This is a genomic window from Endoryza foliicola (assembly GCF_050589245.1).
Classification (GTDB): Bacteria; Bacteroidota; Bacteroidia; order Chitinophagales; family Chitinophagaceae; genus Endoryza; species Endoryza foliicola.
In genome coordinates this window covers 230,687-288,357 of record NZ_JBOBEW010000002.1, presented here as the reverse complement: position 1 = coordinate 288,357, position 57,671 = coordinate 230,687, and the positions used below count along the sequence as shown (strand labels likewise).

Below are 57,671 nucleotides of genomic sequence, written 5' to 3'. Positions count from 1 at the left end.
TTCTCAACGAACGTGTTGCAATAGTTGCAGCTACGCTTGAGTTTTGTCTTATCTAATAAGTTGCGCGCCGATCGCTTTTCAATGTGATGAAGCCCTTCTGCTATTCCTGTACAATCCGGACTTTTGATCTCACACATCTTATTATCAGCAAGCATCTCCTTTACTAATTTGTTGTACTTAACTTGGAGCTTCTGCCTCTTTTCGGAAAACCTGGCTATTGGTTTTTTCTGTGCAGTGACAGCCTTAGAACGATCACTTTGTGAGCTAGAAGGTTCTGAAGCATAAATTCTATGAGATATGCAATAGCCATTTTTTTCAGGATGTCTTTTGCACAACGGGAACTCACATACTATGTCCATGATCAATGGTAGTTTGAAATTTTAAACTCTTCTTTTAATGCCGAAATGATTGTTCTCAGGGAATCAATCGAATGAACCAATGTCCTGCTGATTCTTTCGCTCAAGTCATACCAATAATGCTCTTGTTGACAAATTGTATTCACATAGTCTTTAATGAGCATTGGCGAAAAGTGCTTCTTGTTTTGAAATTCATCAGCAACTGATTCGTATGCAAGTTTCTTTCTTTGGTTAAGGCATCGCTTTGATCGAGCCATTTGTTCATTTACATAGGGGAGATAGTTACAAAGAATTCCTAACGTCTGAATGTACCAGTCAAGAGACTGCGTATGTATTAGATTTTCAGTACGTTCTTTTATGTCGTTATATACTTTCTCAAGCTGTTGAATGTCCCTTTCAATTTGCATTTGTGTTAGTATGGTAATAGTGATAGATCAAACTCAGTTCTTTTGGAAGCAACCTTCACAAGTTTTCCGGTCGCTTGCGTAGCCTTTTTAATGAACTGTTCTTCGTGGCTGTTGTTTTCACTCAAATGAATCAATACAATATTCATAACTTTTGAAAGATCATTAGCTTTTAAGAGTTCAACACAAGTCTGAATTGACATGTGACTTTGAATGATACGATCTCTCAAAAATTTGCGGTCCTCCTTTAGTTTACGATCAATTATTTCCTCACAGTAATTTGCTTCTACTACTATCTGTGTCAGTTCAGGAAACTTGTATTGTGTGTAAACAGTATCAGTTAAAAATAACAGTTTTCCAATGTCCTTGTGCCGAATGATATAGCCAAAAGGCTCTGCGGCATCATGTAATACATCAAATGGCTGAATCGAGAAACCACCAATATTGTAATGGCAAAATCTTTTAATTGGTTTTGATCTGTGTGATTTCTCTATATCAAGAGCAGCTAATGTACCCGGTGATGCATAAACATCAATACCATATGAAAGTAAATTGGCAACATACTTAGAATGATCGCCGTGTTCATGCGTTATTATAGCCCCAACAACTCTTTTCAAATCGAATTCTAACGCCACCTGCACATCATGGAACTTACAACCTGCCTCAATAATCAATGCCTCAGTTCCATTATCTAAAATGTAACAGTTACCACTTGAGTTGCTGCCAATTACTTTCAATTTCATTTTAATAACCAGGCCCGTCTGAGGGCATATTTTGATTATCGTTACTTTTATTCGTCTCTGCAGGTTTTGTACCTGTATTCGGAGATGGTTCAGAAGGCTTAGCTTCTTCTGGTACCGGCGCAGCTTCTGATTTTACATTTTGATCAGGAGTCTCAGGAATAACAGTACTATTAGCATTTGCAGATGCCTCCTTTTTAGTAAAGGTTTTGACATCAATCACCTCTGCATCTGTGATATCATGAAGCTCTTCAACCGTCGGCATCCCCATACTGATTTCAGGTGCAAAAGAATTGGTCCAAAAACTTGCAGCTCTATATCGGAGCATTACCATTGGCATAGTTTTCCACTTCGAACCATCTTTAGTGTACCAACCTTCCATAATCGCCATAGAAAGTGTTACCTCAATTGATTCTAATGGAGAATCAGACTTCAATGGAGTAGTAAAGGCGGTAACACCAACGTCTTCAATATCCTCGGTAAACTCTTTCTCTTTTGGAAGCTTCCTTTTCGCAACACCGTCCCACTCATACTCAATGTACTTGAGACCTTTAAGGCTCTTGCCTAGCTTTCTCTCTTTGAATTGAAGAGGCTTAAAGCGGCCACAAGTGTTTACTGTAGCAATAAGAAACTTGCTTGAGAATGAAGGCCGACCATATACGATGTACATATTCTGCATGATCATCAAAGGAGATGCCTTCGTTCTGATGGACATTTCGAGGGCAATCATGCAATTTGCGATCGCTTTCTCTTTTGAATTCTTTTCATTGATTCGGTACATATCTGGTACCAAATCAGAACTGGATAACATAACGCATACTTTTTGCATGCGCTCAAATTGTTGAGGATCGAGATAGTTGAACGAGTCAGGGACTACTGTTAGTTCCCTTATTGGCTCGCTCACTGTTTGATTTGTATTCATCTATTTTTTAGTTTAATTGATTGCAAATAGTTCTTTAGCCTTTGGAAGTTCAATTCTTAGCTTCTTGTCCGGCTCAGATACAACGAGACGAATGATCTGTGCTTCTGAATCGATCAATTCAGTTACCGACTCCGCGTTATCAATAAATACAGGGGCAACCACGCCATAGAATTTTGACAAAGAATTGATAATGTCAAGACCGGCATTGATCTTAGATGCATTGTTAGCATCGGGGAATGGAACACCATCAACGAGCGTGATACATGCAGGGAATTCGTTACCATCATTGGTAGTATCAAACATTCTAAACTTGACAAGCGAAAAGAATTGGTTAACATTCTTCTCAACGATATCCATTTCAAGTTTCTGAAACTGTTCGATGTGAAATTCCTGCTGTTCAAGCAAAGCAAGATCAGAAGACAATTGACGCTCTTTAGAGTTCAATTCGTTAATACGGTCCCTACTTTGTTGAATGATTTTTTCTTGACCTAACTTAGAATCAATCTCTTCCAATTGGCCTTGATAGATTTTCTTATCGGCAGAATAGTCTTTTGAAGGTGACTCTTTGCTATGCTGTAATGCTTCAATTTCAGACTCAATAACAGAAATATTAAGATTGTGAGACTTAATCTCTGAATCGTTTTCTACAAGCCTTAAATAATCCTGGTTCTCGGAATTCGAAAGACTTGTATGCTCAATTTCAAGCTGTTGTATTTTTTCATTCAATGCAGCTAAGTCTTGAATAGCTTCTTCGCGTTCTTTATTCGCTTGAATTAAAAATGCCTGTTGTTCGTCAAGACTTTGCTTTGTTAGCTTTCCTTGGCTTGTGTTTTCAGCAATTTGTTGAGCCTTGAGTTGATTGAATTGATTCAATCTTTGCTGCTCTTCCTGCTCAAATTCTTGTGCCCTTTGTGATTGAGTTTTTAAGATGATTTGTTCATCATAGCGACGTTTACAAACAGGACAAGCGCAATCCGCTTCATCAAAAACCAACTCTTTTCTCTGAAACTGTTGTGCATTGATCTTTGTCCAAGCGGCTCGAAGTTTTTGAAGCTCATCAGTGAGTCTTTTAATGCTGCTTTCGATTGAAAGAATTCTTGGACTTAAATTCGCTAATGCAGAATCAATAATGCGCTTTCGATTTTTCAATTCAGCAATCTTAGTTTCCCGATCGGTGCGATTGGCAAACATAGCCGTTTTGATTTCATTCTTACGCTTTTCAATTTCATGTTGAAGAGCATATACTTCACTCTGCTTTGATACAATTAGGTTGTTCAAGTCCTTAAATGCGTCACGGTCCTTGGAGATAATAGCATCTATCTTGATCAATTCCTGTTGAATTGATTCGCGTTGAATCCGGAGATTGGCAAAGTCGGGAATGTCACGAAGAACAAGGTTTGCTTCATCAATACGAGCGGGAATCAAATCCAACTCAGCTTTGATCTTATTTTTCGAAGCATTGATTGATTTACGAAACTCTTCAAGGGTTTTGTACTGCTTTAGTTCTTCAAGCAGCTTCAAGAAATTAGGATTGGTACCGGCAATTGATTCTTTCGTGATGGTGCCGGCCATTTCTGTTAGAATGGATCTTCTATCCTGCCACTTCTTTCCGTTGAAGTAAGAAGTATTGGTAAGAAGTTTAAACACACCTTCATCAATCAAAGAGGCTATTGATGCTTTAAACTCGCTAGCTTTTTTGGGAACACCGTTCCAAAAGTAAATTGTTTCGTTGCCAGAGAACTCTGAGTTCTCTTTTCCACGGGGCTTTCTCCATACTTCACGAAGGGTACGAACAATGTTGTACTCTTTGCCATCGGCTACGATGTCGGCTTCTACCGTGTGTTCAATCTTATCAATGACACGATCGCCTTCAATGGTTTTGATTTGGAAATTAGTGTCATCTCTATCAGTTGAATCTTTACCAAACAAGAGCCATAACCAGGCATCAAAGATGGTAGTTTTACCGGTCCCGTTATCGCCGTAAATGTTTGTTATTCTGCTATCAAAGTCAATTGTAAGATCTCTGATGCCTTTGAAGTTTGTCAACTTCAGTTTTTTCAAAACAATTTTCATAATTTTGAGTTATCTATTTTTTAGTTTAAAACTAAAATCAGGGGCTACTTTTCGAGGTGCGCCCCTCTTTTGTTTATAATAAGAGACTTTTGTTTTAAATTGAGCCCGAAGTAGAAACAACGGGCGTTTAACTAAACCGAATCACGTAACAGTGAATTCGCCAACTGGGCAGGATTCGAACCTGCATGAACACTCAAACCTTTACGCTGCCATTACTTTACGAGTATTTTCACGGCTCCCGCTACCGAGTTCATATTGTGTGCCTACCATTCAGCCACCAGTTGATTGAGCCCCATGAGTGGAAACAAACGGGGGTAGATTATGAATAACACTTTGCTTATGCCAACTAAAACCAACTCAATAAAAAAGCCCGGGAAGCGATCACTGAAGAACTTGAACACATTGCTTAAAGCGGGTTCCTTCCCGAGGCTATTGCCGTCTTTCCGGCTGTCCACATGCTTCATTCAGATTATCTACGGCCAAGCATGCTACGGCAAGGCTCTGAACTGCCTTTCTCTTTTTTCCATTTCCTTTCAAAGCGTTGCATCCTGTTTACTCATCTGCAATAACAAGTAAGAGGCACTTTCAAAGTCTGGGTGTGCGATCACCTCTTTTGATGCATCCATCCTGATTTAAAATAAAAATGCATGAAGCAGGGAGTGGATTCGAACCACTGACCATTGGCTTATGAGGCCAATAAGCTACCGCTGCTATACCCTGCTTTATAAACCCCTCTCCATAAAAATGGAATGGGGGAAACGTATAGGCTTGATGCGAGTGAAGGGGTAAAGATTCGAACTTCAAAGCCCCGGATCGGCTCCCCTTCATTTAGTCAAGATGTAGAAACACCTCGACTGCATTTCAACGATTGCTTGCTATGTCGTACTTTTTCAAAAGCACTCTACTAACCAGAAATATTATTGATGCTGCTGCTAATCGTATTACGATTTCCTGTGTTGACATAACTTCTCTTTTAACCAGATTATAGTTTTTCTTAGGTCCGTCCATATGAACCAAAGAAGTGAACACAGGGCAAACAGGATTAGAAAAACGATCTTGACTATCATAGGGATAAGATTAACTTCTGAACAATCGGCCTTCACTTGAAACACAAGTAAGAGCTTCAGCTTTTTTCAAACCGTGCAATGTGGTGCGGAGAAATGATTTCTCTTCTGTGGACTGAGCTTCACTCAATCTCTTCGTGTAATGCGCAATTTGAAACTGTCGGAAAAAGTCTTTATCAGACTGCTGCTCTAAGGGCAACGATTCCAGTGACATTGTATTCATAACCACCTGATTTGTTTTTTCGATATTGAACCAAATTGTTATTTCTTCTGTAGCGAAGCTGCTCTTTGGTCCAACCGGTGAGTTTTAAAATGTCACTGGCCGTCACATAGCGGCTCTGCTGCTGCTGAATTACTTGATCAAGTTTGCGGTGTAGTGCCTTGATTTCTAGTCTCAATTCCTTTAAATCGTTGTCCATACTACTAAGCGGGTATTGTTAGTAAATCAATTAGGCCGTAGGTTTACACCGCTGTTTTAATGATTTCTTGGCGGCGTTCTTGAACTTTAGCTCTGAAGTACGATAAGAGTTTCATAGCCATATCAAGATCACGGCCTCTGCCATTCAGGTAGATTGAGATAACCGGTGTAGAAGCTGGTGCTCCCTTTCTATCCTCGGCCGAAATGTTTGGTTTAATAGCTACCAAGGCCTCGTTCGCTAACTCCAAATCGGTCTTGTTTGGCGTGTTTGGTACTTGTTCCATATTTCGGTATGTTTGTTTGTGTATTGTGGAGTAAAGGTAATAAACAATTGGCTAATATTCCAAATTATTGTCAAAGTTTTTTTGAGTTATTTTTAAATTATTTTTGAAACATTGTTGCAGATTTGGTAAGCGAAAAAGACATAGAGCAGTTTTATAAGGACGTAGAAAGCCTCGGACTCAAGTTTCCAGTGGCTTCTATAGCCAGTGCCACGGGCTTTTCAATGCCAACGGTATCTCAAATGCTGTCAAAAAAGAAATCCCCAAGCGAAGGCTTATTGAAGAAGTTTTATGCCTATTTCGGGAATGAGCTAAAAGTTTCACATGAAACAATTGGTAAATATTCGTCTAATAAAGAGTCTGCAAAAGAAAATCCTCTCTCCGGACACATGATAACCATGAGCATCGAAGAAAGGATTTCTGAACTGTTGGATGACAAAAAGACCTTGAAAGAGTCTATTCAGCTCAGTTTAAATGCTCTGCTTGAAAGTCAGCAGATTTTACAGGCCAAGTTAAGCGCAACCCTTGAGCAAGTAATTCAGGTTTCATCCATGTTACAACAGAAGCCTGTTGAAGATTTGCGTGATAGTGTGGGCAAAGCAATTTCCGATCACGTTTTAGATCTTCGTACACCGGGCAAGATCTCCGGCAAGTAATACAGATACGGGACATAAGGTTAAGGATTTAGGTTATGAATAGCGCATAAAGCACAGTGTCAAAGATGTTCTAACTATAAATTTACACATTAATGAAAACTTTCTTTTTAAGTCTGATCTTTTTCGTTGTATCATACAACTCTTTCTCACAACAAAAGAAAAAAGCTAAGCCTGAATTTCAAGGCATCTCTATGGGGATTACAGCAAATGGCTACATATTCAAAGGAAACACATCAGCTTTTGGAGCAGGATTATCTTTTCTGACTGATAGTAGGAACAAAATGCAAGCGGGATTTCATTTTAATACTATCTTCTTCTCAGACAATACAGTTGGTATCCCATTAGGACTTGAGTTTCGAATAAAAACAACAAAAAAGTTAGTAACTCCTATGGCAACTGCCCAGATTGGAATGTTTGCCTATAAGAACAAGAAGACTTATACGAACGGTGTTTTCCACTTCAATACTGGATTTGGATTTCTTTTCGGTACAAATCAAAAAAGAAGCCCTTATGTAATGGCAAAATTCCAGGGGTTTGTTAACCGTATTACTTCTCAGGGATATAAAAGAGATTTCACTACCAATGCTTTCAATTTGGCAATTGGAATTAACTTCAATAACTACTAATATGTCAAGACTATATACAGTATTACTTTTTAGTATGTCATGTTTCGTTTGTATTGGGCAAACAAAAACTAATACCAAAAAGGAAAAGATCAATGTTTCTCTGATTGGTACTGCCTATTTATTTGAAAACAAAACATACGGGGGAGCTACTTTCTCAATGCTCACTACACACAAATCCCCTGCGCAAATTGGTATAGTCGGTGGTCTTGCAAAGATCTCCGACGATGGATTCAGCTATCCGGTTGGATTCAATTTTCGTCTGTCATCAAGCAAAAGCAACATAAGCCCAGTAATTGATGTTCAAGGAGGTGTACTGATCTACAATCAAAAGCTTGCGCCTTCAACTTATATCAAAGGGTTAAGTTTCTTCAATGCAGGGGCCGGAATCGTTTTCGGCAATACCAAAAAAGCTAGCTTCATGATTCTGGGCAAATACCAGGTTTTTACAACTACATTGTACTTGAATAATCGATCAAGCGGGAACTCAAAAGCTGAAGTATTTCAAGTTTCTTTAGGCATTAACTTTCACTAAAAAATAAATCAATGAAAACACTATCCTTAATTGTATCAATCTTAATTTGTACAAGTGTTTATTCTCAAAGCGATTCTTCTTTGATGTTCAGAGAAGTAGTTAAAATGGACTCATTATCTAAAAAAGAAATAGGCTTGCAGGTGCGTGAATGGTTCCATAATACTTTCAAAAACACCAAAAATGTGGTTGATGTCAACGATCTAGAAAATGGACAGTTCCTCGGAATGGGTTCGTTTTCTTATGTTGAATACATTAAAGTAATGGGCCTGAAAACTCCAATTTACGGGAGTGTTCGATATAAAATTAACATTGAAGTGAAAGATGGTAAGTATCGTTTCGAGATTGGTCCTTTTATGGTTGACGATGAAGAAAAGGGAACCAATTACGTATCAGATTATGTGTTAACTACAAGTAACGTGCACCCCTCAACTTTAAAAAGTAATTACGGAGGTAAGAAATTCAAAGAAAGCTTAAATGAATTATGGAATAATATGAAGAAGAGAGCCGAGAACGAAGCTTCGATTCTTTCTTCATCTCTCAAGGCTTCAGTAAAATCAACAAAGACTTCTAACGACTGGTAGTTCTAAGTAAAGAATGGGTGGCTTTTCAATCGATCAGCTACTTCATCTTCACTTTCCTTGTAGTATCGCTGCAGAGTTGTCATTTTTTTCAGGCCGGCTAGTTTCATAACTTCATTGTGATTCAAGCCGGCTTTCAGCAAATTCGTTATAAAGGATCTTCTAGCTGTGTGGTTTGACACCATTTCCCACTTCTGATAATACTCATCTCTCCTTATTCCTCCCTTTGTGACGCTGTACAAAAAAGGCTGATTGATTTCCGCTAGCTGAGCAACCTCCTTTATGTATTGATTCAATTTCTGATCGGAAATTTTGCGAGGGAAGCCTCCCCACTTTTCAAGTATCTGACGAACATATTTATGCACCGGTATGGCAACTACGATATCGGTTTTCTCATTGACTATTTTAATCGTATCTCCATTCAAATTTGAATTGCTGAGAAGTTTTATATCTGCAATTCGAAGGCCGGTAAAGCAGTCAATAATAAACCAATCCCTGGCTAAATCCAATCGATCATTCAGATCCTTGAGGTTGTAAATTCGGTCCAGTTCTTCAATGGTCAAATAAATGTCTGGTGTTTTCTCATCCGGAACTTTGAATTTACGATAACTCATGTTTGAGTGATACCCGGCTTCGTGGGCTGCATCCATAAATACGCGAAGGTTCTTGATCACTTTACCAATGGAATTGATCGAGTAGTTCTTTGAGTTAAAATATGAGATTAACTTGTCATAGAACTGCGGGGTTATGTCATTAAAGTTCAATTTAGGATTGTAGCGAAACAACAAGTCTCTCGAGTGTCTGTACCCCTTGATCGTCTCGGCTGAGAATATTTTCCCTTTTCCAGTTGTTGCGCGGCCAATCTCCCGATCATCAATTATTGAATCTATGGCACCAAAGAACCCCGAAGCTCTTGTTTTTCGATTCAATAGGGAGTCAAGTTCATCTTTGAGTTCTTTGGCTGAAATCGGCTTATTTAGCCTTTTATGGTCACTAATGAATTCTTCTACTGCTACTTCAATTCGATTAAGTATTGTGTTGACCGTACGATCTTTAGTTCGCTCGTTAATCCAGTCGCTAGGATGAACTTTTTCTTTAACCGGGTAAACAAATCGGCCTTCCGGAAGTGAGAGCTTCAGGAAAATTGCAGTAGGTTTGTCTTGTTTGGGCTTGTCTAAGTAGTACGGCATAGAAATTTCACTGACACAGTTACTGACAAATATAAAACAAATATTGACACTTTAAAACACCATACAACACACCGTACAAAATCACAGTTATTTGATTACTAGCTATTTGAGTATAAAATAATGATAATCAGAAGATATTGATTTAGGCCGGTTATGTTCCTGTTCTGGGCACTAAAGTGGACAAATCGAAAATTGACTCGGTTTGTCCATTTTCATTTTGGTTGAAACCTTTGTCCATACTGTATATCAGCGAAACAGCTTCATTCAATCGGGCGGTTCGATATTGAAATCCGTCAAAAACGAGTTTTTCGGGGAATATCGAACCAATGATTTCTCTTTTAGCTTTGTTATCAGCTTTTTCGTAGAGTTTATCTAATGATGTTAAAGTGGCTAAAGCCTTATTCAGCAAAGGTTCTATGCTTTTACCTTCTTGCGATAACTCTATCAATTTTGATTCAAGCCCGGTAATTTTCTTTTCATAATCGGATTTTATTGACCTGTATTCTGACGGCTCAATCTCGTTTGCCAAAAGTAATTTGCGGGCATTTGTAAGCTCTGTATTGGCTTTTTCCAAAGCATCCTTTACTTGCCTTAGGTCGTCCCGCTGTGACTTTGTTTGGGCTTTAAATTCTTCCTGTAAAACCACTTTATAAACTTCAGTCATACCGGCTTTAGGAACTAATTTTTTAAGCTCACTTGAAAATAATTGATTTGCATTTTCAGCCTTGAACCTGGCTCCACATGACGACACACAATGGTAATAATAGTAACGTCCATTTCTTCCCTTGGAAGCACTGCCTGTAAGTAACTTGCCGCACTTTGGACAAATGAGATAGCCCCTTAGTTGAAGTTCATCCATACTTCCAACTTTTGCCCTGTAAGTTCTTTTCTTGCCATTCAAATAATCCTGCACATCGTAAAAAAGTGCTTCTGAAATTATTGGCTGATGCAAACCTTGTACATGCCTTGATTCCTCTTCTTTATATCCTGAAAGATAAATGCGGCCGCAATAGACAGGGTTACGTAAAAGATTCCAGAAATTAGAGCGGCAGGTTTTTATCCCTTTTTGAAATGCTTGCTTCATTATTTGCTCAATATTCAACTGACCTTCGGCAAGAGTTTCAAAAACCCACTTCATAATACTTGCTTCTGGTTCTACAGGAGCAATGTATTTTTTACCATCCTCTGTTATTTTATTTGCATAGCCGACAGGTGCAACTCCCATCCATCTGCCTTCTTTCTTTGCCTTTCTCATTCCAAGTAAAACATTCAACGCCCTGCGGTCGTTCTCAACTTCCGGGGCTGCTAAATAAAATGCCAGCATCAATTTATTTTCGGGTACTGCTAAATCCAATGGCTGTTCAATTGCCTGGGGTTCTACACCCAGCTTGCGAAGAATATTTATCATCTGGTACGCATCACCTGCATTACGACTAAACCTGTCCCATTTAGAAAATAAAACAAAATCAACTACATTTTTCTTCTTCTTTAAGTCAAACAACAAACCATTCCACTTAGGACGGTTAAACGTCTTTGCAGAATGGTCTTCAAAAATTACCTGCCTAACTTTTATCTGGTTGTTTTCGCAATACTTCCTTAAACGTTCCTCCTGGTCCCGTTGTGAGTAACCTTTATCGGCCTGTTCATCTGTACTCACCCGGATGTATAAATCTGCTGTCATGTGCCTCTGTTTTGCGTTAATGATAACTTAGCAAATTTAAACATAAAGTCGAGTATCAGGACAGCCTGCTCCAATGAGATATGCACATTATGCCTCTTTAAAATTTCAATTACCTGTTCCGGTTTCACACTTGCCATATCACACCTCCTCTTATTGAAATTTGGTTTATTATTATGTTTTCATTTCTATATTTTTCAAGTGAATTACACTTGCTTCAAACTGATTGGAACAAGGTTCATAAATTATATAACCATATTCCTGTAGCTGATTTATACATTTGTTATAGGTCTGCCGGGCATTTATTTTGGCGGTCTTCATAATTAAAGCTCTCTCGATTTTCACTGGATTATTTCCACCAGTAATATTCCATTGCTGCAGTAGCGCCATGTAAATGCTGATATGCGAAGCGCCGATACGGGTATCGGAGGCTATAGCAGCATAAAAGCCTGTTAGTGGTGGAAAGATGTCCATACTTTTTAATCCTGGTTAACTCTGTTTCGTTTTCCTCTGCCTGCAATTCGCTTTTTCTTCAGTAGTCCACTACCTGATGTACCATTAGATTCTTCTGGAATTGATTCATCACCACTATCAGATTGCTTTCTTTTAAGCTGCAATTGTTTTTCCATGTATTTGTTTTGCAGAAAGCGGTAGGCCTCATCTGTTGTTATACCACTACCATCTTCAGAAATATAGAACCGCTGGTTAACATCTGCTTTATTCTTAACAAGTGGGATTGAGCCAACTATTTCCTGATGCAACGTACCTGCCCAAAACTTTTGTTTCAATGTAGATGCAATAACTTTTCCCAGTTCTGATTTTTCAAGTATGGAAAGGCTTTCAATTATACCTGAAATTCTCGATTCTGTTTCCCAGGTTGATTTGTCTTCGGAGTTCCATGACTTTTTATCATCAAGGCTGAATGCTTTTTTCCAGTCAATAGCCGCCATCTGTTTTTCTAATTCTGCAGGGTTTACGCCATCAACAGGCAAGGCTAAACCGCCATTTGCTTTTTGCAGCGTTACATCATAGTATTGCAGACGATAGTTATCAGTTTTTTGTAACAGTTCAAAATACAAACTGAAAAGCATTGTATCTTTTTCTTTAATCACTCTCTGAAGCAGATAAAACTTAGCAGGTTTAAAACAGATTCGTTTTAACAGTAAGCTACCTGCATCGTGAAAGCCAAGCACCTCTAACTGCTTACTCAGCTCCGATATATTCTGGATATTCATTGCATAACATTTGATAATTATTGAAATGATTTAGGGATGCACTATGACACCCCTAAACCTTTGCCTTTACTTTCCCGTTTTTTAGGCAGCAGGCTTTGTCCGTTCTTTTTCTCCAGCTTTTCCTTTTCAACTTTAGGCTCCTGTTTCAACTCTTTTTTTTTATCATTTTCCTGTCCTGCCTTTACTTCTTTGCTGCCTTTATCTATTCCAGATTTGTATTGCTCCAGTGATTCTTTGGCCACCATCTTCATGTTTGAATCGTACATCGTAACTTTTTTATACTGAGGGTCAGCTTCCATAAACATCTTGTGGCTGCTACCGTCTTTTTCAATAGTTACTGATTGTACATTTCCTTTTTCCAATGATTGCATTAATGCCTTTGCTTTTTCAGGGTCGTTCAATTCTGCTACTGCAAATTTTTCCACGGCAGCTTTCAAATCATAGCCATAGTTTTCATGGAACTGCTTTACTTCAAAATTGTTGTTCTTGTCTTTGTTTTCAAAGTCAAGCTGTATCCAGGCTTTATATGGCTGGCCTTCTTTGGTGGTAAGGTCTTTGTGAACAGCCCGGCCATCCAGCAGGTTGTAGGCTTCTTTTGCTGTTACACCTTTTCCTTTGTTCAGGTAAAATGTTTGCTCATTTTTCTCGCCATTGCTTTTTTCTAATGAAGCATTGTAGTTGTTGAAAAAGTACATGTCCGTAGAATCGGACTTTCGGAAATTGAGTGTGGCCTCAAATGGTTTCTTATTAATTTCTGCTTTGAAGTGCAATTGAAATTCTCCCTTGCCTTCACCCATGTTTCTTTCCAACTCTGCTTTAAGTGTTTCACCAAAGCCCATGTATTTGATGTTGTCTTTCAAATACTGAAGATTTTCATTGTTCATAAAATTTGTTTTTAATTGTTTATCGAATAATGATAATTGCTGTGATTCAAAATGGTCTATTAATGCGTCTGTAAAATCATTGCCATCTTTATTAAATAATCCATTTGCATCAGGGTCAAGATTTAGCTGGCGATGAAGTTGTTCCCCGTATGGAATTTGATTCAAAATATCTTTTACTGAATTGAAATGAAGTACAGCGAACCTGTCACGGTCACTTATATTGTTTTCTGCAAATTCAACAGCTTCATCCCTTGTTTTGAAAAAATGTACATCTCTCTCATCTATAAAATAAAGGCTGTTGTTATAGGCCATGTACTTTTCGCCTTTCGATAATGCAATAGTTACCAGGTCGAGTACTTCATCTGCTATGGGATGTTCTGTTATCATTTCAAATCGGGCAATACCTTTGACTTCATTATAGCCTTATTATTTACTCTTAACAGAAAATGCCTGCCTCCGTTCTTCTCGGTTATTTGAACGACCAAATACTTTTTGTCAGGTATGGTGAATTTTTCCAGCGCCACAACAAAAACTGAATAGTTGTTCCCTTTAATCTTACTGTGATTACCCGTGATGTAAACAGGCTTTTGTTCCACTTCCTGCACTGCCGTTCTTTTACTTCTTTTTTTGTCTTTAATAAAAAATCGAAGCAGGTCCACATCGTAATCAACTGTGCCATCATTATTGATGTATAGATGATAGTAAATGATATTATCTTTAATGTAAATTCCCTTAATGCCTGCCTGCATGTTGTATTTCTTATCTTTTATTTTTTTTATAGTCCTTTCATTGTCCAATATCATATTGGCATAAGAACTGATAGTAGCTGTCCTGTTTACTGGTAGATAAAGTACCCATACGGCAGGTTTACTGTCATAATTAACTGTAAAAGCATATACGCTGCCATCATCCGTTACCACACTGAGATTTGTTTCTGTAAAATCTTTTGCGGCTGCTTTCACTAATAATATTTCAGGTGCTTCTTTTACCTGCTGCGCCAGTACAGAGCTTGTACCCCTGTCAACATGCTTAATGGCGAAAGGAAATACAAGGCTTGTTGTTTTGTCAGTTGTAATATTCAACTTTGTTTGTGCATGACTAAACATTACTATAAGGCACCCACAAATCATACTCACTATTGTTTTCATTGCTTTACTATTTTATGTTCATTAATCGGTTTCAGTATTTTTATCTTTCAGCAGAACTTTATATCCTTCTTTAATCATCACTTTAACCTGTTTCACTTTACGGGTTAGTAATTGCTTTGCAGTATTAATGCCTGCTGCTGCGGCCTGAGCTTTTAACGATGGGTCAAGTGTGGTAAGCTCCATTAACTGTAAACTGTTATCTGCGGAATTTTTTGCTACATCCCGGCTGATAGAACCAGGAATGTAAATGCCAGTTAAACCATCCAAATCGTAGAGTTCTATTTTTACAGGGAATAGTTGATTTTTATAACGGATGGAGTTTATTTCTGCTTCCAGCCGCTCATTGTTTAATGATGCAATTCCGTTAACAGGAGTTCCTTTCGGGATGAGTACACCATTTATAAAAACATCTGTAGAAAGCCGTAACTGAATAACAGCACCGTTTACTAATGACTGATTACTGTGCACCACCGCTTCAATTGCAAATCCCTCATTAGTTTCTTCACTCTCTTTTGTTACTCCGTAGAATTGATTGCTGGTGTTTAGTTTTTTCTTTATCGTATCAATCAGCGTTACATTCGCCAGTTTGGGTGAAGTGGTTACAGCAAATACCACCTGCTTATGTTGCAAAGATTTTTCTCTGAGTTTATCCTTTACCCGTTGCGGATGCTGTATGTCTAATATTCTCTCCAAAGTTCCGTTGAGCTGCTGCATTTCAGGGTCGCCGGTATTGGTTTTATCCATAGTTAACATCATGTTTTCAAGTCTGTCCACTTCGTTAGAAAATTCATCACCCTGATTGGGCAATGAACTTTCTTCAACATTTGTGTTTTCAGTTTCAGGTTGTTTATTGATTTCCTTTTGTAATAATGCTAATTTTTGCAGCAACTTTTGTTCAGGGTTATTTTCAGCTATTTCATAAGGTGATGAATTGAGACGCTGATTATATTTTGAAGCCGAGTTTTGAGTAAGCAATTCCAATTCATTCACTGGTATGTAACCCGTATCTTGTTTTTGCTGGTAATACGGGTCAGTCCGCATCCATTCTTCCAACTTTGCCGAATCTTTATCAGCCTTATCATAAAAACTAAGTTTATCAGTAAGGTTTTCATCTTTCATTTTAGCATCGGGAAGGTTAAGGTTTAATCCTTTTTGTTCGTTTGCAAGAACAGGTTCATTACCTTTTCCTCCACCTAATGCCCAAAACGCCATTGTGAGAAATGGTATTACCAGCAGCGGTAACACCAGCATCATTTTTCTTTTCCGCAGGAAGGCCTGCGACCTTTGCACACTGCTCATACACTTCATTTTTGTTTTTGTGATAAATAGATTTGTTCCAGCACCTGCACACTATCCATCAAACCCGGCCGGGCCTGCAGAATGCTGTCGTATTCATTCGTTCTGTTCAATTTTAAACTATCCATGTATTTTCTAAAATCCTGTATTTGTAAATAAGTTTGTTCATCTATAGTTGCCTCCGGCATTATGGTTTCATCTCCCGATTTATTAAAGTGCTTTGGAATATCCATTTGCTGTATCTCTAAAGCTTTCTGCTTTCTTTCAGGACTGAAAACACTGTTTACAATAAGATAAATACTGTAGCCACCTGCAGAAACGCAGAAAAATATCAGTAGTAGTTTTAATCGTTTAAAATCTGTGTTCATAAATATCCTGTTCATATTATCTGCAAATAGTTGTTGTGCTTTAATGCCGACACCGGCAATTTTGCCGGCCACTTTATCAGATACGGTAGTTTTATCATCTGACTGAACCTCTTTCTTTTTCTTCTTGAACAACCACATACTACCTGTTTTGAATGTTGATGTCAGTATTCTCCAACGTCCGCCATTTTTCAATTAAAAAGCCATGTGAATTATTATCACTACGGGAAACATTTCTCAGGTATCCTTCGGTAATCAGATTCCTGGTTACAATGGTGGTGGGCCGAATAATTTTCTGTTCCCCTTTATACCTGAAATAAAACGGATACACATCTGTATTAATAATGATGCTATCCATTGTGATTTCCTGACTGATGTTGCCCGATATGAGGTTTGAATAATACCCATTCTCTTTCAGGTTATCGTATTGTTGTTTTGCCGAATTGTCTGCCAGGTATAATGCTTTTGTAATGTTGGCCTGAATAACTTTATCATCAGGGTCAAGAGAAAAGAAGAAATGATGAAACATTTTTACATGGTCTTTTGCTTCCACTGGAATATTATCTTTCCTGTCGGCTGCATAGGCTTCTAATGCCTTTCCATTTGCCAGTATAAAAACCTTGTTCTGAGATTGAGACGATAACTGATAGCTTTTGTAAGCAATAAAAAGGGATATGATAACACAGGCAGCTAAGAACGCCACACTGAATAGCCGGATATACCTGAAAGTGGTGTCTATATTTTTTGTTTTCTGAAACATTGCTCACATTTTTCCAAACTCACAATTGTATATTCTGCAATTACTTTACCAAGAAGGGGAATTATATGGTAAGTGAGGTAGGGCTAACTGGTGCGTAAACACTTGCTAAATGAATATTCTTAACTTCATAAATCAAACATTATCGAAATTTTAATGAAAACTGAACCAATCACTATACGACAGATTTCGAAGAATCAGTTTAATATTTTTATGCTGTTTACACGGCATCCTGCTGTACAAAATTTTGCAAGGGAGTTAGAATACTATTCAAATGACGACAACTCTATTTTAGGAGTGGTTCTGTTAGATTTATATGACAGGGATTTTAGTTATGTGCTTTTGGTGAGAGATGAAAACAGACAATTCCGGGAGTTTGACACCAAAGTGAGTTTTGCCAGCAAAGCTGAAGCCGTAGATATGCTGAATAATTCCATGAAGTGGCATACAGCACAGAATCTTAAATCTGTTGTGCATAACCTGCCAGAAAGAGGAATGGATTTATTCAATATTGTAGTGAATCAGGAAAAAATTCATCCCTATTTTACAAGACTTAATGAGGATACTCAATTTATCCCTTCAAAGAGGGCTATCATAGAAATTGCCAATCACCTTTCTGATATTGACGGAAATTTTATCGAACAATTTCAGTCGCTAAATGGATTTGATGCCAGGCTTTGGGAAATTTATTTGTTTGCCTCGCTAACTGAGCAAGAGTTTTTAGTCAATAGAAAGCATGAAAGACCTGATTTTATTATTCAAAAATATGATGCTGAAATTGGAGTTGAAGCTGTTACATTGGGAAGGGATAAAAACAATCCGCCAACATATTTGCCTAATGAAGAAAAATTAACGAGGCCGACAGATATTTTGACAAAAATTAAAAATGAAATACCCCTTAGATATGGAAGTACCCTTTTTTCAAAATTGAGTAAAAAATATTGGGAATTATCACATTTAAAAGACAAACCTTTCTTATTGGCTGTGGCTGACTTTCATGATGATTTTTCAATGACCTGGTCATACATTTCTTTGGTTGAATATTTATATGGACAGCGAGAGGAGTTAATTTTTTCGGAAGACGGTTCCGCTTTTGCCAAGACTGAAAAGATAACACACTATACTAAACCTACAGGTGCCAAAATAAATTCAGGATTCTTTTTTGAGCCAGATTGTGAAAACATAAGCGGCGTATTATTTAGCACAACAGGAACAATTGCCAAGTTTACAAGGATGGGTATCCAGGCAGGCTTTTCATCCAGCAAACAAAAAGTATTGAGAGTTGGCGACCGGTATGACCACAATTCTAATTCATTTACTCCAATATCATTTTCATATATGGTTGATGAAAATTGTACTGAAACATGGAGTGAAGGGTTAAATTTATTTCATAATCCCAATGCTAAACATCCCATTGATATGGATTTATTTCCAAACATTGCCCATCATAAACTTAAGGGAGAACAACTGATTAGCTGGGCTCCTGATTTTCATCCTTTCTCTTCGATTAATATTAATACAATTGTGAAATAGGCATTTTTAATAAAAAATCATTTAATTGATTATCAATGTAATAATTTACTATTTGCATGAATTTTAAATTAAAAAACAGTTAGTTGTCAAAAATTATTGTACTTTTGTTCAGTAAATAAAAAGTATATGAGCAGGTTACAGCAATTAAAAAGGCAATTAAAGCCGGGTGAGGTTTATCGCCGTACTGAGCTGGCCAATTGGTCTAAGTCGGTTGACCGGCACCTGGATGAGTTGGTGCAGGAAGGGACTTTACAAAAACTGTCTCAGGGGCTATACTATTACCCAAAAGAAAGTGCTTTTGGCAAAACACCGCCTGACGAAAATATGCTGGTTGAAAGTTTTTTAAAAGACCATCGCTTTTTGCTTACCACACCAAATATATATAACAGCCTGGGTGTAGGTACCACCCAATTGTATAATGAAAGAACGGTGTATAATCATAAACGGCACGGAGAGTTTAAACTGGGTAATAAAACATTTCAGTTTAAGATAAAACCTCACTTCCCTAAAAAAATAACACCCGAATTTTTATTGGTTGATTTAGTAAATAATCTTGAATCACTGGCGGAAGATAGCAGCGAAGTATTGAAGAAAGTGGCTGACAAAGTTGAAGTGATGGATAAGAAAAAGCTGAAACATTCAGTGGTGGAATATGGCAGCGTAAAGGCAAAGAAATTATTTGCTCCCTTACTACAACTTTAAACAACCTTTCAAAATACGGCCATAGCTTTGTTTAAAATAGCGATATTGCAACCAGTAGAAATACCAATAATTAAATTCATTCTTATACGTATAAACACTTATGATTTTATTTATAAAGAACATGGTTTGCAATCGTTGTGTAACGGCTGTTAGCCAGGAGCTTGAAAAACTTAACTTGAAAACAATCAGGATTAATTTGGGAGAGGTTGTGTTGCAAAAAAAGACTACAGCAAAACAATTGCTTCAATTAACTGATAGATTGAATTTGCTGGGCTTTGAAATTTTGGATGACCAAAAGCAAAAGCAGATTGAAATAATTAAAGGGCTACTAATTAAAAAAGTTCAGTCAGGTGATATAGAGGAGCATTTTAGCATTATTCAATTTTTAAGCTCCGCACTGCATAAAGACTATAGTTATATTTCCCGGCTATTTTCAGAGGTAGAAGGCATAACCCTTGAACAGTTTTTTATTCTTCAAAAAACTGAGAAAGTAAAAGAATGGCTGGTGTATGGCGAACTAAATTTGAGTGAGATTTCTTACAAGTTAGGTTATAGCAGTGTGGGGCATTTATCCTCTCAATTCAAAAAAATTACCGGGCTTACACCGAGTCATTTCAAAAAATTAGGTTCTTCTTATCGTAAGCCCTTAGATAAGGTTAAAATCAAATAGGTATAACTCTTTTCCATAATTCTATAACATTTAGTGATAAATTGAATAGAACTTTGTGTTGTTAATTATTAAGTTATGACACATACATATTCCGTAACTGGCATGACCTGTACCGGTTGCCAGGCTAAAGTACAAAGCCTCTTATCAAAAGTACCAGGAGTAAAAAATGTAACCATTGATTTGCCCAAAGGAGAAGCCACTATTGACATGGACAAACATATCTCAACTAATCGGCTAAAAGAAGCATTAAAGGATTATCCCAAATACCAACTTTCCGAAACTAACCATCAACTTCATGCGGCTGTATCGACCGTGCAGGATGAAAAAACAAAATCCTGGTTGCAAATCTATAAACCCATACTGCTGATTTTTGGATATATCACAGGTATTACATTGCTGGCAGAATGGGTGCAGGGAGATTTTATATGGATGCGTTGGATGAATCATTTTATGGCAGGGTTCTTTTTGGTTTTCTCCTTTTTTAAATTACTTAACCTGAAAGGATTTGCTGAGAGCTATCGCATGTATGATATTGTAGCAAAAAGGTGGAACGGGTGGGGCTATGTTTATGCGTTTACTGAACTGGCTTTAGGCTTAGCTTTCTTAACCGGGTTCAATCCAATCCTTACCAATATTGTTACCTTTGTAGTAATGACGGTAAGCATTGTTGGGGTTTTACAAAGCGTTTTTAACAAACGAAAAATAAAATGTGCCTGCCTTGGTGCTGTATTTAATTTACCCATGAGTACCATCACCATTATTGAGGATGGATTGATGATTTGCATGAGTGGGCTAATGTTATTAACAATGTTGTAATGACTGCAATAAAATCAATAGGACAGTTTTTCTGGAAAATCTTCAAAGCTATCTTTGTGCGAAAAAAGGACTGTTGCAAGTGAATATCCAAATATTATCAATTATTACATGCCCTGTTTGCAGACACAAAGAGGAAGAAGTAATGCCAACAGATGCTTGCCAGTATTTCTATGAGTGCAAAAACTGTAAAGCCCGACTAAAACCAAATAAAGGCGACTGCTGTGTATTTTGCAGTTATGGTAGTATTGCTTGCCCTCCCATGCAGCAAGGTAAAAGTTGCTGCAAATAAAAGATGAACCAAACATTTAAACTCCAAATTCATGATGGTCTGGCTGTGTACATAGGCAGGCAAGTTATCACTAAATTACATTTACATCATGCTTTGGAGATAGTAATAGCTTTTGATAAGCCTTTTTTGCTTTCTACAAATGGCGTAGAATTTGAAAAGAGTGAGTGTAGCATCATCGCAGCCGATTTACCCCATCAGTTCTGCGGGGAGGACGATTTTTATATTTTTATCTACCTTGATGCAGAATTATCACTTGCTTTACAACTTGAAAAAAAACTTCAGCTTAAAAAACATGGAGTCATTCATTATTTGGATAAAGAGGTTGCCGAAACCAGAGGAAGATTTATTGATTGGTTTAAATCTGATTCAACAGACGGTAAAGATTTTGTTGAAATTATTCATTTCCTTATTAAATCAATCACCACTTTCGGTACTAAAAAAACAGGCATTGAACCTCGAGTTATGAATGCTTTGACTTGCATTCGATCATCTCTACATAAAGAAATTACTTTAGAAGCTATTGCTTCAAAAGTCTTTCTTTCTGAAAGCCGTTTTGCTCATTTGTTCAAAGAACAGATAGGCATTCCTTTTCGCAGATATGTGCTTTGGTGCCGGATGCAGGCAGCCTTAAAAGCCGTAATGCAGGGGCAATCATTTACACAGGCTGCATATGAAGGCGGCTTTGCTGATGTGGCCCATCTGAGCCGCACATTTACAGAAATGTTTGGTGTTTCGCCTTCGGAAGTCCTTAAACAATAGCAGGTTTATTCAAGCTTTTTAGCGCATTGTTGAACATTTTTGCTGAATTAAAATGTTCAATAAATGAAGAAGCTGTTTCAATTCAGTATCTATCCCGTGATAATGGCAGCAGCATCCGCTATCTTAATATTTGGAATCCAATCAGGCTATAATCAATACATGGTTACTATCCCCGTAATATCTCTTTTTGGATTATTTATATTGTTGCTTGAAAGATGGATGCCCTATGAAAAGGATTGGGTAAAAGGAAAAGGTGACTGGAATTTAGACCTTACTTATTATATAATTAATTATTGTATTAAACTGGCTGCTCAATATCTGCTGATTTTACTGGCACAAAGTATCAGTTTTTTTAACTGGTTTCCAACAGAACAACCATTTTGGCTTCAGGTAATTTTAGCTTTAACTATCATTGACTTTTTCTTGTTCTTTGTACACTGGCAAAGCCATAAATATAAGTTTTTATGGAACCTTCATGCCATCCATCATAGTTCCGAGCGGTTATATTTCCTGAATGGTGATAAACGGCATGCGCTGCATCAATTGATTGAGGGTGGCCCTGGCATTATTGTTTGCATGGTTATAGGAACGCCACCAGTTGTTATTATTACAGCCCTTGCATTGCTGGCAGTTAATATGTTTATGCAGCATACCAACCTGGATTACAAATCGGGCATTCTAAAAAAAAATTTTTGTGTGGCAGAATTGCACAGGTGGCATCATCGTGCCGATCATAAAGATGCACAGGTGAACTATGGAGCATGGCTTACCGTTTGGGACCATATTTTCAGAACTGCTTATGACAATCCCAAAATGCAAACAGAATTGGGCGCAATAGGCATTGCGGAAGAAAGAAACTTCCCTAAAAATTACTGGAAGCAGTTTTTATATCCCTTTAGCAAAAAAATACAAAAGAAATCTAAAACAACCTTGCTGCTGGCTGTCTTTACAACCTTGAGTATGAGTTCTTTTTCACAAACAGCGGCAGATGATATACTGGGCAATTGGCAATTGCAGGATGGCAGTAAACGAATTAATGTTTATAAAGAAAATGGGAAATACTATGGCAAAATATATTGGGTAAAAGAACCGGCAAAACAGGCAGAAATTGGTAAAAAGGTATTGTGGGACTTAACTTATGATGCAGGTGATAAAGAGTGGAATAGTGGTGAAATACAACTTCCGGATATGAACCATTCAGCCAATTGCTATATCAGACTAAAAGATAAAAATACTGCCATAGTAACCGGATATCACGGGCTGCGGTTATTTGGTAAAAGCAAGACCCTCAGCCGTATCAATTAATACAGGTTTTTAAAATAAACAGTCCTTCAGGCAACCCTTTTCTTAATCTAGTTGTACCATTGACTAAATATCTTTACAGAAAAAATTAATTTTTGCCTTATACCAATTCTGAGCTAAGGGAAATGCTGAATGGTTGCAGAGCCAATGACCGGCGCTGTGAGAGGATGTTATTTGAATGGTTGAAGGAATTTGCAGCAAATATTTGTTTTCGTTACGCTTCGCACACAATAGAAGTTCAGGATTTGGTGTGCGATGGTTTTATAAAAGTGTTTAAGAACCTTCATTTATACAATGAAGAACTTTATGGCTGTAATGAAGCTGCCTTTAAAGGTTGGTTTAAAAAGGTTCTCATTAACAACTGCATCAACTACCGCAAGAAGTTTCATCCCAAAATAATGTATACCGAAGACGCACTACTTATGCTTGCCGAACTGGAAGACGATGCAGAATCTGTGCTTGATACCATGAGTTACCAGGAAATTCTCAACAGCATTACATTACTTCCCCCAGCTTACCGTATGGTATTTAACCTGTATGTGATAGATGGTTACACTCATGTGGAAATCGCCGATATGCTGGGTATTACAACGGGGACATCTAAGTCCAACCTGTTTAAGGCAAAAAACTGGCTTAGGAACGAACTTCAAAAAAAAATGACGGTTAAAAAATATGTCTGAATGTAACGACCATAAACTTTTTGAGCTTAGCAAGAAAGCAGCAGAGGACTTTCATGATTCGTCTCTTATTCCTACCTGGGATAAGATGGAACAGCAATTACACAGGGAATTGCCGGTAAAAAAGAAACGGAGAAGGGTTGTCTTCTTCTGGATGCTATTCTCTGTTTTTATTGGGGGAATTGTTTATCTGTCTTCTAATGACTGGTACAATGTAAAACACACAAATCTTAAAGAAACGCAACTTTCTTCTCCAATCAAAAAAACAGATGAGACTAACCAAAGTAATACTCAGAAAACCATTGCGACTGAAAATATTCAAAACACCCTTAATAGGGCCCCACAGTTACAACAGGTGAATGATTCTAAGGAAAATACTTTAGTCTATGAAAATGGAAGTGATAATATATTGCTTTCAAAACATTCTGATGAAATTGATAAAAGAAAAACCAGCATAATTAAAAAAGAATCACGACCCTCTCACACTTCTTCAACTTTACAATTATTTACCAACAACAAATCAGATATTCCTACAGAAACCAACAGTCTTTTGATGAGTTCTACTAGCGATACACTTCAGCAAAACGCCGTGGCTCATAAAGCAATTGATTTTAACCCCGAAGAAATAACTGCAAATCCAACTAACGGAGTAAATAATTCTTCAGTAACTACTTTCTCTGGAGCTGATTCAACATTAAATCTTTCCATATCAACTTCAAAGCCTCAAAAACAAATTAAACGTAATAGTAGATTTTCAATTGCGGCCATCGCCGGCACGAATTTCAACGACGTAAAATTCAACCACATATCAAAGCAAGGATTGGATTATGGATTGCTGATGGGTTACAGGATAACGCCAAACATAGAACTCCGAACCGGGTTGTTAATATCTAAGAAATATTTCAATGCAGATGGTAAGGTAATTTCTTTTGACTCAGCAAAACTCAATTTACCTTCATACAGCAGCATCAACCTTCAGCATGCAAATGGCTATTGTCGTTTTATTGAAATACCTGTTATGTTCCTTTATCATTTCTCACCACAAAAGAAAACAGGTTTTTATGCCGGAGCCGGTTTATCCATCAGCAAAATGAGAATGGAAAACATTGATTATACCTTCCTGATAGATGCCAGTACTGTTGTCGAACGGACTCATGCAGGCATATACCACAATATGAACAGTTCTTTTACCTCCCTCACATCCAATTTCTCTATTGGTGTAAAAAGAAAACTCTCTCAAAACTGGAGTATTGCTGCAGAACCATACATCAAACTACCTCTTACAAAAATAAATGACAGCAACTTAAAGCTTACCACTTTCGGCGCAACATTGATATTTACGTTTCATCCTGCATTGAGAAACAGAAACAAATAAACTCCACCTTCAAAACCAACAATTATGCAAACAAGATTAATTTCCCTTCTTATTACTTTATTTCTTTTTGCCTGCAACAGCAATGAAAAATCAAATCATACTCATGATGAAAAAACAGCACATACCGGGGAACACAATATGCCAATGACTGACAAGGGATATGGTTTTGGCGATGATAAATACATTGATATTGCAAAAAATGGCATGAACGAACTTGCCAGCGGAAACGTTGAGGCATGGCTTGCCGGCTTTTCAGATGATGCACTGTTCCGCTGGAATGGCGGGGATAGCCTCGCCGGCAAACCGGCAATTGCTGACTATTGGAAAAAAGAAGAACTCAAATGATAGAGTCACTTTCGTATTCAGATGAAGTGTGGTTGCCAATTCATGTAACCAAACCATCTATACCAGCACAGTTGCCAGGTAACTATGCACTTTGCTGGAGTATGGTGCATGCACGGTATAAGTCAGGTAAAGAAATGAATCAGCGTATGCACATGGTATTTCATTTTAACGATAATGACAAAATTGACAGGGTAACGCAGTATATAGACCGTGTTCCAATTAATAATGCGCAGGTTAAATAAGTATATGTAAGGGAGCAATTATTTAAAGTTATCATCTTCATTTTCCTGAAGAAAATTAATTTATTAGTCAGGCAACCCTGCACCTGATGTCACTGTATCATACTTTAACAATCAATAATCTAAACCAAATAAAAATGAAAAATTTAAAATCCAATGTGTTTTTACTGGCTGTTATTTCTATGGCTGTTTATGTATCTGCCTGTAAGAAAAAGAATGACATGCCGATGAATGAAAAGAATATTGACTACCCGGCAGCTTATGTAATAAATGGTGAAAGCAGTACCATTTCAGTTATCAAGTTAAGCAGCAACACAGTTACTGACAGTATAGATTTAATGAACAGTGCCGGTAGCATGATTATGTGGCCCCATCACATCTACCATCATCAGTCAGGCCAAAACCACCACTTGGCAATTGGAGTACCAGGAATGGACTTAAGTGCAGGCCATACCGGGGGAATGCCCGGCATGAAAGGGATGGTTGTTGTTATGGATGCTGTAACAGGAGTATTAAAAAAGAACTTAGAAGTGCCGGTGATGAATCACAACGCAGTTTTTTCACCTGATGGGTCTGAGATATGGACTTCACAGATGGATATGTCAGGGAAAGTATTGGTTTATGATGCTACGACTTACACATTAAAAAACACAATTAATGTGGGAGATGAACCTGCAGAAGTTACTTTTAGTGCAGATGGAACGAAGGCGTATGTATGCAACGGTATGAGTAATTCAGTAACCGTAATTAATCCTTCTACAAAAGTTGTTATTGCTACTGTGAATGTAGATATGAATCCCGTGGGTGCATGGCCTTCATCAATTGGTAAAATGTTTATTGACAATGAAGACGGCCAAAGTATTTCAGTGATTGATGTTGCCTCCAATACGAATCTTGCCACAATAATGCTGGGCTTTAAGCCTGGTTTTGCGGCTTATAATTCCACAGCCAATGAATTATGGGTAAGTGATGCTACCAATGGAAAGGTTGCTTATTATATTGACATGGGTGGCAATAGCTGGATGAAACATGGTGAATTTGCAACGGGGGCTGATGCACATGCGATAGCCTTTAATGGCAACTATGCTTACGTCACTAACCAGGGGGCAAATACTGTATCTGTCATAAATGTTTCTACGCATACAAAAGTAAAAGACATTCCGGTTGGGAAAAAGCCTAACGGAATTGTATTCAAATTGTAGTATTTGGTTTTCAAAACCTGTTTTAAAATAAGGAGCTTCTAAATTCCCATAGGGCTTAATGTTAAGAGATTGAGTTTACTCAGTCTCTTTCATTTTATGCTCTTTTCATACAATAGCGTATTTTGCTGTAATATTTTAAGTATGAACAATAGCATTACCCATATTATCCGGCAATACAAAGAAGATAAGCAGTCAGTTTATAACACCTGGTTTATAAATAACGAAGAAAGGCTAAAGGCTTTTCGTTCCATTCGGCGTGGCGTGATGCAGGTGATTGATGATATCAAGAACAAAAGGTTTCCAAATGATTTTAAAGGCTCATCATTAGAGTTCGTACTGACCTGCATTACAGAACAAAAGCAGGTATTTGAAGGAGCATCCCATCCTTTTTACTGGAAACCAAAGTTGAGGATTCCAGATATTTATGAGAACGAAAATAATAAACTGGCTTTCGGGCAGTTTTTGGAAAACTGTCTCAATGCAAAATCAGAAGAACAAATTATTAAGGAAATTATCAGGCTTGACAGTTTAAAAATAAAAGGACTTGGGCCTGCTGTTGCCAGTATCCTTTATTTTCTTCACCCCACCATCATTCCTCCTTTTAATACTGCCATCATTAATGGTTTCAATTCTTTGTTTAAAGATAAAAAGAAGCTTGGTAGCTGGAGCGAATATCTAAAGTTGAGAGAAGTAATGATTGATACCAATAACCAGCAGCGTTCGGAATTATCATCCGACCTGGGGGCTATTGCAGGGTTGTTATTTGAAATAGGGACACAAAAATTAATTTTAGGCAGTGATGAATATTTATCTGAACCGGAACGTAAAAAACTGGAAAAGTTAATAGAAAAAAGGCAAGCGGATGTGCAGCAGGAAAAAGAAGAGGAAAATCTACATACTGAAATGCAATATCATTTACTGAAAATCGGTAATGCTTTGGGCTATGATGTAATTGCAGCTTCCAACGACCGTTCAAGGTCATACGGCGGAAATAGTTTTTCATTTATGAGTTTGCAACAGTTCCCTGAAATTAATTTGGATAAAGAAACTTTAAATACAGTAAAGTTGATTGATGTATTGTGGTTTCAAAAAGGCACTAACAACGTAATTGCAGCATTTGAAGTGGAAAAAAGTACCAGTATTTATTCAGGCATTCTCAGGTTGACCGATTTGAGTTTTACCATAGCCGATGGTGATGAGGTCTTTTATTTAATTGTACCAGATAAAAGAGAAAAAGATGTTTGTATGCAACTATGTCGTCCGGCAATAAAACAAAATAATGTAATCATCAAATACATCCTTTTTTCCGAACTACGCAGCCATTGTGATGCACTTTGCAAATTTGGTGAAAGCCATCATATAATGGAAAAGATTGCAAAAACTGTATAAAATTAAAAAGCGGCAGAAGAATCTTCGCCGCTTTTCTTTTAAAATTTTGCACCTACCGATATAAAGAATGTTCTTCCGTCGGCTGGTAATGCACCAGGCCCGGGATAACCACCAGCACGACGGGTGAAATATCTTTCGTCAAAGAGATTATTCATTCCGGCTTTCAGATTAATTCCTTTAGTAAACTTATAGGTAGCTGTTAAATCAGTTACCGTATAAGATGGTATTAATCCTGTATTTCCGTTTGAAGATGCTGTAACGGTATTATTTGCATCACTGAATGTTTCTCCTACGGTGCTTATTTGTGCTGTTAACAAAAAACCTTTATAGCCTGCTGTAATGCCACCACGAAAAATATTTGCAGGTGCATTTTCTACTTTCTTTCCCTTTGTATTGGCATCTTTATGGTCGCCACTGTACTTGGCATCTGTGTATCCGTAAGACCCAAAAATAATTAAATCTGCATGTTTGCTTTTTCCAAATGCCCTGATGGGATTAAATTCTGCATACCCCTCAAACCCTTTGCTGGTGCTGCTGCCAACATTAGTAATAAGCCGATATGACGGTGTTCCGCTAACAGTAACTGTACCTACACGGTTATCATACTGCAAGTAAAATCCGCTTATGTCAAACTGAAGAAAATTTTTCACCTTGCCACGGTAACCTAAATCAATATTATATCCTTTAGCGTCTTTTAAATCCGGGTCAACAACATCCGTTGTAGGCGGTGCCTGCAGGTTGGCAAATTGTATAGGGCGATAAGCCTGCGAAATATTTCCATAAACTTCTGTAGCTTTTGTAACATGGTATTCTGTACCAATACCTGCAAGTATAAAACTTCTGCTCCTGGTAATGTTTTGTAAAATTATTTCCGTCCCGCCTGAAGTATATCCATTTCTTCCGGAAGATGAACCTTCCAGCCACTCATACCGGATTCCGGGAATAATTAAAAATTTATCAGTTATCCGAAAAATATTTTCTGTAAATACAGCTATGTTTTTTGAAGCAAAAGTTATATCACGGGGATAGTTTCCGGTTATAGATACGTCATAGCCTGTGCCGGTTGTTCCTTTGCCATCTGCCTGCCTGGTGGTAGTACCGGTATATAAACGGATGCCACCAGACAGTGTATTTTTCATTTTACCTAAATGATAGTCGGTAATAATCCGGCTTTCCAAACCATAGTTTCGGTATTGGTCAAGATTAACTACCCTGTTGTTATAAGTAAGTGTTGTGGCATTGATGCTGTCCTTAGTAGTAATGGATTGTAAAAAGCCTACACTGTTCCTGTTTCCAATCGTTCCAAATAGTTTTGTATTCCATCGGGTCTTATCATTGATTTTAAAATTGGCAATCAGTGCCGGAGTAGTCCATGTAATGTCAAACCAGTTGCGGCTGCGAAAACTTTGTTGGGCATCCTGCTTTATTTGTGCGTCAGTTAATCCACCTGGTTGCTGGCTCCTGATATGCGAACGCATTACTTCTGCAGTTAGCGAAAACCTGTCGGTAAAATTATAGGTTACCGTTCCATAACCTGCGTTTGTATAATACTGACCGTTCTGTCTCCAGCCATCACCATTACGATGGTCAAAGAAAGTATAGTAATGAACCTTGCCTTTTTTCCCACCAATGGCATTATAACTATTAAACAATCCATTACTGCCAACAGTTTGCTGTGTTTCAAATTCAAAAGTCTTGTTTATTTCACTGCCATTACGAAGAATATAATTTACTAATCCACCAAATTGGGGACCGTATTGTAATGAACCCTGTCCTCTTACAATTTCAATTCTTTGCACTGCCTGCAACTGTGGATTGTAATATGCTTCAGGATAACCGAATGGGTCGGCAGCAATGTCGTAACCATTTTGCCGCACATTAAATTCCCAACTGCGGTTAGGGCTTAACCCTCTTGCAGCAATACCAATCTGTATGCCGCTGGGGTCGCTTTCCCATATATGAATGCCTGGTACTTTTGCCAGTACCTGCCGCATATTATTTGTTACTACATTTCCCTGCACATTATCGAGCACAATCAATGCATTTTTTTTACCGGCATAAATATTTGTTCCAACAATCTCCGGCATTTGCTGATAATCGCTTTTGCTATTCCTTCCTACCACAGTTACGTCAGGCAGGTTTTTTGCCTGTATGGTGTCTTTTTCTTTTTTACTATTCTGTGCTTGTGCAATGTTTACTATCAGTATAACTAAACTTAAAATAATCCAACCTTTACGCATATAACTCTGGTTTTGAGCGGCAAAAGTGCTGATAATGCTTAGTTTAACTGTTACTCCTTCGGGAATTCGATTTATATAATCGGGAAAATTGAGGCTGTTTTGAGGATTTTTCAGACAACTGGCAGAAAGGTCTCAATAAGACCTGTAATCTGCCAAACACCGGGATATATTTACAGTATAAAGTTTTAAAGCAAGGCAACCTTTTGATGATTTGTATTGTATCATATTTTAAAATCTGAATCTTTATGAAATTATTTCTACTACTCTTATCTTTTTTGATTGGTGGATTGGTAGTGCAGGCACAGGTTTCCGGAGTAGATTCTGTGCCAGTACGATTAAGCACACTGGATGCAAGAAGCGACGGAAATAATGCAAGGCTTGATTGGAAAGTGGTTTGCTTTCTCGATTATGCAAAATTTGAAATTCAACGGTCTGCTGATGGCAGTAATTATACAACCATCAATATTTTTGAGGCCGACTATTTAAGATGCCGCCAACCTTTTGACTATAACGATGCCAATATTAACGGCAAGGCTTTTTACCGGATAAAAGTTGGAGACATTGACGGACGAATTTATCATTCAAAAATTGTTGCTGTAACTGGTAAAGAAAAAGGCTTTGAAATTAATAGCCTTACACCCACTGCCATTACAGCAAATGCAATATTAAGCATGTCGTCCGCTAATACAGGCAATGCTCAAATTGAGATACTCAATTTCTACGGGGTAATTGTAAAACGAGTATCCGTAAAACTCAATAAGGGCAGTACGGATTTGACACTCGATATGGGTAACCTGGCCGCCGGAAACTACATTTTATCTCTAAATAACGGATTTTCAGACAGAAAAACAGTAAGGTTTACAAAATTATAAGAGCGGAATTTTATAAAAACTTTCCATAATTATATAAATCAAATTCAGGTTGGCTGGCTATCTTTGAGCATTCAAAATGCTATTTTTCAATAAAATAACCCTATTTTTACTACTATTAAATGACACGAAATTTATCCATAAAACTAAAAGCACTATTCCTGCTGATTGTATTTGCTTCAAATACGGCAGTAGGTTTTGCCTGCGCTTTAGGTGTGGATATGGGTTTTAATACGCCTCATCACAGCGAAATTGCAGAAGCTGTGGAAGTGCATGTACATGATGACGGAAAAAAGCATGTGCATGAAAAAGAAGTTCCAGAATCAAATAATCATGTTCATGAAGATGGTACTAAACATCAACATGATAATGAGCCAGCGAAACAAATTCCGGCAGATGATGGACAGTCGTTTACTAAAAGCCCGGGCGGATGCTGCAGCAACGAAGTACAAAAATTTCAGAACTTAGATAAGAATGTTACTGTAAATGCCGGTATAGATATTCCGGTGTTTGTAGCAATCATCAGTATTTTTTCAGGTATCGATTTATTGAACGGAATTAAAGACTTACCTACTAAGTATAAGGCCCGTTTTTATTATCCTCCCCCGCCTGATATACGCATAGCGATGCAGCGTTTCCAGATTTGATTATTGTAAAACAGATGAAGCTTTTGACTTCATCCAACTTCATTTTGCATTTCGCAATTTGAGGCTATTTGTTTTACCGTAATCAATTTTTATGTTTAGATATAGTATTATAGTTTTCCTTACAGGAGTCATCAGTTTTTCGGCAGCGGCACAGCAGGTGCTTACAGAAAATGAAGCTGTATCCAAAGCATTAGCTAATAACAAGAATACTCAGGCCGCATCACTGCAAGTAAAACAGCAACAGCAGTTACTGAAATCAGCTATCAATCTTCCCAATCCGGATTTTTTCCTTGAAAGCCCGACGGGTAAGTTTTATACTGGAAGTATCACTCAGTCATTTGAATTCCCAACAGTGTACAGTAATCAATACCGTTTGCAAAAGCAGCAAATTGGTGTGGCACAAAAAGAGAAGCAGTTAACAGAGACAGAATTAAAATACAGGGTTAAAGTTTTATACTTAGAAATTCAGTATGCTGATTCGCTTACAAGACAACTGTATATCCAGGATACATTGTATGAAAAGATAAAGCTGTCAGCCATCCGCCAGTTTAAAGCAGGGCAAATTGATTACCTGCAACAAACATTTGCTGAAACACAATATGGGGAAATTCATAATCAGTACCAGCAGTCGCTTATAAGAGCCGCATCTTTAAAAGCACAGTTGCAGTGGTTTACAGGTATCAAAGACTCAATTTCGGTAGAACCGTTGACCGTTGTACTTTCTCAGACGCAGTTCGCCCTTGCACCTGATTCCACAGCGTTACTTTCAAATCCCGCCGTACAGCTACTACAGCAACAGGAAAATGTTGCCAAACAAAATATTGCATTACAAAAAAGTAAGGCGCTGCCCGGTTTGGCTTTTGGTTACTTTAACCAGGGAGAAAGAAATACCCAATGGTTTAACCGCTTTAGGGTTGGCGTAACAATCCCATTATGGTTTGGCCAGTATAAAAGCAATATCAATGCTGCCAAAACAGAGCAGCAGGTTATTCAAAGCAAACAACAGGGCTTACAGCAGGACTTATCTGCACAGGCTATTAATGCAAACAGCGAAATGCAAACTAACTGGCAGTCAGTTCAATATTATCAGCAAACAGGGTTAAGAAAAGCACAGGAAGTTATTACTACTTCGCAGCGTTTTTTTGTAAGTGGCGAAATTGATTATATCAGTTTGCTGAGAAACAGCAACGATGCCTACAATGTTTATCAAAAATACCTGGAAGCAGTAAGAAATTATAATCTCAGTGTTATCAATCACAAATATTTAATGGGTCAGTTATGAAACGATTAATCATTCAATTTTTATTAGGGTTATTACCGGTACTTGGATTTGCACACGGCGGCGAAGACCACGGGGATGCAAAAAAAGCAACTGTATCGCCTGCAAGCTACTTCTCGTCTGAAGCCGCTTCAGAAATTTATGAACTGCTGTTAAAGTACAGCCCGATTGTACCGGGCAAGGAAGCATCGCTTCGTTTGTATTTAAGTGAATACAATACCAATAGCCCTATTGACAGTGCTAAGCTGGAAGTAACAGTGGCCGACAATCCCAACATAAAAATTACCGTTGTGAGGATTGATAAGGGAGTGTTTGAATTGAAAGGCATATTCCCGGAAAAGAAAGCATATAATCTTGTAATCAATATTAATAGTTATGCAGGCATTGACTTAATTCAGCTAAACAATATTGAAGCAGGAAAAGAACTTGCCCCGCCAACAATTGCAAGCAGCCCCCACTCTCATTGGTACAGTAGTAATTGGTTTTTTGGTTTAACAGGACTGTTGATTGGTTTACTCATTATGTTCTTTGTAAATAAAAGCCGCAGCAGGAAGATGGTTGCAGGTGCCATCATTCTTTTTTGTCTTTTACCAACGGCCACTTACAATCCGGCATCTGCACATGGTGGCGAAGACCATGGCGATGCGGCTGGAAAAACTGGCGGTGGTGGTTCAACGACATTTATTGTTGAAAAAGAAACACAATTCCTTTTTAATATTCAAACAAAGAAAATTGGCACAGGTGATTTTAATGAATCATCCGTTTTATTGGGAACTGTAACTGCCGCTCCGCAAGGCCGGGCTGTAATACAGACGCCGCAGGCAGGCAAAATTGTTTCATTAAGAGTAGCCCCCGGCCAACGGGTTGGTAAAGGACAGGTGGTTGCTGTAATAGAACAGCAGGTAGATGCCGGAACGCAAATCAGTATCATCTCTCAAAGCAATAGTGTAAATGCAGAATTTGAAGCAGCCAAAGCACAATATGACAGGTTGCTGGGTATAGCAGACATTGCAGCCAAAAAAGATATTACCGAAGCAAAAGCCAGGTTTGAAAGTGCCAGGAAAAATAAAGCACTCTTTGATGCAAACACCGGAAAGAATACCGGCAGTACAAAAGCAATAACCCTCACTTCACCTGTTAGTGGTGTTGTAGGCACATTTAATTATGCTATTGGTGCTGTTGTAAACAGCGGTGAAACCTTGTTTGAAATAACCAATCTTGACCAGGTGTTTGTAGAAGCCCAGGTATTCGCAACAGATGCTGAAAAATTAAAATCAGCAACAGGGTTTACCACCATTTCAAATGCGGATACACTGGTTTATAAATTGAAAATGATTAGTGCTGCTCAATCTGTAAATACAGGAAATCAATCCCAAAAAGTAGTATTTGAAATCATCAATCCTAAAGGCCAGTTCAAAATCGGTGAAAATGTGAATGTTCGGATGACGGGAAATAATGTTATACGACAAGTTGTAATACCTAATGAAGCCATTACAGATGTAAATGGTAAGCCCGCCGTTTTTATAAAAGATAAAGCGGAACAGTATAGTATCAGCTTCGTAGTAAAAGGGCAAAGCAATGACAAATTTACCGTTATTGCCAAGGGTACTGAAGATGGCGAACGGGTTGTTACCGCCAATGTGTATCAAATGAAAATGATGTATTTAAACCAATAATTAAAATAAACAAACATGAGAAAGTTTTTTATGATGTGCCTGCTGCTGGCAACTGTTACCGTAGCGTTCGCACAAGGCGGCGATAAAGAAGCCGTAAAAGTAGTACTGAACAATTATAAAAAGGCAATTGAAAAGCTGGATACCACCGGCGTAGTAAATCTTTTTGTAAAAGATTCTAAAGTATATGAACAGGCAAGCAATGAGGGCACTATCGGCCACTATCTGGAGCACCATTTAGGCCCCGAACTGAAAGAGTTCAAATCTTTCACCTTTAGCGATTATAAAGTGGATGTAACAACTGCAGGCGAGTATGCCTTTTCAACAGAAACCTATATCTATACCATCATTCTTGCCAAAGATGGCAAGGAAATAAAAAGCCAGGGAGTGGCTACCTCTGTTTTAAGAAAAACAAAAGACGGTTGGAAGATTGTACAAACACATTCTTCATTCAGAAAAGCAAAATAAATATCAAACTATAAAAACAAAAAAATGAAACAAATCAGAATCTTCCTATTAATGGCAATAGCAGTTTTTAGTTTTACTGCTGTAAATGCCCAATCAACAAAAACAAAAAATAAAACTGTAGTTGCGGATACAGTTGTTTACCAATGCCCCATGAAATGCGAAGGTGATAAAACCTATGCTAAAGCAGGTAAATGCCCTAAATGCAATATGGATTTGAAAGCTGTACCAAAACCGGTTGCAGCCATTTACCAATGCCCTATGAAATGTGAAGGAGATAAAACTTATAATAAAGCAGGTAAATGTCCTAAGTGCAATATGAACCTAACCAAAGTGCAGGCAAAAAAATCATCAGACAATCATACCGGTCATAATCATAATTAACTAATCAATTAAATAAAACAAATGAAACAAGTATTAAAAATTACGATGGCAATTTTCGCTATCAGCACTGTTGCAATTTTTGCAGCATGTAACAACAGCGGCGATACAAAAACTTCTGCGACAGATACAACAAAAACAGAAATGTCACATGAGGGCGGCGACCATATTTTTGCCTGCCCCATGCACCCCGAAGTAACCGGAAAAGAAGGCGATACCTGCCCAAAATGCGGAATGAAACTGGAGCATAATGACAATGCTGGTGGCCCAAGCAATGTTAATATGCAGTTTACATATAATCCAGCATCTCCAAAACCGGGAGAAGAAGTTACTTTATCCATGACTCCAAAAATAAAAGATAAACCAACTGAGCAGGTTCCTTTGGATGTGGAACACACAAAAAAAATACACCTCATTGTAGTGAGTGATGACCTTAGCTGGTTTGACCACATACATCCTGAACTGAACGCAGATGGTTCTTACACGGTAAAAGAAAAATTTCCAGCTCCCGGCAAATACACCTTGTTTGCTGATTATAAGCCAAGCGGTGCCAATCATACAGTTGACTATCTGAATGTAACTGTGGCTGGAACAGTACCCCCGGCAAAAGTTTATGGGGCAGATAAATTAACCGGTGCAGCAGGTGATGGGTTCTCTGTTTCACTTACTCCTGAAGGCGGCAAATTTTTAACCAATATGGCTATGCATATTAATGGTGTGATGATGCTTAATGGTAAAGAGGTTGACGTAAACACTTTAGAAGATTACCTCGGCGCTAAAGCCCACATGGTAGTGGTAAGCCTTGCCGACAAAAAATATTTGCATGTTCATCCAAGTGTGGAAGGCGGCAAGTTTGATTTGCATACCACTTTTGAAAAGCCCGGTGTGTACCGTGGGTGGATACAATTCCAGAGTAAAGGAAAAGTTTACACCAGTGACTTTGTAATGAACGTAGCAGAAGGCAATGCTGATACTATGAAAGGAATGGATATGAAGAAGGAAGAACAGGAGAAACATTAATATCAATTTATTTAGTAACAATAAAATTTAAAACAATGAAAAAGATAACAATTCTGATGGCGGTGATGATGATGACATCCTTCGCAACATTTGCACAACACAGTGGCGGCGACCACAAACATGGTTCACCACATGGCGGAACAGTTAAGTCTGCCGGTGATTTTCATATTGAAGTAAGTGTAAAAGACGGTATGGTAATGGCTTATTTGCTGGACGCTAATGAAAAAGCAATGAAGAATACGGGTGTAGCAGGAACTGCTGTGATACAAATGGCCGACGGAAAAACGTCAACTATTACATTAATTCCAAGCGGTGCAGAAGGCTTTATGTACACACTGGACAAAGCTAAAAAGTACAATAAGGCAATTGTCACTTTTACAACCAGTGGTAAAACTGCATCGGCTTCTTTTGACCTTACGGCAAAGGCCAAGCCTGCAGCAGATGGACATAATCATCAACATTAAAACGATACCAAAACATAGCAGGTATTACTGCCTGCTATGTTTTAAAATGCTACTGCCTTAAAATGTGTAATAGTGATTAAAGAATTTATTTTATGCTTAACAGACTCATACACTTCTCTCTTAAGAACCGTTTACTTGTAGTAGCCATGGCTGCCCTGTTAATGGTATACGGCGTTTTTACGTTGGTAAACCTGCCAGTAGATGTGCTACCTGATTTAAACCGGCCAAGGGTAACTATTTTCCTTGAATCTAATGGCATGTCGCCAGAAGAAATTGAAGCGCAGGTTATATTACCTGTTGAAACTTCTTTAAATGGCGCACCTGGAGTAGAAGTAGTAAGGTCAGTAGCATCTCCCGGACTGGGTTTGGTATTTGTAGAGTTTGACTGGAAGACAGATATATACAGGGCCCGGCAGTTAACTGCCGAAAAAATACAAACGGTGCAGTTACCTAATAAGATTGTGCCTGTAATGGGGCCAATCAGTTCCGTTATGGGACAATTTATGATGATAGCTGTTTCATCCGATACCACATCCCCTGCAGATTTGAGGACACTTAGCGATTTCGTTATCCGCAGAAGGCTGATGAGTGTTAAAGGCATTGCACAGGTAATTCCCATCGGCGGTGTCCGTATGCAGTACCAGGTTTTAATTTCTCCCGATAAATTACGGCAGTATAATTTGTCTGTTGGTGATGTTGACAATGCTTTACAACTTACCAATATCAATACAACCGGCGGTTTTGTAAATGATAATAAAGGCTCTGAGGTATTGGTTCGTAATCTTGCACGGGCAAATACTTTAGAAGATTTGGCCAATACCGTAGTAGCCAACAAAAATGGAACACCGGTGCTGCTTCACCAACTGGCCGAAGTAAAATTTGGCGGGCCAATAAAAAGAGGTGATGGTTCTCTGAATGGCAAACCTGCGGTAATCCTGAGCATAGAAAAACAGCCGAATGCCAATACGGTTACACTAACAGCAGAAATCATAAAAGCAATTGATGATATAAAAAAATCAGTGCCATCTGATGTAAAAATTAATACTGATGTGTTTCAGCAAAAACACTTTATTGAAAACTCTCTTACCAATGTGGAGCATGCGTTAAGGGATGGGTTTATCCTCGTTATTATCATTTTGTTTCTCTTCCTGCTTAATTTCAGAACCACCATCATTACACTTACTGCTATTCCTTTATCACTTATCATTACAGCTATTGTTTTTAAAATGTTTGGAATATCTATCAATACCCTTACACTTGGCGGTCTTGCTATTGCCATTGGAGAGCTGGTAGATGATGCTATTGTAGATGTGGAAAATGTATTCCGGCGATTAAAAGAAAACTGGACAAGCCCCAATCCAAAGCCGCTAATGAAAGTAATTTATGAAGCCAGCAGTGAGGTAAGAAATTCCATTGTTTATGCCACTATCATTGTAGTCCTCGTATTTCTTCCATTGTTTTACCTGCAGGGGATTGAAGGGAAAATATTTGCTCCATTGGGCATTGCCTATATCACTTCTATCATAGCTTCTTTAGCTGTATCACTCACTGTTACACCGGCTTTGTGCAGCTACCTGTTAGGCAAAAAAAGGCATCTCGACCACGTTAATCTTACTTTCTGGAAAGGAAGAAAAAAACACACCCATACATTTGAAGAGGCAGAGCAGGAAAAACCGCATGGACGGACGATTGAAGAAGAAGCTCTATATGCATCTTCTCATGATGACAGCACTTTTGTGAAGTTCTTAAAGCGGCAGGATATTAAATTACTTAAAATTGGATTAAAACGTCCTAAAGTAGTTATTGGAATTGCAATCGCTATGATTGTAGCTTCCATGAGTATCATCCCTTTTTTGGGAACAGAGTTTTTACCCCCATTTAATGAAGGAAGTTTTACCATTAACCTGTCCCTGCCACCGGGCACTTCGCTGGAGGAAGCCAATAAAACAGGAAGTATTGCTGAAAAAGAAATTTTAAAAGTAGATGGTGTGCAGCTTACTGCCCGCCGTACAGGCCGTGCTGAGTTAGACGAACATGCCGAACCGCCAAGCAACTCTGAAATTGAAGTAGCATTATACCCCGATAGAATTGGTAAGAGGGACAAAATACTTGCCCAGATAAGAGAAAGACTGTCCGTATTAAAAGGCGTAACGGTAAATATAGGGCAGCCTATTTCCCATCGTCTTGACCATTTACTCTCTGGTGTACGGGCACAGATTGCCATTAAAATTTTTGGAAACGATTTGGCTGACTTACGCAGTAATGCTGCCAAGTTAAAAGATATCATTAATACAGTCCCAGGCGCAGTAGATGTACAGGTTGAAAAGCAGGTACTGGTGCCCCAGCTAAGTATAAGAATAGACCGGGCGGCTGTGCAGCGGTACGGCTTGCAGGTGGGTAAAGTAGCCGAGGATATTGAGATTTTTTACAACGGTAAAATAAGTACCCAAATATTAGATGGGCAAAAAACATTTGATATAGTGCTGCGTACCACCGACAGTATCAGAAGCAATCTTGATGAAATCGGCAATACACAAATAGCTACCTCTGATGGTGCGCTGATTCCACTAAAACAAATCGCCCAAATTGAAATGGAAAGTGGTGTCAATTCTGTATATCACGAAAACACTTTAAGACGAATTGTAGTTTCCGCCAATGTTCAGGGCAGAGACCTTGGAAGCACGGTAAAAGAAATGCAGCAGAAGGTGAATGAACAATTACAACTTCCGCAGGGATATTTCCTGCAATGGGGCGGCCAGTTTGAAAGCCAGCAATCAGCTTCCAAGCTTATTACTATTCTCAGCATATTTTCTATTGCCGGCATCTTCTTGGTATTATACAGTCATTTCAAATCAAGTCGTATTGCGCTGCAGATTATGCTTAATGTGCCGTTGGCGTTGATAGGAAGTGTGGTAGCCGTATTGCTTACCGGCGGTGTTTTTTCGATTGCTACTATGGTCGGTTTTATTACACTTACGGGTATAGCATCAAGGAACGGTATTATGATGATAAGCCATTACATACACTTGGTACAGCATGAGGGTGAAACTTTCAGTGATAAGATGATTATCCGTGGTTCGCTGGAAAGATTAGTGCCGGTATTAATGACTGCCCTGGTTGCGGCATTGGCTTTAATTCCTTTAACGATGGATGCTACTGCACCGGGAAAAGAAATTTTATATCCCGTTGCTACTGTTATCCTCGGCGGTTTAATCAGCTCTACTTTATTAGATATGATTGTAACTCCTGTTGTATTTAAACAGTTTGGCAAAAAAGCATTAGATAAGTATATAGCTGAACAGAATAAAAAAGATATGGAGTAACAGAGAAATAAAAGTAACCCTTACTAAAGGATGGTTGCCAGTAAATAAAAATGTAAAACATGGGTCGGAGCCCTGCTTTAGTTTCTTTATTTAAAAAGAAACGCTTTGTGGAGCAGGGTTTCCGCACCCACCAATTTGGAATTCCGTTTTGAACCTGGTTTAATTCAGATATTAATTTTAAAATAAAGCAACTGTAGTGGGGCAAACAAAATACATACCGGCACTTCGCTTCAAATGGTTAACTCCTTTGTATGATTTCTTTATAAATCTCACAATGCCAGAAAAGAAAATTAAACAGGCATTGATTGAAACAGCTAACATTCCGGCAGGAGTGAAAGTATTGGATTTTGGATGTGGCACAGCTACACTAACTATTATGGCAAAGGAAATGCACCCTGGAGCGAAGGTTACAGGAATTGATGTGGATAGAGAAATATTAGACAGGGCAATTCAAAAAGTAAAAGAAAAGAAGTTAGATGTTTTTCTACTGGATTATGATGGAACACATCTTCCCTTTCAGCATAATGCTTTTGACAGAGTAATATCCTGCCTGGTTTTTCATCACCTTGATACAGATACAAAGCAAAATATGCTGGCAGAAATATTCCGGGTTTTAAATAAAGATGGGCAGTTGCTTATTGCAGATTTTGGCCGTTCTAAGTCATGGATTCAAAGAACACTTTTCAATATCATAAGAGGACTGGATGGATTTAAATCAACAGATGCAAATGCTAAAGGACTATTGCCTGAATTAATTTCAGATGCCGGGTTTGAAAATGTAGCCATTAAAACCTGTTTTAAGACCATATTTGGAGAAGTACAAATAATCAGTGCGAAAAAAATATAATTATAAATAAAAAATCTCATGAAAAAGAAAATTTATTTACTGCTTTTAATAACTGCGACAGCATTCTCTGTAACAGCGCAGGAACAAAAGAAAGAAGAAGTTTGCTACAACCCAAACCTTGTTAAAGACACTGCTAAAAAAAGTATTAATTCTATGGCTTTCGCTATCCTTAATGGCGATAGTATAAAAATTAATTATCACTCACCCGGTGTTCGTAAAAGAATTATATGGGGCGGATTAGTTCCTTATGATGAGGTATGGGTAACCGGTGCACATGATGCCACTACCCTGGAAATGCCAAAAGCATTTGTTGTAAATGGTAATGAAATACCGGCCGGTAAATATGCTTTCTTCTCCATCCCCGGTAAAAAGGAATGGACGCTGATTATAAATAAAAACTGGAAACAGCATCTTGCCACAGAGTACGATGAAAAAGATGATATAATCAGGATTAAGGTGAAACCGAAAAAAGTTAATCATACAGAGCGGTTGCAATATTTTATTGAAACCGGGAAAAACGAAACTGGCAAGATTGCTGTGGTATGGGAAAAGATAAGAGTTGAGTTTGATTTCAGATTCCTTAAATAATCTCTGCAGTAAATTATTGAAATATGTTCAAAGACTTCCCTTCATTACATCCATTGGCGGTACATTTCCCCATTGTGCTTATTTTATTAGCTGCTGCTTTACAGGCCGTGCTGGTTTGGAAAGACCTGAAACAAATTAAATGGGTCACATTGGTTATTATGGCTGGTGCTTTCTTTTCTTCTCTTGCCGCCAGCACCATCTTTCATGCAGAGCCATCAGCAGATGCACCCAAAGCAGCATTGGAAATGTTTGAAGCCCATGAAAAATATGCACAGCTAACACTTTGGATGAGTGGCATTACTTTTTTGCTAAAAAGCATCGGTGTGTTTTTTAAAATTAACCGGCGTTCATTTGAAATTATTGTATTGATTGCCGCTATCATTGCTGCTGTTTTTCTCTCCATTGCAGGGCATCATGGGGCAAAACTTACCCATATTGCAGGTGTGGGGCCTATGGGCAGGTATTTAATGAAAGGCCATGGCGAGGGTGGAGATATGAAAGACATGAAGGATATGGATATGAAGAATGATAGCTCCATGAAAATGACCGATACCATGCCCGGTATGAACAATATGGATAAAATGCCGGGTATGGGTAACATGAAAACGGACTCGTCTATGAATATGAAGGACATGAAGAACATGAACATGCCCGGCATGGATAAAAATGCAGGCATGAAAGATATGAAGGGTATGAAAGGAATGGATAAGATGAAGGACATGAAGAATATGCCTGGTATGGACAACATGAAAGACATGAAGGGTATGAAAGGAATGGATAAGATGAAGGACATGAAGAATATGCCTGGTATGGACAACATGAAAGACATGAAGGATATGAAAATGGATTCTTCCATGAAAATGAAAGATATGAACGATATGCCGGGCATGGATAAAATGAAAATGGACTCATCCATGAAAATGAAAGACATGAAAAGCATGGATATGCCCGGTATGGACAACATGAAGATGCCGGCAAAAAAACCAATGGACACCCTCCGCTTTCCAGACAATAACCCTTCCCGGAAAAAGAATTATAAACAGGATAAACAATAAATGACATCATCATGAAAAAAATGCTTTCATTTATATTGTTGATTCCGGTTTGCACTCTTGCACAAATGAAACATTCCATGCCATCAGCTAAAGACGAGGGAGTAAAAAAAATTACATCGTATAATTTTCCTTTGAAGGCAATACAACCTGCACCCGGAAAAATTTATCAGAGTAAGAAAGTGGAATACGACCTGTATGTAACTGATACGATGGTGAACTTTACCGGTAAGCATCGCCATGCCATTGCTATTAACGGCCAGATACCAGCACCCATTCTTGAATTTACTGAAGGCGATACGGCCATCATCCGGGTGCATAACCTGATGAAGATGGAAACATCCATTCACTGGCATGGAATATTGTTACCCAATAAAGAAGACGGTGTTCCTTATTTAACAACTTCTCCTGTGGAGGCAGGCAAAACTTATACGTTCACTTTTCCATTGATACAAAGCGGCACTTATTGGTATCACTCCCACACTATGCTGCAGGAGCAAAGCGGTTTGTATGGTTCAATCGTAATCCATCCCGCCCGGCCAGAACCTGAATTAAAAGAATATGTTTTGCTACTGTCAGACTGGACGGACGAAAACCCACACCAGGTAATGCGTTACCTGAAACGTGGAGGCGAATGGTATGCCATTAAGAAAGGTGCCTTGCAAAGCTATGGCGAAGCCATTGCTGCAGGTTCATTTAAAGACAAACTAAAACAGGAATGGCAGCGTATGCCTGCTATGGATGTATCAGATGTTTATTACAATAAATTTTTGCTGAACGGGCAGGAAGCAAATGAATTTAATGATGCCAAACCAGGAGAAATAGTCCGGCTTCGGATTATTAATGGTTCGGCTTCTACCTACTTCAATCTGCAATATGCAAACAGCTACATGCGGATAATTGCCGCTGATGGCATCAATGTCACCCCTGTCAATGTAAATAAACTGGAAATCGCTATCGCCGAAACTTATGACGTATTGATTACAGTACCTGAAACAGGCGCCGCAGAGCTGCGGGCTACTTCATGGGATGTAACAGGATACTCATCTGCTTATTTTGGCAACGGCCCTGTCATGAAAGCCCCGGATATCCCAAGGCTGAATTATTTTAAGATGATGCAGGAAATGGGTAGCATGAATATGAAAGGAATGGACATGGGCAATATGCAGGGCATGGATATGAAAGGCATGGACATGCCCGGTGATACTATGCCAAAAAAGAAAGAAATGGATATGCAGAATATGGAAGGCATGAAGATGGATGGTATGCAGGGCATGGATATGAATATGGAAATACCTGGTGAATTTAATTACAATATGCTGCGGGCACTGCATCCCACCACTTTGGATTCAACTTTGAAACCAAGAGAAATTAAACTAACCCTTACCGGAAATATGTTGCGGTATGTATGGTCGTTCAATTTTAAAACTTTATCCGTTGCCGATAAAATCCTTATCCAAAAAGGTGAACGGGTAAGATTTGTTTTAACCAATAATACCATGATGCGGCATCCATTGCATTTGCATGGCCACTTCTTCCGCTTCATTAATGCACAGGGCGAATATTCGCCCATGAAGCATACGTTCGATATCAAACCAATGGAAACAGTTACTATAGAATTTGAGGCCAACGAACAACAAGACTGGTTTTTTCATTGCCATATTTTATACCACATGATGGCAGGTATGGCCCGGATTGTAAGTTATGATGGCAGCGAACAAAATGAATTTGCCAAAACTGGATACCGGAAATTAAAAAAGGAAGATAATATGCTTTATCCCTGGTATGACTTATCAGTACATTCCCAGGGTGCATGGCTGAGTGGGAATATTTCAAATAATAAGATGGCATTAGAATTTGAAGGCCGTGTAAGCTGGAAAGGAAACTATGAAACAGAAACGCATTTACTTCGTTACCTCGATAAAAAACAATACTTCGCCTTTTATATAGGCTATGATTACCGAAAAAACAAAACGCTTCCATTAGCAAACAAGCCAAACTCAAAGGATAACCGACGGGTTTTTGATGCAGGCTTTTATTATTTATTGCCTATGCTTATCCGTTCCGAATGGCGGATTGACCAAACAGGCCGTTTAAGGCTGCAATTGGAAAGACGGGATTTACCCCTCAGTAATAATTTCTTTTTTGATTTCAGGGTAAATACCGACAAGGAATTTAATGTAGCGGCAAGGTATATGATTGCAAAATCATTTTCCATCAGCACAAATTATGACAGCGATTACAAATGGGGAATTGGATTAACATGGCACTATTGATTTCTTAAAAACAAATAAAAATGTTTTATGGAACATAATCACTACAATCAACAACGGTACACCTGCCCAATGCATTCTGAAATTGTGAAAAACGAACCCGGCAGTTGTCCCAAATGCGGAATGAATCTCGTTCCTGTTGATGCAAAAGAAAAAGAACATTCTCATTTGCAGCATCAACATACTGAATCCAAAAAAGAAGCAATTGCTTCACATGAAGGTCATGTTGCCCCTGTTGTTGAAATGCGAACGTCACAAGGCTTCCAGAAATACACCTGCCCCATGCATCCGCAGGTTGTGCAGGACGGGCCTGGCAAATGCCCTTTATGTGGAATGACTTTAGTGCCACTTGCAAAACCTGGTAAACACGATGGCCATGATGCTCATTCGTCAGGAATAGCAGATTTTAAAAAACGTTTTTATGTTGTGCTGATTCTTACGATTCCCGTTATGCTGTTATCGGAAATGATTCAGCACTGGTTGAATATTCATTTCAGTTTCCCCGGTTCAAAATATATATTGCTCGTTTTATCTTCTGTTGTATTTTTTTATGGTGGCTGGCCTTTTTTAAAGGGATTGGTTGGTGAAATGAGAGCCAAGAATCCCGGCATGATGACATTGGTAGCATTTGCTATTTCTGTTGCTTACATATACAGCGTAGCTACTGTATTCGGGTTAAAAGGAATGGATTTCTTTTGGGAACTGGCCACTTTGATTTTAATAATGCTGCTGGGCCACTGGATTGAAATGAGATCCGTTGCCGGCGCTTCAAGAGAATTAGAACTCCTTGTACAATTGATGCCGGATGATGCTCATTTAGTCAATGGAGAAAATATAACAGATGTAAAAACAGAATCCCTGAAAGAAAATGATGTGATACTCATTAAGCCCGGTGAGAAGGTTGCAGCAGATGGCGTTATCGTGGATGGGGAAAGTTACCTTAATGAATCCATGCTCACCGGCGAATCAAAACCAGTGGAGAAAACAAAAGGTGATAAAGTGATAGCTGGTTCAATAAATGGAAACGGGGCTATAAAAGTTTCTGTGTCACATAGTACCGGGGACTCATACTTATCCCAGGTGATAAAGCTGGTGCAGGATGCACAAAAATCAAAATCCAGAACACAATTAATTGCAGACAGGGCAGCAAAATGGCTTACGCTGATTGCTATTGTAGCAGGCATCACCACATTTCTCGTATGGTATTTATCAGGAAAAGACTTAGCGTTTTCCATTGAGCGGATGGTGACAGTCATTGTGATTTGTTGCCCCCATGCTTTGGGATTGGCGGTGCCACTGGTAGTGGCAAAATCAACAGCACTATCTGCAAAGCATGGTTTACTGATAAAGAACAGAACGGCATTTGAAAACTCAAGAAAAATTACCACACTGGTATTTGATAAAACAGGAACACTAACCTTTGGCAAATTTCAGGTAGTACGGTATGTAACGCATAATGATAAATATACACAGGAACAGGTGCTCCAATATGCAGCGGCACTTGAACAAAACTCAGAACATCCTATTGCTACGGGGATAACTGCTAAAGCTAAAGAACTGAATCTGGAACTTCCTGCCGTTATGGGTTTTGAAGCTATCACTGGAAAAGGTATAACTGGAATAATTGACAGAAAAGATGTAATGGTAGTTAGCCCCGGTTATTTAAAAGAAAAGTTTTCATTCCTTACAAAAGATGATATGGTTAAGGCAGAAGAGACCCTTGTATTTGTATTAATTGATGATGATATTGCCGGTTCTATTGCGCTGGCTGATGAAATAAGGCCTGAATCTTTTGAAGCAATCAAAACACTCCGTCAGAATAATATTAAATCAATTCTATTGACTGGGGATAACGCAACAGTGGCTAAAGGTGTAAGTAACCGTTTGGGTATGGACAGTTTTTTTGCTGAAGTATTACCACATCAAAAATTAGAAAAAATAAAAGAACTGCAGAAAAAAGGTGAATATGTTGCCATGACAGGTGATGGGGTAAACGATGCTCCTGCATTGGCGCAGGCCAATGTAGGAATTGCAGTTGGTTCAGGTTCTGATATTGCCGCCGAAACAGCAGGAATTGTACTGGTTAACAGCAATCCCAAGGATGTTGTTTCATTGATTCAGTTTGGTAAAGCCACTTACAGAAAGATGATTCAGAATTTGATTTGGGCTACAGGTTATAATGTAGTGGCTTTACCATTGGCGGCTGGTGTGTTATACAAAATGGGAATATTGTTAAGCCCTGCTGCCGGTGCCGTTTTAATGAGTGTAAGTACAGTTGTGGTAGCGATTAATGCAAGTATGCTGAAAGTAAAATAGCGTTAGCGAATAAAAAAGGATGGAAATTATTCAGAAGGTTATTCATTATTTTCTTCACTTTGTTTTTCCCTTAGGAATAGCTTTTGTCTTTTTCAGAGAAAGATGGAAACAAGCTTACCTGATATTATTGTTAACAATGTTGATAGATTCTGACCATTTATTAGCAATCCCTTTTTATCATCCCTGCCGTTGCAGTATTGGTTTTCATCCCCTGCACAGTTATTTCGCAATAGTTATATATGCGTTGTTATTTTTGTTTTCAAAATTCCGTATCGTATCTGTCGGATTATTAATGCACCTGGCTACAGACTATATTGATTGTATTTTTATTACTCATAATTGTAAATAATATTACTGTTTATGGCAAAAAGCAAACACTACTACATCCGAAAAACTCACCGCTGGCTCGGTGTTATTTTAGGCATCCAGTTTTTATTATGGACAATTGGTGGATTGTATTTCAGTTGGAGCAATATGGATGAAGTGCATGGAGATTTTCAAAAGAAAAATGCACCGCTCTTATCATCCGATATTTCATTAGTAAGCCCAACAATGGTACTGGATACTATCAGGAGAGTTCATCGGATTGATTCAATTGTTTCCATTCAGTTAATTGAAATTTTGGGTAAGCCATTTTATCAGGTTCGTTGTATCAGTGCTATCCACAACGAAACAAATCATGAACATGATATGCAGGCAATGAACCATCTTGCCGATGCAGAAACAGGTGACCTACGGGGGCCATTGACAAAAGAGGAAGCCACTGAAGTTGCAAAAAGGCGATTTAATGGCGAGCCGGAAGTTAAATCTGTTGAATACCTAACAGGTACAAATAATCACCATGAGTACCGTGAAAATCCTTTGCCTGCTTACGCTATTACATTTGAGCATCCGTCAAAAGCCACCGTTTATGTTGCCAGCGAATTAGGAACCGTTCAAAAATTCAGGAATAATAAATGGCGAATATTTGATTTCTTGTGGATGATGCACACGATGGATTATGAAGGCAGGGACAATTTTGGGAATAATCTGCTTCGATTCTTTTCAATTTTTGGATTGGTGACAGTGTTAAGTGGATTTGCATTATTCTTTGTGAGTACCAAACGCAAGAAGAAAAAAACTACACATTTCCCAACTCTGAATTAGTATCAATATCCGGGCTTTTGTTGTAAACTTTTATTGCAATTTAAAAAATGAAGAAGGATATTAAGAAACAAAGTGCTAAGAATAAAAGGTCAATTCCAAAGGTTCTGAAATATGCGCTTTGGATTATTCTTGCTCTTCTTATACTTGCAATCTTTGCTCTTGTCATGCTTCTACAGAATATACATATTGAAAAAAATAAAGGTTGACCTTATCCGAACCGAAGGGATTTTCAGTTTTTTGAGAAATAGTCGGCAACTGGGGTGGTTAAGCATGGTTTAATTGGCTGATTTGCAACTGTATTGCTAAATTATACATGCCTAAGTGTATTATTTGCAACAAAACATCCTATTTTTGCAACCAATGAAATTATTCTTCTCAATAGTATCTCTGGTAATGCTTTACATTTCCTGCCTGCCCTGCGGCGACAGAGAGGAATGTAACATCAGAGCAGAAGCAAGAATTTCAGCAGCTAATGACAACCACCAGCAGCATAAACATAATACAGAAGCCTGTTCTCCGTTCTGCTCATGTTCCTGTTGTGCTGCCTCAGCCTTTTACTCTCCTTTCGCTAAGGCTCAGATAAATAAAGTAGAATTTCAATCAGAGAAATATCCCCGCTATAATGTAGCGTTCAGTACAGAAGCTCAAAATAGCATCTGGCAGCCTCCCAAATTTTCTTAATCTCCCTCCTTTATTGAATTTGCTGTAAGTCTTTATTGGCTTATTAAGCTATTGTATCATTTATTTCCCATTGCTGGCAATGGCCACCGCCAAAAAAATTACAAAAGGCAAGAAAAGAAAAAAGCCTTTAGTGATAAGAATAATCAGAATCATTCTTATTGGAATTGCCTGTGCCATACTTATTGCCGCAATGGTGGAAAGAACAATTCATTTCTTCAGGTATCATATATAACCAAACAGAATTAAGACATGCTCAATAAAATCATTCAATTCTCCATAAAAAATAAATTGGTCATCGGCCTGTTTACACTTGCGTTAATAATATGGGGTGTTTATTCGGCAAAAAAATTGCCAATTGATGCCGTACCCGATATTACCAATAACCAGGTACAGGTAATTACACTAAGCCCTTCGCTTGCTGCACAGGAAGTAGAACAGTTAATTTCTTTTCCGGTGGAACAAACAATGGCCACCATTCCGGAAGTGCAGGAAATCCGTTCTATATCAAGATTTGGATTATCTGTAGTTACTGTTGTATTTCATGATGATGCAAATATCTATTGGGCCCGTCAGCAAGTAGGCGAACGGCTGATAGAAGCCCGTAACCAAATACCAAATAATATCGGCAACCCTGAGATGGCTCCTATCTCTACGGGATTAGGTGAGATTTATCAATATGTTTTACATGCAAAAAAAGGATATGAAGATAAATACGATGCCATGTCGCTTCGGACGATACAGGATTGGATTGTCCGTCGTCAGTTGCTTGGTACACCCGGCATTGCTGATGTAAGCAGCTTTGGCGGTCTTTTAAAGCAGTATGAAATTGCATTGAATACTGATAAGCTTCGCAGTTATAATCTATCCATAGCAGATGTGTTTAATGCCCTTGAAAAGAATAATCAGAATACTGGCGGTGCATATATAGATAAAAAACCCAACGCTTATTTTATCCGCAGCGAAGGGTTTATTAAAACAATCACTGACATTGAAAAAATTGTAGTTACAAGAACTTCCGGTGGTGCACCCGTGCTGGTAAGGGATATTGCAACGGTACAGTTGGGTCATGCCACGCAATACGGGGCATTAACCCGTAATGCAGAAGGGGAAGTAGTTGGTGGCATTGTTTTAATGCTCAAAGGAGCAAATTCCAGCATTGTAATTAATAGTGTAAAAGATAAAATAATCCAGATTCAGAAAAGCTTGCCGGAAGGTGTTGTCATCGAACCCTTCCTTGACAGAAGTGCTTTAGTTAGCAGGGCGATTGGAACTGTAAAAACGAACCTTATTGAAGGTGCCTTGATTGTAATCTTTGTATTGGTGGTTTTCCTTGGTAATATCCGTTCCGGGTTAATAGTGGCTTCGGTAATTCCGCTTGCAATGCTTTTTGCTATTTCGTTGATGAACCTGTTTGGTGTGTCGGGTAATCTTATGAGTTTAGGTGCTATTGACTTTGGGTTAATTGTAGATGGCGCTGTGATTATTGTGGAAGCCACCATGCATCAGTTGGGCCATCGAAAGCCCGGAAGAATGACACAAGACCAATTGGATGATGAAGTATATAAATCAGCAGGTAAAATGATGAACTCGGCTGCGTTCGGGCAAATTATTATCTTAATTGTGTACCTGCCAATTCTTGCATTGGTTGGTATTGAAGGCAAAATGTTTGGCCCGATGGCACAAACAGTTTCATTTGCCATACTTGGTGCATTCCTGCTTTCACTTACTTATGTGCCCATGATGAGTGCACTTGTTCTAAGTAAAAAAATAAGCCACAAGGAAAACCTTTCAGATAAAATGATGAAGTTTTTCCAACGGCTTTATACGCCATTAATACGTGGCGCATTGAAGATGAAATTATTGGTGGTAAGCATTGCTGTGGGAGTATTTGTAATCAGCCTTATCATTTTTAAAACCTTAGGTGGTGAATTTATTCCCACATTGGAAGAAGGAGATTTTGCCGTAGAAACAAGGTTGTTGACAGGTAGCTCACTAAGTCAGACAATTGAAAAAATAACGCAAGCTTCCGATTTACTGATGAAAAAATTTCCTGAAGTAAAAGAAGTGATTGGAAAAATTGGTGCCTCTGAGATACCAACCGACCCTATGCCCATAGAAGCATGTGACATTACCATTCTTTTAAAAGATAAAAAGGAATGGACAAGTGCACATAACCGGGAAGAACTGGCTGAACTTATGCAAAAGGAACTGGAGAAAATTCCCGGTGTTTCCTATGGGTTATCTCAACCCATTCAACTTCGTTTTAATGAATTGATTTCAGGTGTGCGCCAGGATGTAGGTATTAAAATATTTGGAGAAGACCTTGATGTATTGGCAGACCTGGCAAAAAAAATCGGTGTGATTGTACCTACTGTAAAAGGCGCAGAAGATTTATATGTAGAACAGGTGACTGGTCTGCCACAGATTGTGGTTAAACTAAACCGGGATAAGATTGCACAGTTTGGCTTAAATGTAGAAGATGTAAATCGTACCATCAGTGCCGCTTTTGCAGGCGAAGCTGCAGGTATTGTTTATGAAGGCGAGAAACGGTTTGATATGGTGGTAAGGTTAGAAAAAACAGGCCGCCAGAGTATTGATGATGTAAAAGGATTATTTGTAGCTGCCCCTGATGGTAACCAGATTCCATTAGAACAGGTAGCCGATGTCAACTTGCAGTTAGGCCCTAACCAGATTCAACGTGAAGATGCAAAGAGACGAATCATTGTCGGCTTTAATACAAGAGGCCGTGATATTTCGTCGGTTGTAAAAGAAATGCAGGAAAAAATTGAGAAGCAGGTAAAAATGCCCCCCGGTTACTTTATCACTTATGGAGGGCAATTTAAAAATCTTGAAGAAGCTAACAAAAGATTATCTGTTGCAGTCCCCGTTGCATTAGCATTAATTCTCCTGCTTCTTTTCTTTACGTTTGGTTCAATCAAATATTCATTACTGATTTTTACAGCTATTCCCATGAGTGCTATTGGTGGTGTATTTGCTTTATGGTTCCGGGGTATGCCATTCAGCATTTCTGCTGGTGTTGGTTTTATCGCATTGTTTGGGGTGGCCGTGCTAAATGGCATCGTACTTATCAGTGAGTTTAACCGGTTAAAAAAAGAAGGCATGACAGATATAAATGCAATTATTTTAAAAGGAACATCGGTCAGGTTAAGGCCGGTATTAATGACCGCAACGGTTGCATCTCTGGGGTTCTTACCAATGGCATTATCTACAGGCTCGGGAGCGGAAGTTCAAAAACCGTTAGCAACAGTTGTAATAGGCGGATTGCTAACTGCCACTTTTCTTACGCTGGTAGTCCTGCCGGTGTTGTACACCTGGTTTGAAAAGATAGGGGCAAAAAAGAAAAAAATTGCCGGGGCAAAAGGCGTGGCCTCATTACTCATCCTGTTTTTTGCCTCATCTTTTGCTGCAAATGCACAACAGCCAAAGACAATCATAAATTTGAATGATGCGGTATCATCTGCTATGAAGAATAATCCTTTGGTGAAAGTGGGAACACTGGATATAAGTTACCAGCAGCAGTTGAAAAAAACAGTAAAGGATTATGGCAAAACAAATGTGGGCCTTACGTTTGGGCAGTACAACAGCCGCATTGCTTACGATAATAATTTCAGCATTAATCAGGGTATACCTAACCCTGCTTACTTCAAAAGTCTTATAAGGCTTTCTGAGTCTAATATTAAAAGCAGCGAACTGCAATTGAAGGTTTATCAAACTGAACTGGCGGCTAATACAAAGACGTCGTACTACCAGTTAAGTTTTTGGATAGAGGAAATAAGGTTGTTGAAAGAACTGCTGGCTATTTATGAAAATGTGTTGAAGGCATCAGCGTTGCGATATAAAACAGGTGAAACCAATGCCCTGGAAAATTATAATGCTGAAAGCAAAGTGAATGAGATAAAGGCACAATTGAGAAATGCGGAAGAAGATTACCGTATTGAATTAAACCGGTTGAAAGTGTTTACTGCAGATTCTTCTGTTACGGCCATTGCCGACACTTTACTTGTGGAGAAACAGATACAGGTTAATTTTGATACGGCTGCCATTGCTGCCAACCCCACACTGGCATTTATTAAACAGCAGATTGATATTGCAAACAAAGAGAAAGCTGTTGAGCAGTCAAGATTAAAACCAGATTTCTCCGCAGGCTATTTCAACCAGTCGCTGGTGGGCTATCAAACCGTAAACGGAGTAGATAAATACTATGGCGCTGGTCACAGGTTTCAAGGTGTTAATTTGGGCATCAGCATTCCCATATTTGCCAGGGCACAAAAAGAAAAAGTAAAAGCGGCAGAAGTAAACCGGGTACGCCGTGAAGCAGAACTGACCAATTATCAATACAACCTGCAGGCAGAATTGACCAGGCTGTTTGGTGAATTGCAGAAGCAAAGGGTTCAAATCAACTATTACCGCAATACAGCTTTGCCACAGGCCAATCTCATTATTACGCAGGCGCAAAAAGCTTTTACTGCCGGTGAAATCGGTTACTATGAATTGACGCAATCACTCAACAATGCTGTAATTGTAAAACAGGAATACACCAAACTTTTAAACCAATACAATCAAACCGTCATTGCTATCGAATTTATCGGCGGCATTAATTAAAAAGAACGGGCTAAAATAAAATAATATGAAACAGAAATTTTTAAGTTCACTTGTTATACTTACGGCTGCCATAGTATGGCTTTCATCCTGCTCTTCCAAAAGTGGTGCAGAAGCTACCCCGGTAGCAGAAACAAAAACCGAAGAGGCTGGCATGGTGGACTTGTCGGAAGAACAGTTCAAAACAGTCAACATTCAGTATGGCGCTGTAGAAGAAAAAAACCTCAGCAGTGTTATCAGGGCATCAGGAGTACTGGATGTTCCCCCGCAACAGTTATTAACGGTTTCTTCTCCCTATGGAGGCACATTAAAAAGTACTGATTTGCTGCAAGGTAAACCAGTAGTAAAAGGCGAAGTGATAGCGGTACTCGAAAATCCTGAATTTATACAGCTTCAGCAAGATTATCTCGATTATAAGAGCCAGTTGGTATATCTGAAAGAAGAATTAGAACGGCAACAGGAACTGGCAAAAGAAAATGTAAATGCAAAAAAAACATTGCAAAAAGCCAGCAGTGAGTACAATAGTATGACGGCAAGGGTGCAGGGTTTAAAGTCAAAACTGCAACTCATCAACATTAATCCTGAGAAAATTAATCCGGGAAACATCTCCGGCAAGGCAAATATTTATGCCCCTATATCCGGTTATGTTACTAAGGTATTGGTGAACATAGGAAAGTTTGTAAACGCTAACCAGGAGCTATTTGAAATTGTAGACACCCGTCACCTTCATGCAGAACTTATCATTTTTGAAAAGGATGTTCCAAAGTTGAAAATTGGACAGAAAATCCGCTTTGTATTGAACAATGAAACAAAAGAACGTTTTGCAGAAGTGCATTTAATTGGCCGTGAAATCAGTGCTGAAAGAACAGTCCGGGTGCATGGACATCTGTTACTGGAGGATAAAAATCTGTTACCTGGCATGTATTTGAAAGGAATAGTAGAAACAGGTGTTGCTACCACCACCGCTCTGCCTGATAAAGCCATTGTACAATCAGCAGGTAAATCTTACATTTTCATTGCAGCAGAAGAAACAAAAGAAGAAAAAAAACCTGCCGATGCAAAAAAAGATGAAGCTGCTGAAAAGCATATTCCGTTCAAAAGAATTGAGGTAACAACAGGTGTTTCGGAAAATGGGTATACCGAAGTGATTTTGCCCGAAGGCTTTGACAGGAAAATCAAAGTGGTGATTAACGGAGCTTATGATTTATTGTCGAAGATGAATAATGTAGAGGAAGAAGAATAAAAATAATATGGGTCGGAGCCCTGCTTTGTTTGTCCCGTTTTAAAAATGCCCGCCCGGATGACCAGTCGGACGGGGAAAACCTTGAGCGGCAGGGTTTCCGCACCCACCCAAATAAAACATAAAAAACTTTTCAACATGAAAAAGATATTATTCCTAATCGCTGTCACAGTTATAACTATCGGTAGTAGTTGCACCAATACTGGCGAAGAAAAAAGACAAGAGATACAATCAGAGAAACACGATTCCACTCATAAAGAAAGAAAGGAATCAGATACTATGGGCATGAAAATGGGCGGCAATGAATTGGATTCAAAGAAAAAATAAATCATCATTTAAAACTTAAAATTATGAAACAGTTATTTGCAGTTCTTGTGATGCTGTTGTCAGCATCAATGCTGTTTGCTCAGGATGTAATCACCCTGCGCAACGGCGAAACTATCAATGGTAAAGTAGCCGAAGTGGGCACAACAGAAATCCGTTATTACAAAGCTGACAATGCAGACGGGCCTGTGTATGTGGCAAGCAAATCTGAAGTGGTACAGATTGTTTACGCTAATGGCTCAAAGGATGTTTTTAATACACAAGCATCAGCCAATCAAAATGCAGCAAATCAAAATTATTCCAAGCGGTACCGGAGAGGCTACAACAGGCCGTTTCTGTATCCCATCATTACACCGCATATTGATTTGGGGCGACATATTAATGTGGGACATCGCAGTTATGGCGGGCATCATGGTGGAGGTCATCATGGAGGCCATCAATAATACTTAGCATCTCTTAAATTTTAAATCAGGAAATGATGAAATGGACAGGAAGAAGAGAAAGTTCAAACGTGGATGACCGCAGGGGCTTATCCGGTGGAAAAATTGCCGCAGGCGGTGGTGTTGCCGGCATTGTTATTTACCTGCTTTATACTTTATTAAGCGGTAATAATATTGACCCGTCACAAATTCAGCAGCAACTTTCCGAACAAACAAATCAGTCAGCACAACTAACTCCTGAAGAGCAAAAGGCCGATGATGAAAGGGCATCATTTGTAAAAGTAGTATTGGCAGAAACAGAAGATGTATGGAACAAAATATTTTCCGAAAAGGGAAAACAGTATTCTGAACCTACGTTGGTGCTGTTTCGTGGTGTGGTGGAATCTGCCTGTGGTAATGCCAGTGCAGCATCAGGGCCGTTCTATTGTCCCGGTGATAATAAACTATACATTGACCTTTCCTTTTATCAGGACTTGCAATATAAACTCAATGCACCCGGCGACTTCCCGATGGCTTATGTGGTGGCACATGAAGTGGGGCACCACATTCAGAACCTGATGGGTACGGCAGACAAAGTGAACCGGCTGCGTCAGCAGTTAAGCGAAACCGCATTCAACAAGTATTCGGTAATGATAGAATTGCAGGCAGATTTTTATGCCGGTGTTTGGGCACATCATGCACAAAAGATGAAAGACATTTTAGATGCAGATGATATTGATGAAGCATTGAATGCAGCCAGTGCCATTGGGGATGACAGATTGCAAAAACAGGCAACCGGGCAGGTAATGCCTGATGCGTTTACGCATGGCACATCTGCACAACGTATGTATTGGTTTAAGAAAGGATACGAGACGGGGGATATAAAACAAGGAGATACATTTAGTTCCCCTGAATTGCAATAAATGCTGAATGAAGAGTAAGTGAATTGAAGATAAACTTAAAACTTATGTTGCAAATACTGGCTACAACGCATAAAAATATCATTGCCACCAGGGCAAACGATATTCTGGGAATAAGTGATTACGAAAAAATCCATCCGCTTATTCATAACATTATTGGAGAAGGCAAAAAAGTGAAATGGTATTTCGAAATGGATGACTGCCTGATTTCAAACTCAGTTGGATTTTGGGAAGATGGAATAATAGAATTGAACTATGGGAAAATGAAATTCACTCATTCGGAAGATATAGAGAGAATTGCCATAGTTGGAGCGATGAAGTGGAGAGATTGGATGCAATCAGTTATGAAGCCTTTTAGTGAGGCAACCATCAGGTATTTTAGT

General features: G+C 38.6%; 58 protein-coding genes and 2 tRNA genes (2 of these 60 running past the window's edge). 40 read left to right on the top strand and 20 right to left on the bottom strand.

Features of this window, described 5'->3' with window-relative positions:
* The 10 genes from ACQ2HE_RS05250 to ACQ2HE_RS05205 form a co-directional block, all read right to left on the bottom strand.
* Positions 1 to 359: the 5' portion of a hypothetical protein gene (locus tag ACQ2HE_RS05250; protein ID WP_430897697.1), read on the bottom strand. It extends 67 nt beyond the left edge of the window; only the first 359 of its 426 coding nucleotides appear in the window; the start codon lies at positions 357 to 359; its stop codon lies off the left edge, out of view.
* 2 nt (positions 360 to 361) lie between these two features.
* Positions 362 to 763, bottom strand: a complete 402-nt coding sequence (locus tag ACQ2HE_RS05245) for a hypothetical protein (RefSeq protein WP_430902424.1) — start codon at positions 761 to 763, stop codon at positions 362 to 364.
* A gap of 5 nt (positions 764 to 768) precedes the next feature.
* Positions 769 to 1,503, bottom strand: coding sequence for an MBL fold metallo-hydrolase (locus ACQ2HE_RS05240; RefSeq protein WP_430897699.1), 735 nt, complete (start codon positions 1,501 to 1,503; stop codon positions 769 to 771).
* 1 nt (position 1,504) lies between these two features.
* Positions 1,505 to 2,311, bottom strand: coding sequence for a hypothetical protein (locus tag ACQ2HE_RS05235; RefSeq protein ID WP_430897701.1), 807 nt, complete (start codon positions 2,309 to 2,311; stop codon positions 1,505 to 1,507).
* Positions 2,312 to 2,434: 123 nt separating this feature from the next.
* Positions 2,435 to 4,495 (bottom strand): AAA family ATPase, encoded by a 2,061-nt coding sequence (locus tag ACQ2HE_RS05230; RefSeq protein ID WP_430897703.1) that lies wholly within the window; start codon positions 4,493 to 4,495, stop codon positions 2,435 to 2,437.
* 160 nt (positions 4,496 to 4,655) lie between these two features.
* Positions 4,656 to 4,779, bottom strand: a tRNA-OTHER gene (locus ACQ2HE_RS05225).
* Positions 4,759 to 4,959, bottom strand: a complete 201-nt coding sequence (locus ACQ2HE_RS05220) for a hypothetical protein (RefSeq protein WP_430897705.1) — start codon at positions 4,957 to 4,959, stop codon at positions 4,759 to 4,761. The genes ACQ2HE_RS05225 and ACQ2HE_RS05220 overlap by 21 nt, the downstream gene beginning before the upstream one ends.
* A gap of 186 nt (positions 4,960 to 5,145) precedes the next feature.
* Positions 5,146 to 5,217 (bottom strand) — tRNA-Met (locus ACQ2HE_RS05215).
* Between the two features lie 518 nt (positions 5,218 to 5,735).
* A complete protein-coding gene (locus tag ACQ2HE_RS05210) occupies positions 5,736 to 5,978 on the bottom strand; it encodes a hypothetical protein (protein WP_430897706.1) in 243 nt (80 codons plus the stop codon).
* Between the two features lie 43 nt (positions 5,979 to 6,021).
* On the bottom strand, positions 6,022 to 6,261 hold the full coding sequence (locus ACQ2HE_RS05205; protein WP_430897708.1) for a hypothetical protein: 240 nt from the start codon (positions 6,259 to 6,261) through the stop codon (positions 6,022 to 6,024).
* A 122-nt stretch (positions 6,262 to 6,383) separates the two neighbouring features.
* Here ACQ2HE_RS05205 and ACQ2HE_RS05200 point away from each other — a divergent pair, with 122 nt between their 5' ends.
* From ACQ2HE_RS05200 to ACQ2HE_RS05185, 4 genes are all read left to right on the top strand, one after another.
* A complete protein-coding gene (locus ACQ2HE_RS05200) occupies positions 6,384 to 6,914 on the top strand; it encodes a hypothetical protein (RefSeq protein WP_430897710.1) in 531 nt (176 codons plus the stop codon).
* A 92-nt stretch (positions 6,915 to 7,006) separates the two neighbouring features.
* Positions 7,007 to 7,540, top strand: a complete 534-nt coding sequence (locus ACQ2HE_RS05195) for a hypothetical protein (protein ID WP_430897712.1) — start codon at positions 7,007 to 7,009, stop codon at positions 7,538 to 7,540.
* Between the two features lies 1 nt (position 7,541).
* Positions 7,542 to 8,072 carry a hypothetical protein gene (locus ACQ2HE_RS05190; protein ID WP_430897714.1) on the top strand — a complete coding sequence of 177 codons (531 nt, stop codon included), beginning with the start codon at positions 7,542 to 7,544 and terminating at the stop codon, positions 8,070 to 8,072.
* Positions 8,073 to 8,083: 11 nt separating this feature from the next.
* Positions 8,084 to 8,653 (top strand): DUF4468 domain-containing protein, encoded by a 570-nt coding sequence (locus tag ACQ2HE_RS05185; RefSeq protein ID WP_430897716.1) that lies wholly within the window; start codon positions 8,084 to 8,086, stop codon positions 8,651 to 8,653.
* A gap of 2 nt (positions 8,654 to 8,655) precedes the next feature.
* On the opposite strand, the gene ACQ2HE_RS05180 is transcribed toward ACQ2HE_RS05185, so the two are convergent.
* The 9 genes from ACQ2HE_RS05180 to traK all read right to left on the bottom strand — a co-directional run bounded on the left by ACQ2HE_RS05180 (position 8,656) and on the right by traK (position 17,206).
* A complete protein-coding gene (locus ACQ2HE_RS05180; protein WP_430897718.1) occupies positions 8,656 to 9,840 on the bottom strand; it encodes a tyrosine-type recombinase/integrase in 1,185 nt (394 codons plus the stop codon).
* A 151-nt stretch (positions 9,841 to 9,991) separates the two neighbouring features.
* Positions 9,992 to 11,521, bottom strand: a complete 1,530-nt coding sequence (locus ACQ2HE_RS05175) for a recombinase family protein (protein WP_430897720.1) — start codon at positions 11,519 to 11,521, stop codon at positions 9,992 to 9,994.
* A gap of 171 nt (positions 11,522 to 11,692) precedes the next feature.
* Entirely contained in the window at positions 11,693 to 11,992 is a 300-nt protein-coding gene (locus ACQ2HE_RS05170) for a hypothetical protein (RefSeq protein ID WP_430897722.1), read from the bottom strand.
* A 5-nt stretch (positions 11,993 to 11,997) separates the two neighbouring features.
* On the bottom strand, positions 11,998 to 12,753 hold the full coding sequence (locus ACQ2HE_RS05165) for a hypothetical protein (protein ID WP_430897724.1): 756 nt from the start codon (positions 12,751 to 12,753) through the stop codon (positions 11,998 to 12,000).
* Positions 12,754 to 12,794: 41 nt separating this feature from the next.
* Positions 12,795 to 14,024 carry a hypothetical protein gene (locus ACQ2HE_RS05160; RefSeq protein ID WP_430897726.1) on the bottom strand — a complete coding sequence of 410 codons (1,230 nt, stop codon included), beginning with the start codon at positions 14,022 to 14,024 and terminating at the stop codon, positions 12,795 to 12,797.
* The gene (locus ACQ2HE_RS05155) at positions 14,021 to 14,785 is read right to left on the bottom strand and encodes a DUF4138 domain-containing protein (RefSeq protein WP_407527486.1); all 765 of its coding nucleotides are present in this window, start codon (positions 14,783 to 14,785) and stop codon (positions 14,021 to 14,023) included. The genes ACQ2HE_RS05160 and ACQ2HE_RS05155 overlap by 4 nt, the downstream gene beginning before the upstream one ends.
* A 21-nt stretch (positions 14,786 to 14,806) precedes the next feature.
* Positions 14,807 to 16,084: a conjugative transposon protein TraM gene (traM, locus tag ACQ2HE_RS05150; protein WP_407527483.1), complete on the bottom strand. Its 1,278-nt coding sequence runs from the start codon at positions 16,082 to 16,084 to the stop codon at positions 14,807 to 14,809.
* A 5-nt stretch (positions 16,085 to 16,089) separates the two neighbouring features.
* Positions 16,090 to 16,587 carry a hypothetical protein gene (locus ACQ2HE_RS05145; protein ID WP_407527480.1) on the bottom strand — a complete coding sequence of 166 codons (498 nt, stop codon included), beginning with the start codon at positions 16,585 to 16,587 and terminating at the stop codon, positions 16,090 to 16,092.
* A gap of 1 nt (position 16,588) precedes the next feature.
* Positions 16,589 to 17,206, bottom strand: a complete 618-nt coding sequence (traK, locus tag ACQ2HE_RS05140; RefSeq protein WP_407527478.1) for a conjugative transposon protein TraK — start codon at positions 17,204 to 17,206, stop codon at positions 16,589 to 16,591.
* Positions 17,207 to 17,359: 153 nt separating this feature from the next.
* On the opposite strand from traK, the gene ACQ2HE_RS05135 reads away from it, so the two are divergent.
* The 13 genes from ACQ2HE_RS05135 (at position 17,360) to ACQ2HE_RS05075 (ending at position 28,501) form a co-directional block, all read left to right on the top strand.
* Positions 17,360 to 18,736, top strand: coding sequence for a hypothetical protein (locus tag ACQ2HE_RS05135; RefSeq protein ID WP_430897729.1), 1,377 nt, complete (start codon positions 17,360 to 17,362; stop codon positions 18,734 to 18,736).
* 126 nt (positions 18,737 to 18,862) lie between these two features.
* Positions 18,863 to 19,438 carry a DUF6088 family protein gene (locus tag ACQ2HE_RS05130; RefSeq protein WP_430897731.1) on the top strand — a complete coding sequence of 192 codons (576 nt, stop codon included), beginning with the start codon at positions 18,863 to 18,865 and terminating at the stop codon, positions 19,436 to 19,438.
* Between the two features lie 100 nt (positions 19,439 to 19,538).
* Positions 19,539 to 20,108, top strand: coding sequence for a helix-turn-helix domain-containing protein (locus tag ACQ2HE_RS05125; RefSeq protein WP_430897733.1), 570 nt, complete (start codon positions 19,539 to 19,541; stop codon positions 20,106 to 20,108).
* Positions 20,109 to 20,183: 75 nt separating this feature from the next.
* Positions 20,184 to 20,924 (top strand): heavy-metal-associated domain-containing protein, encoded by a 741-nt coding sequence (locus ACQ2HE_RS05120; RefSeq protein ID WP_430897735.1) that lies wholly within the window; start codon positions 20,184 to 20,186, stop codon positions 20,922 to 20,924.
* Positions 20,925 to 21,003: 79 nt separating this feature from the next.
* Complete coding sequence (locus tag ACQ2HE_RS05115; RefSeq protein WP_472846342.1) at positions 21,004 to 21,213, top strand: GDCCVxC domain-containing (seleno)protein; 210 nt, start codon at positions 21,004 to 21,006, stop codon at positions 21,211 to 21,213.
* Between the two features lie 3 nt (positions 21,214 to 21,216).
* Entirely contained in the window at positions 21,217 to 21,972 is a 756-nt protein-coding gene (locus ACQ2HE_RS05110; protein ID WP_430897737.1) for a helix-turn-helix transcriptional regulator, read from the top strand.
* A gap of 102 nt (positions 21,973 to 22,074) precedes the next feature.
* The gene (locus ACQ2HE_RS05105) at positions 22,075 to 23,277 is read left to right on the top strand and encodes a sterol desaturase family protein (RefSeq protein WP_430897739.1); all 1,203 of its coding nucleotides are present in this window, start codon (positions 22,075 to 22,077) and stop codon (positions 23,275 to 23,277) included.
* A gap of 92 nt (positions 23,278 to 23,369) precedes the next feature.
* Positions 23,370 to 23,954: an RNA polymerase sigma factor gene (locus ACQ2HE_RS05100; RefSeq protein ID WP_430897741.1), complete on the top strand. Its 585-nt coding sequence runs from the start codon at positions 23,370 to 23,372 to the stop codon at positions 23,952 to 23,954.
* Positions 23,947 to 25,326 carry an outer membrane beta-barrel protein gene (locus tag ACQ2HE_RS05095; protein WP_430897743.1) on the top strand — a complete coding sequence of 460 codons (1,380 nt, stop codon included), beginning with the start codon at positions 23,947 to 23,949 and terminating at the stop codon, positions 25,324 to 25,326. Before ACQ2HE_RS05100 ends, ACQ2HE_RS05095 begins: the two co-directional genes overlap by 8 nt.
* A gap of 24 nt (positions 25,327 to 25,350) precedes the next feature.
* A complete protein-coding gene (locus ACQ2HE_RS05090; RefSeq protein ID WP_430897745.1) occupies positions 25,351 to 25,671 on the top strand; it encodes a Cif family virulence factor in 321 nt (106 codons plus the stop codon).
* Positions 25,668 to 25,913 (top strand): nuclear transport factor 2-like protein, encoded by a 246-nt coding sequence (locus ACQ2HE_RS05085; RefSeq protein WP_430897747.1) that lies wholly within the window; start codon positions 25,668 to 25,670, stop codon positions 25,911 to 25,913. Before ACQ2HE_RS05090 ends, ACQ2HE_RS05085 begins: the two co-directional genes overlap by 4 nt.
* Before the next feature lie 134 nt (positions 25,914 to 26,047).
* The gene (locus ACQ2HE_RS05080) at positions 26,048 to 27,112 is read left to right on the top strand and encodes a YncE family protein (RefSeq protein WP_430897749.1); all 1,065 of its coding nucleotides are present in this window, start codon (positions 26,048 to 26,050) and stop codon (positions 27,110 to 27,112) included.
* Positions 27,113 to 27,253: 141 nt separating this feature from the next.
* A complete protein-coding gene (locus ACQ2HE_RS05075; protein ID WP_430897751.1) occupies positions 27,254 to 28,501 on the top strand; it encodes a hypothetical protein in 1,248 nt (415 codons plus the stop codon).
* Positions 28,502 to 28,539: 38 nt separating this feature from the next.
* Here the strand turns inward: ACQ2HE_RS05075 and ACQ2HE_RS05070 are convergent, their stop codons facing one another.
* Positions 28,540 to 30,741, bottom strand: a complete 2,202-nt coding sequence (locus ACQ2HE_RS05070; protein ID WP_430897752.1) for a TonB-dependent receptor family protein — start codon at positions 30,739 to 30,741, stop codon at positions 28,540 to 28,542.
* 245 nt (positions 30,742 to 30,986) lie between these two features.
* On the opposite strand from ACQ2HE_RS05070, the gene ACQ2HE_RS05065 reads away from it, so the two are divergent.
* From ACQ2HE_RS05065 to ACQ2HE_RS04955, 23 genes are all read left to right on the top strand, one after another.
* A complete protein-coding gene (locus tag ACQ2HE_RS05065) occupies positions 30,987 to 31,613 on the top strand; it encodes a hypothetical protein (RefSeq protein WP_430897754.1) in 627 nt (208 codons plus the stop codon).
* A gap of 119 nt (positions 31,614 to 31,732) precedes the next feature.
* Positions 31,733 to 32,257 (top strand): hypothetical protein, encoded by a 525-nt coding sequence (locus ACQ2HE_RS05060; protein WP_430897756.1) that lies wholly within the window; start codon positions 31,733 to 31,735, stop codon positions 32,255 to 32,257.
* 91 nt (positions 32,258 to 32,348) lie between these two features.
* Positions 32,349 to 33,539: a TolC family protein gene (locus ACQ2HE_RS05055; RefSeq protein WP_430897758.1), complete on the top strand. Its 1,191-nt coding sequence runs from the start codon at positions 32,349 to 32,351 to the stop codon at positions 33,537 to 33,539.
* Entirely contained in the window at positions 33,536 to 35,212 is a 1,677-nt protein-coding gene (locus ACQ2HE_RS05050; RefSeq protein WP_430897760.1) for an efflux RND transporter periplasmic adaptor subunit, read from the top strand. Before ACQ2HE_RS05055 ends, ACQ2HE_RS05050 begins: the two co-directional genes overlap by 4 nt.
* A 15-nt stretch (positions 35,213 to 35,227) precedes the next feature.
* On the top strand, positions 35,228 to 35,677 hold the full coding sequence (locus tag ACQ2HE_RS05045; protein ID WP_430897762.1) for a YybH family protein: 450 nt from the start codon (positions 35,228 to 35,230) through the stop codon (positions 35,675 to 35,677).
* Between the two features lie 24 nt (positions 35,678 to 35,701).
* Entirely contained in the window at positions 35,702 to 36,058 is a 357-nt protein-coding gene (locus ACQ2HE_RS05040) for a heavy metal-binding domain-containing protein (protein WP_430897764.1), read from the top strand.
* 21 nt (positions 36,059 to 36,079) lie between these two features.
* Complete coding sequence (locus ACQ2HE_RS05035; RefSeq protein ID WP_430897766.1) at positions 36,080 to 37,075, top strand: heavy metal-binding domain-containing protein; 996 nt, start codon at positions 36,080 to 36,082, stop codon at positions 37,073 to 37,075.
* 35 nt (positions 37,076 to 37,110) lie between these two features.
* Positions 37,111 to 37,539 carry a hypothetical protein gene (locus ACQ2HE_RS05030; protein ID WP_430897768.1) on the top strand — a complete coding sequence of 143 codons (429 nt, stop codon included), beginning with the start codon at positions 37,111 to 37,113 and terminating at the stop codon, positions 37,537 to 37,539.
* A gap of 92 nt (positions 37,540 to 37,631) precedes the next feature.
* Positions 37,632 to 40,862 carry an efflux RND transporter permease subunit gene (locus tag ACQ2HE_RS05025; RefSeq protein WP_430897770.1) on the top strand — a complete coding sequence of 1,077 codons (3,231 nt, stop codon included), beginning with the start codon at positions 37,632 to 37,634 and terminating at the stop codon, positions 40,860 to 40,862.
* Between the two features lie 274 nt (positions 40,863 to 41,136).
* Complete coding sequence (locus ACQ2HE_RS05020) at positions 41,137 to 41,709, top strand: class I SAM-dependent methyltransferase (protein ID WP_430897772.1); 573 nt, start codon at positions 41,137 to 41,139, stop codon at positions 41,707 to 41,709.
* Positions 41,710 to 41,727: 18 nt separating this feature from the next.
* Positions 41,728 to 42,297: a DUF2911 domain-containing protein gene (locus ACQ2HE_RS05015; protein WP_430897774.1), complete on the top strand. Its 570-nt coding sequence runs from the start codon at positions 41,728 to 41,730 to the stop codon at positions 42,295 to 42,297.
* Positions 42,298 to 42,320: 23 nt separating this feature from the next.
* Positions 42,321 to 43,352 carry a DUF2231 domain-containing protein gene (locus ACQ2HE_RS05010; RefSeq protein WP_430897776.1) on the top strand — a complete coding sequence of 344 codons (1,032 nt, stop codon included), beginning with the start codon at positions 42,321 to 42,323 and terminating at the stop codon, positions 43,350 to 43,352.
* Between the two features lie 11 nt (positions 43,353 to 43,363).
* Complete coding sequence (locus tag ACQ2HE_RS05005; protein WP_430897778.1) at positions 43,364 to 45,625, top strand: multicopper oxidase domain-containing protein; 2,262 nt, start codon at positions 43,364 to 43,366, stop codon at positions 45,623 to 45,625.
* 27 nt (positions 45,626 to 45,652) lie between these two features.
* On the top strand, positions 45,653 to 47,938 hold the full coding sequence (locus ACQ2HE_RS05000) for a copper-translocating P-type ATPase (RefSeq protein ID WP_430897780.1): 2,286 nt from the start codon (positions 45,653 to 45,655) through the stop codon (positions 47,936 to 47,938).
* Between the two features lie 19 nt (positions 47,939 to 47,957).
* Complete coding sequence (locus ACQ2HE_RS04995; protein WP_430897782.1) at positions 47,958 to 48,287, top strand: DUF6122 family protein; 330 nt, start codon at positions 47,958 to 47,960, stop codon at positions 48,285 to 48,287.
* A gap of 11 nt (positions 48,288 to 48,298) precedes the next feature.
* Positions 48,299 to 49,084: a hypothetical protein gene (locus ACQ2HE_RS04990; protein ID WP_430897784.1), complete on the top strand. Its 786-nt coding sequence runs from the start codon at positions 48,299 to 48,301 to the stop codon at positions 49,082 to 49,084.
* Positions 49,085 to 49,444: 360 nt separating this feature from the next.
* Positions 49,445 to 49,765 carry a DUF6660 family protein gene (locus tag ACQ2HE_RS04985; protein WP_430898076.1) on the top strand — a complete coding sequence of 107 codons (321 nt, stop codon included), beginning with the start codon at positions 49,445 to 49,447 and terminating at the stop codon, positions 49,763 to 49,765.
* A gap of 249 nt (positions 49,766 to 50,014) precedes the next feature.
* Complete coding sequence (locus ACQ2HE_RS04980; protein WP_430897786.1) at positions 50,015 to 54,388, top strand: CusA/CzcA family heavy metal efflux RND transporter; 4,374 nt, start codon at positions 50,015 to 50,017, stop codon at positions 54,386 to 54,388.
* A 25-nt stretch (positions 54,389 to 54,413) separates the two neighbouring features.
* The gene (locus tag ACQ2HE_RS04975) at positions 54,414 to 55,628 is read left to right on the top strand and encodes an efflux RND transporter periplasmic adaptor subunit (protein ID WP_430897788.1); all 1,215 of its coding nucleotides are present in this window, start codon (positions 54,414 to 54,416) and stop codon (positions 55,626 to 55,628) included.
* Between the two features lie 135 nt (positions 55,629 to 55,763).
* Positions 55,764 to 55,952: a hypothetical protein gene (locus ACQ2HE_RS04970; protein WP_430897790.1), complete on the top strand. Its 189-nt coding sequence runs from the start codon at positions 55,764 to 55,766 to the stop codon at positions 55,950 to 55,952.
* A gap of 23 nt (positions 55,953 to 55,975) precedes the next feature.
* Positions 55,976 to 56,392, top strand: a complete 417-nt coding sequence (locus tag ACQ2HE_RS04965; protein WP_430897792.1) for a hypothetical protein — start codon at positions 55,976 to 55,978, stop codon at positions 56,390 to 56,392.
* A 35-nt stretch (positions 56,393 to 56,427) separates the two neighbouring features.
* Positions 56,428 to 57,291, top strand: coding sequence for a KPN_02809 family neutral zinc metallopeptidase (gene ypfJ, locus ACQ2HE_RS04960; RefSeq protein WP_430898078.1), 864 nt, complete (start codon positions 56,428 to 56,430; stop codon positions 57,289 to 57,291).
* A 44-nt stretch (positions 57,292 to 57,335) separates the two neighbouring features.
* Positions 57,336 to 57,671: the 5' portion of a SpoIIAA family protein gene (locus ACQ2HE_RS04955; protein WP_430897794.1), read on the top strand. Its footprint extends 57 nt past the window's final position; the window shows 336 of its 393 coding nt (coding positions 1–336); it begins with the start codon at positions 57,336 to 57,338; its stop codon lies off the right edge, out of view.

Excerpts from the sequence above, each read along its gene's own strand:
- ACQ2HE_RS05005 (WP_430897778.1), top strand. The coding sequence starts at position 43,364 with ATGAAAAAAATGCTTTCATTTATATTGTTGATTCCGGTTTGCACTCTT.
- ACQ2HE_RS05235 (WP_430897701.1), bottom strand. The coding sequence starts at position 2,311 with ATGTTATCCAGTTCTGATTTGGTACCAGATATGTACCGAATCAATGAA.
- ACQ2HE_RS05195 (WP_430897712.1), top strand. The coding sequence starts at position 7,007 with ATGAAAACTTTCTTTTTAAGTCTGATCTTTTTCGTTGTATCATACAAC.
- ACQ2HE_RS04975 (WP_430897788.1), top strand. The coding sequence starts at position 54,414 with ATGAAACAGAAATTTTTAAGTTCACTTGTTATACTTACGGCTGCCATA.
- ACQ2HE_RS05080 (WP_430897749.1), top strand. The coding sequence starts at position 26,048 with ATGAAAAATTTAAAATCCAATGTGTTTTTACTGGCTGTTATTTCTATG.
- ACQ2HE_RS05165 (WP_430897724.1), bottom strand. The coding sequence starts at position 12,753 with ATGAATATCCAGAATATATCGGAGCTGAGTAAGCAGTTAGAGGTGCTT.
- ACQ2HE_RS05075 (WP_430897751.1), top strand. The coding sequence starts at position 27,254 with ATGAACAATAGCATTACCCATATTATCCGGCAATACAAAGAAGATAAG.
- ACQ2HE_RS05135 (WP_430897729.1), top strand. The coding sequence starts at position 17,360 with ATGAAAACTGAACCAATCACTATACGACAGATTTCGAAGAATCAGTTT.
- ACQ2HE_RS05190 (WP_430897714.1), top strand. The coding sequence starts at position 7,542 with ATGTCAAGACTATATACAGTATTACTTTTTAGTATGTCATGTTTCGTT.
- ACQ2HE_RS05175 (WP_430897720.1), bottom strand. The coding sequence starts at position 11,521 with ATGACAGCAGATTTATACATCCGGGTGAGTACAGATGAACAGGCCGAT.
- ACQ2HE_RS05160 (WP_430897726.1), bottom strand. The coding sequence starts at position 14,024 with ATGATAACAGAACATCCCATAGCAGATGAAGTACTCGACCTGGTAACT.
- ACQ2HE_RS05010 (WP_430897776.1), top strand. The coding sequence starts at position 42,321 with ATGTTCAAAGACTTCCCTTCATTACATCCATTGGCGGTACATTTCCCC.
- ACQ2HE_RS05015 (WP_430897774.1), top strand. The coding sequence starts at position 41,728 with ATGAAAAAGAAAATTTATTTACTGCTTTTAATAACTGCGACAGCATTC.
- ACQ2HE_RS05095 (WP_430897743.1), top strand. The coding sequence starts at position 23,947 with ATGTCTGAATGTAACGACCATAAACTTTTTGAGCTTAGCAAGAAAGCA.
- ACQ2HE_RS05110 (WP_430897737.1), top strand. The coding sequence starts at position 21,217 with ATGAACCAAACATTTAAACTCCAAATTCATGATGGTCTGGCTGTGTAC.
- ACQ2HE_RS05180 (WP_430897718.1), bottom strand. The coding sequence starts at position 9,840 with ATGCCGTACTACTTAGACAAGCCCAAACAAGACAAACCTACTGCAATT.
- ACQ2HE_RS05050 (WP_430897760.1), top strand. The coding sequence starts at position 33,536 with ATGAAACGATTAATCATTCAATTTTTATTAGGGTTATTACCGGTACTT.
- ACQ2HE_RS05145 (WP_407527480.1), bottom strand. The coding sequence starts at position 16,587 with ATGTGGTTGTTCAAGAAGAAAAAGAAAGAGGTTCAGTCAGATGATAAA.
- ACQ2HE_RS05040 (WP_430897764.1), top strand. The coding sequence starts at position 35,702 with ATGAAACAAATCAGAATCTTCCTATTAATGGCAATAGCAGTTTTTAGT.
- ACQ2HE_RS05065 (WP_430897754.1), top strand. The coding sequence starts at position 30,987 with ATGAAATTATTTCTACTACTCTTATCTTTTTTGATTGGTGGATTGGTA.
- traK (WP_407527478.1), bottom strand. The coding sequence starts at position 17,206 with ATGTTTCAGAAAACAAAAAATATAGACACCACTTTCAGGTATATCCGG.
- traM (WP_407527483.1), bottom strand. The coding sequence starts at position 16,084 with ATGAGCAGTGTGCAAAGGTCGCAGGCCTTCCTGCGGAAAAGAAAAATG.
- ACQ2HE_RS05060 (WP_430897756.1), top strand. The coding sequence starts at position 31,733 with ATGACACGAAATTTATCCATAAAACTAAAAGCACTATTCCTGCTGATT.
- ACQ2HE_RS05035 (WP_430897766.1), top strand. The coding sequence starts at position 36,080 with ATGAAACAAGTATTAAAAATTACGATGGCAATTTTCGCTATCAGCACT.
- ACQ2HE_RS04995 (WP_430897782.1), top strand. The coding sequence starts at position 47,958 with ATGGAAATTATTCAGAAGGTTATTCATTATTTTCTTCACTTTGTTTTT.
- ACQ2HE_RS05185 (WP_430897716.1), top strand. The coding sequence starts at position 8,084 with ATGAAAACACTATCCTTAATTGTATCAATCTTAATTTGTACAAGTGTT.
- ACQ2HE_RS05130 (WP_430897731.1), top strand. The coding sequence starts at position 18,863 with ATGAGCAGGTTACAGCAATTAAAAAGGCAATTAAAGCCGGGTGAGGTT.
- ACQ2HE_RS05210 (WP_430897706.1), bottom strand. The coding sequence starts at position 5,978 with ATGGACAACGATTTAAAGGAATTGAGACTAGAAATCAAGGCACTACAC.
- ACQ2HE_RS05055 (WP_430897758.1), top strand. The coding sequence starts at position 32,349 with ATGTTTAGATATAGTATTATAGTTTTCCTTACAGGAGTCATCAGTTTT.
- ACQ2HE_RS05045 (WP_430897762.1), top strand. The coding sequence starts at position 35,228 with ATGAGAAAGTTTTTTATGATGTGCCTGCTGCTGGCAACTGTTACCGTA.
- ACQ2HE_RS05240 (WP_430897699.1), bottom strand. The coding sequence starts at position 1,503 with ATGAAATTGAAAGTAATTGGCAGCAACTCAAGTGGTAACTGTTACATT.
- ACQ2HE_RS05205 (WP_430897708.1), bottom strand. The coding sequence starts at position 6,261 with ATGGAACAAGTACCAAACACGCCAAACAAGACCGATTTGGAGTTAGCG.
- ACQ2HE_RS05120 (WP_430897735.1), top strand. The coding sequence starts at position 20,184 with ATGACACATACATATTCCGTAACTGGCATGACCTGTACCGGTTGCCAG.
- ACQ2HE_RS05230 (WP_430897703.1), bottom strand. The coding sequence starts at position 4,495 with ATGAAAATTGTTTTGAAAAAACTGAAGTTGACAAACTTCAAAGGCATC.
- ACQ2HE_RS05020 (WP_430897772.1), top strand. The coding sequence starts at position 41,137 with ATGCCAGAAAAGAAAATTAAACAGGCATTGATTGAAACAGCTAACATT.
- ACQ2HE_RS05025 (WP_430897770.1), top strand. The coding sequence starts at position 37,632 with ATGCTTAACAGACTCATACACTTCTCTCTTAAGAACCGTTTACTTGTA.
- ACQ2HE_RS04980 (WP_430897786.1), top strand. The coding sequence starts at position 50,015 with ATGCTCAATAAAATCATTCAATTCTCCATAAAAAATAAATTGGTCATC.
- ACQ2HE_RS05090 (WP_430897745.1), top strand. The coding sequence starts at position 25,351 with ATGCAAACAAGATTAATTTCCCTTCTTATTACTTTATTTCTTTTTGCC.
- ACQ2HE_RS05105 (WP_430897739.1), top strand. The coding sequence starts at position 22,075 with ATGGCAGCAGCATCCGCTATCTTAATATTTGGAATCCAATCAGGCTAT.
- ACQ2HE_RS05170 (WP_430897722.1), bottom strand. The coding sequence starts at position 11,992 with ATGGACATCTTTCCACCACTAACAGGCTTTTATGCTGCTATAGCCTCC.
- ACQ2HE_RS04985 (WP_430898076.1), top strand. The coding sequence starts at position 49,445 with ATGAAATTATTCTTCTCAATAGTATCTCTGGTAATGCTTTACATTTCC.
- ACQ2HE_RS05070 (WP_430897752.1), bottom strand. The coding sequence starts at position 30,741 with ATGCGTAAAGGTTGGATTATTTTAAGTTTAGTTATACTGATAGTAAAC.
- ACQ2HE_RS05000 (WP_430897780.1), top strand. The coding sequence starts at position 45,653 with ATGGAACATAATCACTACAATCAACAACGGTACACCTGCCCAATGCAT.
- ACQ2HE_RS05220 (WP_430897705.1), bottom strand. The coding sequence starts at position 4,959 with ATGAAGCATGTGGACAGCCGGAAAGACGGCAATAGCCTCGGGAAGGAA.
- ypfJ (WP_430898078.1), top strand. The coding sequence starts at position 56,428 with ATGAAATGGACAGGAAGAAGAGAAAGTTCAAACGTGGATGACCGCAGG.
- ACQ2HE_RS05155 (WP_407527486.1), bottom strand. The coding sequence starts at position 14,785 with ATGAAAACAATAGTGAGTATGATTTGTGGGTGCCTTATAGTAATGTTT.
- ACQ2HE_RS05245 (WP_430902424.1), bottom strand. The coding sequence starts at position 763 with ATGCAAATTGAAAGGGACATTCAACAGCTTGAGAAAGTATATAACGAC.
- ACQ2HE_RS05085 (WP_430897747.1), top strand. The coding sequence starts at position 25,668 with ATGATAGAGTCACTTTCGTATTCAGATGAAGTGTGGTTGCCAATTCAT.
- ACQ2HE_RS05030 (WP_430897768.1), top strand. The coding sequence starts at position 37,111 with ATGAAAAAGATAACAATTCTGATGGCGGTGATGATGATGACATCCTTC.
- ACQ2HE_RS04965 (WP_430897792.1), top strand. The coding sequence starts at position 55,976 with ATGAAACAGTTATTTGCAGTTCTTGTGATGCTGTTGTCAGCATCAATG.
- ACQ2HE_RS05125 (WP_430897733.1), top strand. The coding sequence starts at position 19,539 with ATGATTTTATTTATAAAGAACATGGTTTGCAATCGTTGTGTAACGGCT.
- ACQ2HE_RS04990 (WP_430897784.1), top strand. The coding sequence starts at position 48,299 with ATGGCAAAAAGCAAACACTACTACATCCGAAAAACTCACCGCTGGCTC.
- ACQ2HE_RS04970 (WP_430897790.1), top strand. The coding sequence starts at position 55,764 with ATGAAAAAGATATTATTCCTAATCGCTGTCACAGTTATAACTATCGGT.